The organism is Bradyrhizobium quebecense (assembly GCF_013373795.3).
Classification (GTDB): Bacteria; Pseudomonadota; Alphaproteobacteria; order Rhizobiales; family Xanthobacteraceae; genus Bradyrhizobium; species Bradyrhizobium quebecense.
In genome coordinates this window covers 846,795-904,465 of record NZ_CP088022.1, presented here as the reverse complement: position 1 = coordinate 904,465, position 57,671 = coordinate 846,795, and the positions used below count along the sequence as shown (strand labels likewise).

The window sequence follows — 57,671 nt, the reverse complement described above, 5'->3', positions numbered from 1 at the left end:
GCCGCACAAGAATTGAGCAGAGTGTTCTGACAAGAGTGATCAGGCGTCTTCGGCGACCTTGGTGCCGAGCGGCGCGGGCGCCATTCCGCCGCCGGGCTTCACGTGGAATTCGTAGGTCATCAGGCTCCACGGGCGATCCGAGCGCTGGCCGTCGGGCATCACAGGATCAGTGCGCCGCTCGACCTTGGCGACCAGTTCGTCCTTGACGCCGAACACGACATCGGAGTCGATGTACTTGTCGCCTTCGACGAACACATGCGTGATCAGCGGCTCATGGCCCTTGGCGTTGACCAGGAAGTGCACATGCGCCGGCCGCATCGGATGCCGGTTGGTCTGCGTGATCATCTGCCCGACCGGACCATCGGTCGGAATCGGATAGCTGCACGGCACGATGGTGCGGAAGAAGAAGCGGCCGTCGGCATCGGTGATGAAGCGCGCCCGCGAGGACGGGCCTTCGGTGGCATAGCTCGGCTTCTGCGAGTCATAGAACCCGTCGTCGTCAGCGTGCCAGATATCGACCGGCACATTGGCCAGCGGCTTGCCGTCGAGATCGGTGACGCGGCTTTGCACGAACATGCGCTCGCCGGGCAGGCTTGCCGAGATGTCGGTGCCGTGCGGCGTCACCTTGTGCTCGCCGACATAGAACGGGCCGAGCACGGTGGTCTCGGTCGCGCCGTCGCGATCTCTGTGGTTGACCGCATCGACCAGCATCGACACGCCGAGCACGTCGGACAACAGGATGAATTCCTGGCGGATGTCGGTGCACTTCTGACCGGTGCGGGTCAGGAAGCCGATGGCGTGGTCCCATTCCTCGAAGGTGAGATCGGTCTTGCGCACATAATCGTGCAGCGACTTCACCAGTTCCTGCAGCAGGAACTTGGCCCGCGGATCGGGCGTCTGGTCGAAGCTGCGGATGACGGCTGTGGTGAGCTCGGTTTCGTTGAACTGGGTCATCTCGGCGTTTCCCTTGACGTAGTCCCTGGGCCCTTTCGGGCGCGGTTGCAGGACGAGCGTACACCACCGACCCTTTACCGGTAAGCGGCGGCCGATTGCTGCAGCGGACACTTTTCGGCTATCAAGGCTGCCTCGCCAGCCGGAGAAAATGCCCGATGTTAGCTCCCACGCCTGCCTCGCCCGAATCCGCGGGAATGTCGACCGCCGCCCTCAACCGCCTCGAAGCGCATCTGAAGAGCCGCTACATCGATTCCGGCCGCTTTCCCGGCACCCAGGTCCTGATCTACCGCCGCGGCAAGATCGTGCATTCCACCGTCCAGGGCTTTGCCGATCTCGAGCGCAAGGTGCCGGTGAAGGACGACACCATCTTCCGCATCTATTCGATGACCAAGCCGATCACTTCGGTCGCCTTCATGATGCTGGTCGAGGAAGGCAAGGTCGCGCTCGACGAGCCGGTCGCCAAATACGTTCCGGAATGGAAAAACCTCGGCGTGTTCGTCGCCGGCATTGCGCCCGCCTTCCTGACCCACCCACCGAGCCGACCGATGCTGATCGTCGACCTGCTGCGCCACACCTCGGGTCTCACCTACGGCTTCCAGCAGCGCTCCAATGTCGACGCGGCCTATCGCGAAAAGAAGATCGGCGAGGTCGTCAAGGCCGGCACGCTCGACAGCATGATCGAAGACCTGGCGAAGATCCCGCTGGAATTCTCGCCGGGCGAAGCCTGGAATTACTCGGTCTCCACCGACGTGCTCGGCTATCTCGTAGGCAAGATCTCGGGGATGCCGTTCGAGCAGTTCCTGAAGGAGCGGATCTTCAAGCCGCTCGGCATGAACGACACCGACTTCTTCGTGCCGGCCGACAAGGCGCACCGCTTTGCCGCCTGCTATTCCGCCGACCCGCAGGGCGGCTTCAACCCGCTCGCCGCCGAGCGCAAGGGCACGCTGACGCTGCAGGACGATCCGGCCACCAGTTCGTTCCTGTCGCCGCCCTCGCTGGTCTCCGGCGGCGGCGGGCTGTGCTCGACCGCGGCCGACTACCTGACCTTCTGCCGCGCGCTGCTCAACGGCGGTGAGCTCGGCGGCGTTCGGCTGCTCGGCCCGAAGACGTTGAAGCTGATGGCCACCAACCATCTGCCAGGCGGCGGCGACCTGCCGGCGATGTCGCGCTCGATGTTCGCCGAAGCCGCCTATAGCGGCATCGGCTTCGGCCTCGGCTTCGCCGTCACCATGCACCCGGCGCAGACCCTGATCGCGGGCAGCCCTGGGGAATTCAACTGGGGCGGCGCGGCGACGACATCGTTCTTCATCGATCCGGCCGAGGAGCTGATCACGATCTTCATGACCCAGGTGCTGCCGTCGAGCGCCTATCCGCTGCGCCGCGAACTGCGCACCATGGTCTACGCCGCGATCACCGAGAGCAACCTCTGACCAAGGGCCCTTCCGCGGCGCACGGTGTGCGCCGCGGAATCTTTCAAATTGCCGGTCATTTCCTTTGGCGGACTTTTCCCGCTTCCCCTAAGCTCACCGCAAACGGGCGCCGACCCGGGGACATCGTGCCGAAACTGACATTGCCAGTGCGTCTCGCGCTTCTGGTCGCGGGGACGATGTTGCCGCTGATCGTTTTCGCGGTCGGGATCGTCTTCCACAATTACCAGCGGGATCGCCAGGCGGCCACGCAGCGCGTGCTGGAGACGGCGCGCAGCATCCGCCTGCTGCTCGATGCGGAAATGCAGCGCATGACCGGCGGGCTGCAGGTGCTGGCGCTGACCAACTCGCTGCGCAACAGCGACTTCGACAATTTCCGCCGCGTCGCGGCCGGCTTTCTCGACCAGTACGGCAAGGATGGCGTGGTGCTGGTGGCCGACCGCAGGGGACGTCAGGCGTTCTCCTCGCTGACGCCGGACACCGCGAGCCTGCCGCCGCGCAACAATCTCGAGATCGTCGAGAAGGTATTTGCGACGCGGCAGCCGCAATACTCCAACCTGTTCTTCGGCGAGGTGAAGCAGCAACTGATCATCACCGTCGAGGTGCCGGTGATACGCGACGGCGAGGTGCTCTACGACATCTCCTTCAGCCCGCCGATCGAGGTCTTCCAGGCCATGATCGAGCGGCAGCGCCTGAACCAGGACTGGACCATCTCGATCTTCGACGGCGACGGCGTCAACCTCGCCCGCGTGCCGAATCCGCAGGCGACCATCGGGCAGCGCGCCTCGCCAACGTTGTTTGCCGAGATGTTCCGCCGCAGCGAGGCGACACTGCCGACCGTCTCGCTCGAAGGCGTGGCGCTGATCACGGGCTTCACGCAATCACGCGTCACCGGCTGGACCGTCGCCGCCGGGATCGCCGAGAACTCGCTGGTGGCGCCGCTGTGGCGCTCGCTCGCGATCACCAGCGTGATCGGCGGCGTCCTGCTCTTGGTCGGCCTCGGCTTTGCGGTGCGGATGGCGACCACGATCGCGCGCGGCGAGATGCTGCACGACCTTCTGATCGAGGAGCTCAACCACCGCGTCAAGAACACGCTGGCGATCCTGCAATCGATCGCCACGCAGACCTTCCGCAGCGCGAGCCGCGCCGAGCGCGACAAGTTCGAGGGACGGCTCGGCGCACTCGCCGAGGCGCACAACCTGCTCTCGACCGACAAATGGCAGGGCTCCGACCTGCAGGACGTGGTCAGCCGCGTGCTGCGGCCCTATCTGCTGAACGCCTCCGAACGGGTCAGGATGTTCGGACCGCGCGTGCCGCTGTCGCCCCGGCTTGCTTTGGTGCTGTCGATGCTCCTGCACGAGATGGCGACCAACGCCGCCAAATATGGCGCGCTGTCCAACGACACCGGCACGGTGACGCTGGACTGGGAAATCCTCGGGGAGAGCGCCGGACCGAATCTCCGGATGATCTGGACGGAGGCCGGCGGCCCACCGGTCGCGGCGCCGGTGCAGCGCGGCTTCGGCTCCCGGCTGATCGAGCGCAGCGCCCGCGACCAGCTCGGCGGCGAGGCCACGGTGGATTTCCTGCCCCACGGCGTCGTCTACACGGTGACCAGCACCCTCGAAACCGGCGAATGACCGGGTAAGTGGCTCCCAATCCTGCGACATCTTGGCACGCAAGTTGCTAAGATGGGGTGGGATCGGCCGGCAAGAACACCGGCCAGAAACAGGGGGAGTTCATGTCGACCATCGCAGCGGAAGCCACAGTTGCACGCAAGCCGCTCTACACATCGCTGTTCGTGCAGGTGCTCGTTGCGCTGCTGCTCGGCATCATCATCGGCATGGCCGCGCCCGATTTCGCGATCGGGTTGAAGATCTTCAGCGATGCCTTCCTGAAGCTGATCTCGATGATCGTGGCGCCGATCGTGTTCTGCGTGGTGGTGCACGGCATCGCGGGCGCCGGCGACCTCAAGAAGGTCGGACGTGTCGGCGTCAAGGCGCTGGTGTATTTCGAGGCGATGACGACGGTCGCGCTCGTGGTCGGTTTGATCCTGGCCTACCTGTTCGGGCCCGGTCACGGCATGAACATCGATACCTCGACGCTGGACGCCAAGGCGCTCGGCAACTATGCCAGCAACGCACAGAAGCTGAAAGGCGAAGGCATCGGCAGCTTCCTGCTCAACATCATCCCGACCACCTCGTTCGACGCGCTGTCGCGCAACGACGTGCTGCAGGTCCTGTTCTTCGCCATCATCTTCGGCGTCAGCCTGGCGCTGGTCGGCGGCGAGAAGGGCGAGAAAATCACCTCGTTCATCGACGCGGTCTCGACCGTGCTGTTCCGCGCCATGGGCCTGATCGTGCGCTTCGCGCCGATCGGCGTGCTCGGCGCCGTCGCCTACACGGTCGGCAAATACGGCGTCGGCTCGCTGAAGCAGCTGCTGTCGCTGGTGGCGCTGTTCTACGTCTCGGTCGCGATCTTCGTGCTCGGCGTGCTCGGCGGGGTCATGGCGCTGGCCGGCATCAACATCCTCAAGTTCCTCGGCTACCTGCGCGAGGAGCTGATGATCGTGGTCGCCACCGCATCCTCCGACGCGGTGCTGCCGCAGGTGATGCGCAAGCTGGAGCATTTCGGCGTCAAGGATTCGGTGGTCGGCCTCGTGATCCCGACCGGCTATTCGTTCAACCTCGATGCGTTCTCGATCTATCTGACGTTGGCGGTCGTCTTCATCGCGCAGGCGACCAACACGCCGCTGTCGTTCGGCGACCTGCTGCTCGTGCTCGGCGTATCGCTGATCACGTCGAAGGGCGCGCACGGCGTGCCGGGCTCGGCGATCGTCATCCTGGCGGCGACGCTCAATGCGGTGCCGAGCATCCCGGCGATCGGTCTCGTGCTGGTGCTCTCGGTTGACTGGTTCATCGGCATGGCGCGCGCCGTCGGCAATCTGATCGGCAACTGCGTCGCCACCGTCGTGGTCGCGGCTTGGGAAGGTGACCTCGACCGGGACAAGGCCCGGCGCGTGCTCGAAGGCACTGACGCGGTCGACGTCACCGCGGGCTGAGCCGTGCGACACCGGCCGGCGGCGTCCCGCGCATGGCGCGGGGCGCCGGCTTACTTGATGAGCCGCAGATACGGCGGCAACTGCCTGGTCGCCGGTTCCTGCACCGGCTCGTCCGACGCGATCATGTCGCACAGCGCCTTCAACTCGGAATCCGTCACCTTGTGCAGCTCCATCCGAAGCTCGAGGATGGCAAGGGACAACAGCCGCGCCGTCTCCGTGTTCGCCCGGTCAGTCAGAAATGCCTGACATTCTTCCAGGGTTGCCAGCAGCGCCAGCAACCGTTCTTCCGTATTTGCGACCGGCATATCTTCCACTCCCGAAGCCGCGAGGTAGAGTCGAGGTGTTCCCCTCTTCCGCTTCATTTGGCCTCTCCTGCCAGAGTTCGCCGGCTTTCCGTAGGCGCACAATTGTTCCCGATGATTCAGAACTTTTAGGCAATTGTCCAGCAACATTCCGAAAGCCTGACTTGGACTTACGTCAAACTTTTCGTTCTCGCGGCGATTCAGTCAAGCAACCGCAGACCCTCGCCGCGACCTCAGGATGCACTAGCTGGGGTTGCATCCATACTAGGACGCTCGTACAATATTGGCTGCCCGTAGAACTACGGGAGCAGTGCAATGCCGCCCAGTAAGCATGCGCGCAAAATCTGTGTCGATCAAACTCGCGCTAGTTGTGGTTTGGTCAATATTTTGCCAAATGTAGAGGGCGGGGTGTCGACAGACACCTTGGTGCGGTCGACTACAGGTAGTCGACCGATTCGGTACTTGGGTGCTTCCAATCTGCATGTGCGTTTGGATACCATCCCGCGATCTTCTTGGATTTCGTCGTTCAGACGAACTGACGATCCACTCGAGCTTAACGCGGTACATCATGAACGTGTCCCTGACCCGACCGGGCCAGGGATTCTCGATTTGAAGGACGGGTCACAAGAATGAACAGATCAGCAGCAAAGAAGATGAAGCAGCGCAGCGCCGGCAAGCCGGACATTGAGTTGGGCAAGCGGATTCGTCTGCGCCGTGTCGAGCAGAAGATCTCGCAAGCGGAGCTCGGCGACAAGCTGGGCGTCAGCTTCCAGCAGGTTCAGAAGTACGAGAAGGGCGTCAACCGCGTCGGCGCCGCCCGCCTTCAGCAGATCGCGAGCGCGCTGGACGTGCCGGTGACCTTCTTCTACGACGGCGACAACAAGGCCCGCGAAGTCGAGAGCCTGCTGTTCCTCGACAGCGCTTTCAGCCTCCGGTTGTTGCGCGCCTACAGCAAGATCAAGGATCAGACCGTGCAGCGCCAGTTGGTGTCGCTGATGGAATCGATCGCCGCCAACGAAGACTGAACGGCAGCACAGGTACGATCGCGACACCGCGAACGCGATCGACCAGGGCGAGCGGATCGGCAGCGACCGGTCATTGGGATCGCCGCGCGCCGGTCGGGGCCAGGAAGATATCGAGGCGAAGATATCGAAGCGCTGCCATCGGCGATGGCAGCGCTTTTTCTTTGACGGCTGCCGGCTCTCAAGGCTTCGTGATCCAGGCGCCCGACTGCGCATGTGCGCGGCCGTCCCAGTTCAGGCTCCGGCTGCAGCGCATGCGAGCGCGATCCGTCGCCATTCTGTCGCGCGGCCAATTGTCGCCCGCGCACGGAGCGACCTCACAACTCCCGCATTTTCTTCGTTGAACCGGCGTCGCCAGAACCAAGTGCACGTGCCTGTCTTTTTGTCGCAGCAACGAACCGGCCACACGGACGTTTTCAGGCTTCAACCAAGGAGATCTCAATGAATATCAAGCTTGCCGTTATTGGACTGGCCGCGCTCGGAAGCGCAGCGTTGATGTTCGGTGCGGCATCGGCGATGCCGAACGGGCTTCCGCAGGCCAGCCACATCGCAGGCGAAACGTCCAATGTCGACAAGGTGCGCCAGGTCTGCGATCGGTGGGGCCGCTGCTATTGGCAACCGGGCTACGGCTACGGACCGCGCCATCACGGATGGCATCATCGTCCGCACTTCTACCCCCGCCATCATCATCACGGGCACCGTCATCACGGCGGACATCATGGCGGTGGACATCACGGCGGACACCGGCGCTAATCGTCAGCGAGGGGGCTTCGGCCCCCTCACCTTTTTTGTACTAGAGCGCCGCCAGCACGGCCTTCGCGACATCGGCGGTGCCGTTGCTGCCGCCGAACTCGAACGGCTTGATGCCGCCGGCGTAGACCTTGTCGACGGCGCGCTCGATGCTTTCGGCGGCTTCAGCGGCGCTCTCGAGACCGTGCTTGTCGGCGAGCCAGTCCAGCATCATCGCGGCCGACAGGATCATCGCGGTGGGGTTGGCCTTGCCCTGCCCCATGATGTCGGGCGCCGTGCCATGACACGGCTGAAACACCGCGTAGCGGTCACCGATATCGGCCGACGGCGCCATGCCCATGCCGCCGATCAGGCCAGCGGTGAGGTCGGACAGGATGTCGCCGAACATGTTCTCGGTCACCATGACGTCGAAGTCCCAGGGGCGCTTCACCAGCGCAGCCGCAGCCGCGTCGATGTAGAGATGATCAGCCCTGACGCCAGGATGACGCTTCGCGGTCTCGTCGAAGATGCTCCGGAAGAATGCGAATGCCTTGAACACGTTCGCCTTGTCGACGCAGGTCAGCCCGCCGCCGACGCGGCGGCGCGCCTTGCGGCGTTCGGCAAGCCGGAACGAGAACTCGAACAGCCGCTCGGAAGTCCGGCGCGTGATCACCATGGTCTCGCGCGCCTCGCTGTCGGTGACGACGCCCTTGCCCATCGAGGCGAACAGGCCCTCGGTCGATTCCCGGATCACGACGAGGTCGATGCCCTTCTGATCGGCACCGACGATCGTGCTCGGCACGCCCGGGATCAACCGCGCGGGCCGCACGCCGGCATAGAGATCGAAGATCATCCGCAATTCGATCTGCGGCGCGATCTCGGTGTTATCAGGGTAGCGCACCGACGGCAGACCGCAGGCGCCGAGCAGGATCGCATCGGCCTCCTCGCACAGCCGGATCGTGCTCTCCGGCATCGACTTGCCGGTCTCCTTGTAATGGCCAGCGCCGGCCGGCGCCTTGGTGAAGCGGAATTTGAGGCCGGCCGAGGCCTCGATCTTGCGCAGCACTTCGAGCGCCGGCGCCATCACCTCGGGACCGATGCCGTCGCCACCGAGAACCGCGATGTGGAGTGCGTCGTTGGCGGACATAGGACTCCTCAAGACATCTGGAAAAAGAGCCACCTGTCATTGCGAGGAGCGAAGCGACGAAGCAATCCATGTCTCAGCAAGCGGAGGGCTGGATTGCTTCGCTTCGCTCGCAATGACGATTACGGCGTCAGCACGGCGCGGCCCACCAGCTGGCCCTTCTGCAGATTGGTCAGCGCCTCGTTCGCCTTCGCCAGCGGCATCGGCGTGACCGGGATCGCCGGAATCTTCTTGGTCCGCACCAGGTCGAGCAGCTCCTGCGTCTCGCGCAGATTACCGACATAGCTGCCCTGGATGGTGACCGCCTTGATCGGGATCAGCGGCAGCGCCCAGGGTGCGCCACCGCCGAACAGGCCGACCATCACGAGCTTGCCGCCCTTGGTCAGGCAGTCGAAGCCGAGCTGCGCGGTCTGGGCGTTGCCGACCAGGTCGATCGCGGCGCGGATCGGCTGCCCCGCCTTCTTGATGAGCTGCTCCAGCGCGTCGGGCGCCTTGCCGTCAACGGTTGCGAGCGCACCGGCGGCCTCGGCCGCCGCGCGCTTCCTGGCGTCGATATCGACCACGATCGCGCCCTTGCCGCCCATCGCCTTCAACAGCGAGAGCGCCATCAGGCCGAGACCGCCGGCACCGAAGATCACGATTGGCGTGTCGAGATCCTTCTCGACCTTTTTCAGCGCACTGTAGGTCGTGACACCAGAGCAGGCGTAAGGCGCAGCCGTAACCGGATCGAGCCCCTTGAGGTTGAGCAGATATTTCGGATGCGGCACCGTCATGTGATCGGCATAGCCGCCGTCGCAATAGACGCCGAGCGCATTCGGCTTGATCGCGCACATGTTCTCGTCGCCGCCGAGGCAGGTCGGGCATTTGCCGCAGCCGAGCCAGGGATAGGCCAGCGCCACATCGCCGACCTTGAGGCCGCCCTTGTCGGCGTCCTTCACATCCGGCCCGAAGGCGATGATCTCGCCGACCGTCTCATGGCCCATCGTGCGCGGCAGCGAGACGCCGCGGTCCTTCAGTGACAGCGGCTTGCGGCCATGGCCGAGATCATAGCCGCCCTCCCAGATGTGCAGATCGCTGTGGCAGACGCCGGCGGCCTTCACCTTGATCAGCACCTGCGTGCCCGATGGCTGCGGCGTCGACTGATCGACCTCTTTCAAGGGGGCGTTGAAATCGACGACCTGAAAACTCTTCATCGCTGTTCTCCCGAAACTTGTTCTTGAGGCGGACCTTGCCACGCCTGCCCGCCCGGGACAAACCCTCAAGACCCCATTTTCGAGCAAGCCGCCATGCAGCTCGCGCGAATGCCAACGCGTCACTGTTCAGAGGCGTGACTATTCAGATCAGCGGATGATGGCAAGCCGCGAACTGGCCGGGCGCAACCAGACGCAGTTCCGGCACCTCGCGGGCACAACGCGCATCGGCCCGGGGGCAGCGGGTGCGGAAGCGACAGCCCGACGGCGGCGCGATCGGCGACGGCGGCTCGCCGACCGGCACGCTCTGGGTCGGCCGGACATCCGGATCGGGCACCGGAATCGCTTCGATGAGCAGCGCGGTATAAGGATGCGCCGGCTGTGCAAACAGTTGCTCCGATGGACCAACCTCGCAGAGCCGGCCGAGATACATCACCGCGACGCGATCCGAGACCGCCTTTACCACGGCGAGGTCGTGGGCGATGAACAGCAAGGTCAGGCCGTAACGTGCCTTCATCTCCTCCAGCAGATTGAGGATCTGCGCTCGGATCGAGACATCGAGCGCGGACACCGGCTCGTCGCAGATCACGAATTCCGGATTGAGCACCAGCGAGCGGGCGATGCAGATGCGCTGGCATTGTCCGCCGGAGAATTCGTGCGGCAGGCGCCCGCTCACCAGCGCGGGGTCGAGCCCGACCGCCGACAGCGCCTCGCTGACGCGCCGCCGGCGTTCCTCGGGATCCTTGATGCCGGCGATCACCAGCGGCTCGGCGACGATGTCGCCGATCCGCCGCCGCGGATTGAGCGAGGCGATCGGGTCCTGAAAGATCAGCTGCACGCGCCGGCGCATCTTGCGCAGCGCCTCGCCCTTCAGGGTGGTGAGGTCGTGGCCGTCGAACAGCACCTTGCCGGAGACCGCCTGGCGCAATTGCAGCACGGCGCGGCCGAGCGTGGACTTGCCGCAGCCGGATTCGCCGACCAGCCCCAGCGTCTCGCCGTGCGCGATCTCGAGGCTGACATCGGAGACGGCATGGATGGTCTTGCCCCCCACCGAATATTCGACGACGAGGTTTTCCACTTTCATCAGCGGATTGGATACGGCCTGCAACATCATGCGCCACGTCCCGCTGCGATCGGATGGAAGCAGGCATAGAGATGCTCTAACGTCTCCGCCGGACTGAGCTGTGGCTTCTCCGTGCTGCAGCGCCCGGCCGAATAGCGGCAACGCGGTGAGAACGAGCAGCCCTTCAGCGGCCGGGTCGGATCGGGCGGCCGCCCCGAAATCGCCGGTAGCGGCGTATGCGGCGGCACGTCGAGCTTCGGCAATGCGGCAAGCAGCGCCTCGGTGTAGGGCATCCGCATCTGCTTGAACAAGGCCAGAGTCGGCGCGCGCTCGACGACGCGCCCCGCATACATCACCGCGACCTCGTCGGTGCGGCCGGCGACCACGCCGAGGTCATGCGTGATGATGATCATCGCCATATGACGGCGCTGCTGCTCGCGCGCCAGCAGATCCAGGATCTGCGCCTGGATCGTGACGTCGAGCGCGGTGGTCGGCTCGTCCGCGATCAGGAGCTTCGGCTCGCAGGACAGCGCTACCGCGATCGCGACGCGCTGGCGCATGCCGCCGGACAGCTGGTGCGGATATTGCGTCAGCCGCTGCTCGGGCGCGGGAATGCCGACCCCCGTCAGCAGTTCGATGCTGCGCTGCCTGGCCTGGGCCAGATCGAGCTCGAGATGCTCCTGGATGGTCTCGATCAGCTGGGTGCCGATGGTCAGCACCGGATTGAGCGAGGTCATGGGATCCTGGAACACGACGGCGAGCGAGCGGCCGCGTAGCTTGCGCAATTTCTCCGCCGGCAGCTTTGTCAGATCCTGCCCTTCGAACATCACGCGGCCGGACAGCTTGGCCTTCTTGGGTAGCAGTTGCAGGACGGCCCGCGACAGCATGGTCTTGCCGCAGCCGGATTCTCCGACAATGCCGAGCGTCCTGCCGGCGCCGACGGCGAGATCGACATGATCGACCGCCCGCAGATTGCCGCGCGGCGTCGGCAGGTCGACCACCGCGTTCTCGACCGAAAGCAGCGCACCGCTCATAGCGCACCTTGCCTCGGGTCGGTCAGCGCGCGGATGGTGTCGCCGATCAGGTTGAAGGAGAGCACGGTCAGGAACATCGCAATCGCCGGAATGAAGGCGAGCTGCGGCGCCACATCGAGACTTTCGCGCCCCTCCCCGATCATGCTGCCCCAGCTCGAGATCGGCGGCGGCACGCCGAGGCCGAGGAAGGACAGCGAGCCCTCGACCACGATGGTAACGGCGACGCCGAGCAGGAAGAAGGCGAGCAGCGGCAGCATTACGTTGGGCAGCAGCTCGCGCAGCAGGATCCGTGCATGCGTGGCGCCGAGCGCCTGCGCCGCGATGACGAATTCGCGCCGTGCCAGCGTCAACGTCGACGCCCGTGCCACCCGCATGAAGGCCGGAATGCCAAGCACACCGAGGATGCAGGTCAGGTTGAAGATCGACTGGCCGAGAAAGGCGGTGACCGCAAGCGCCAGGATCAGCGGCGGGAATGCCAGCAGCACGTCCATGCCGCCGACCACGAAGGATTCGAAACGACCGCGGAAATAGCCGGCGAGGATGCCGAGCGCGCCGCCGATGGTGACACCGATCATGGGTGCGCAGAGGCCGACGATCAGCGAGATGCGGGCGCCATAGATCAGCCGCGACAATTCATCCCGGCCGAGGCCGTCGGTGCCAAGCCAGTGCTCGGCCGAAACCGGCGCCCGCCGCTCCAGCATGTCCATGTCGGTCGGGCTTGGCAGCGGCAGCAGGTCGGCGAAGATCGCGACCGCGAACACCAGCACCATCCAGCCGATCGCGCACCAGAACAGCATGCCGAGCCCGCGCCTGCGCCGCACCGGCGTCGCTTCGGTCTCGTCGAGGCTGAGCTCAAGCGTGGCCATGGCGGATCCTCGGGTCGAGCACGGCGTAAAGCAAGTCGACGATGAAGTTCATGATCACGAAGCCCGCCGCGACCAGCAGCACCACGCCCTGCAGGATGATGAGGTCGCGGGTATAGATCGCGCCGACCAGGAGACGGCCGATCCCGGGCAAGGCGAAGATCGTCTCGACGATCACGGCGCCGCCGATCAGGCGGCCGATATTGATGCCGGTGATGGTGACGAGCGTCAGCGACGACGGCTTCAGCGCGTGCACGAACAGGATGCGCGACGGCTTCAGGCCCTTGGCCTTGGCGAGCGCGATATAGTCCTCCTGAAGCGCCGCGATCATGTCGGAGCGCAGCACGCGCATGATGCCCGGCCATTCCGCAAGCCCAAGCGTCAGCGCCGGCAGCACCATGAAGCGCAGATTGGCGACCGGGTCCTCGGTGAACGGCACGTAGCCGGTCGCCGGCAGCCAGCGCAGCTCGACCGCAAACAAATAGATCAGCAGGATCGCGGACAGGAAGGTCGGCACCGACAGCAGTCCGAAGGCCGAGCCGGTCATGAAGCGGTCGAACGCGCCGCCGGCCTTGGCGGCGCAGGCGATCGCCAGCGGCACGCCGATCGCAAGCCCGATCAGCTCGGCGAAGATCATCAGCTCGAACGAGACCGGCACGCGCTCGCTGACCGCCTGCCACACGGTCTGCCCGGTGCGGAACGACCGTCCGAAATCGCCCTGCAGGATGTGCCACAGCCAGCCGAGATAGCGCAGCCAGATCGGCTGATCGAGCCCCATGTCGTGACGCAGCGCCGCGACATTTTCGGGCGTCGCCTGGTCGCCGAGGATCACATAAGCGAGATCGCCCGGCAGCAGCGACGCGATCACGAAGGTCAGCACCGAGACGGCGATCAGCACCGGCACCAGATAGAGGAGCCTGCGCGCGACGAAGAACAGCATGAAACGCTATTCCTTCCAGGCGTAGGAGACGTCGAGCACCCCGTTGAACATCTTCGGCACGCCCTTCACCTTCGCGCTCGAGATCGCGTAGTAGGTGTTCTGGAAGGTCCAGAACCAGATCGCCTCCTTGTTGATGAGGCGGCTGATCGCGCAATAATCTTCGGTGCGCTTGTCGACGTCAGCGGTCGAGCGCGCGTGCTCGAGCAGCCGGTCGAGCTCCGGATCGGAGTAGTTTGCCAGCGCGACCGGGCTGCCGGTATGGAAATTGGCGTACATCTGCGGATCGGGATCGGCGAGGTCGACGATGCGCCAGGGCGTCAGCTGGAACTGGCGCATGAAGGCACGCGGCACGATGGTGGCCTGATCGACCTGCTCGATCTCCATGTTGGCGCCGATCCGCTTCCAGAATTGTTGCAACACCTGACCGCCGGTGCGACCACGCGGCGTCGCAGTGACCAGCATCTTGAACTCGACCGACTTGCCGTAGTCCTTGATCAACGCCTTGGCCTTCTCGACATCGTAGGGCAACGCGCCGTCATCCTTGCACTTCACCCAGGAGCCATCGCCATAGGGATTGCTGGCCGGCCGCGCCAGACCATTGGTGATCGCCTGCGACATCTTCTGGCGGTCGAGCGCCATCACCAGTGCCTGGCGCACGCGCACGTCGTCGAAAGGTGGGACCTTGGTGTTGAAGGCGGCGACTGCGGCCCCCGAGCCTTGATAGGTATGCACGGTCAGACTCGCGTCCTTGCGCGCCTTGATAATGTTGTCGGCGTCGGCCTCGTCGTCCCAGATGATGTCGGCCTCGCCGGATTGCAGCGAGGCGAAACGCGATTGCGCGTCGGGCAGCGGCTTCAGGATGATGCGATCGAGATAGGGCTTGCCCTTGTCCCAATAGTCCGGGTTCTTCTCCAGCACCATGCGATCGCCGGCGTTCCAGGATTTCAGGATGTAGGGACCGGTACCGACCGGGTTGCGATTGTAATCGTCGCCCTTCGTCTTCCACGCGGTCGGCGACTGCATCACATTGTTGGAACTCTGGATCGATTGCGTCGCCGGGAAGTTCACCGCCGGGTCGCTGAAATTGTAGCGCACCGTCAGGTCATCGACGACGTCCACGCTCTTGATGCTGGTAATGTAGAACGCGCAGCGGCACTTGTTGGCCGGATCCTTCTGGCGGTCGAAATTCTCCTTCACCGCCTGCGCATTGAACGGCGTGCCGTCGTGGAATTTAACGCCGGGCCGCAGCTTGATGGTCCAGGTCTTGAAGTCCTCGGAATGCTCCCAGGACAGCGCGAGCTTCGGCTTCGGCTCGCCCTTCTCGTCGAGCGTCATCAACGTGTCGAAGATCGAGGCTGCCGCAGTGTTGGCCGATGTATCGTAGACGCCGACCTTGAGCGGGTCGAAGCCCGGAATGTCCAGCTCCTGGCCGACGGTGAGCGTACCGCCCTGCTTCTGCGCATCGGCCGGTGCAGCGAACGCCGCTGCACCTAATCCCGCCACAAGAAATATGCGCGCAACTGCGCGCGCGCGCCCGGCCAGCTTCATCGATGCTCCCTCCCGAATGGGCGACGTCCGGTGTTCCGGATCGTCGTACGTTGGGAGGCAGCTTGTCCGGAATCGCCGCGCGCGACAAGACCGTAAAACGGATGAAAAGCCGCAGGCAGATCACGATGCGATCACGTGGACCCGCATCATGATCTCGTCTAGCTGTTTGAGCACGATCCTTCGGGAAACCGGCATCCCCTTTGCGCCAACGCGGCCCTCCGGGTCCGGATCATGCTCTAGCTGCGCGCCGTCTTTGCCGGTTGCGATGCGAAGCCAGCGATCTGATCGTCGGAGAGCCCGATCTCCTTCAGATAGGACAGTGTGTGCTCGCCGAGCGTCGACATCCGCTTGCGCGCGCCGACCGCAGCGCCGGACATCCGGAACGGCAGATTGAGCACCTTGAAGCTGCCACCGCCGTCCTCGACCTCGGCCAGTGCACCGCGATGGGCGATTTGCGGATCGGCGAGCGCCTCGCGCACGGTGCGATAGGCGGACGACGGCACGCCATATTCATTGAGCGCGGCAAGACAGGCCTGCGTGCTGACCGCGCGCGACCACGCCTCGACGCCCTCCATCAGATCCGCCCAATTCTCCCGCCGATCGGAATATTTGGCGAAGCGCGGATCGGACACCCATTCGGGCCGGCCGATCACCTGCATCAGGTTCTGGAACGTCTTCTCGCTGGCGATCGCCACCATCACGTAGCCGTCGGTGGTTTCGATCGGGCCGAACATCGGCCGCTGGGTTTGCTTCACCTCGAATTGCGACCACTGCAACTCGTTCAGGGTCAGGCTCAGCATCGATTCCAGCATCGAGACGTCGATATGCTGGCCCTTGCCGCTGGCACCGCGCTGATAGAGCGCCGCCGAGATCGCGCCGAAAGCGTAGACCCCGGTCAACACGTCGGCGTGATAGATGCCGCAATAATCCGGCCGGCTGCGGCCCGGTTGGTAGGCGAGATGCGCCATCTCGTAACCTGAAGCGGCATGGATCACCGGCGCATAGGCCGGCAATTCCGCCGACGGGCCGGTCTGGCCGTAGCCGGAGATCGAGCAGAAGATCAGCTTCGGATTGATGTCGCGGATCGAGGCATAGTCGAGCTTGAGCCGCCGCATCACGCCGGGGCGGAAATTCTCCACCAGCACGTCGGCGGTCGCGATCAGCCGGCGCACGGCTTCGACGCCGGCCGGCGACTTCAGGTCGAGCACGAGGCTGTTCTTGCCGATATTGAGCTGGCCGAACGCCGTCGAGCAATGGTTGCGCACCGGCGGTCGCGTCCGCATCGTCTCGCCCTCGGCGGGTTCGATCTTGATCACCTCCGCGCCCATGTCGGCGAGCATCCGCGTGCAATGAGGTCCGGCGATCGTGGTCGAAAAATCGAGCACGCGAAGGCCGTCAAAGCTCCGTGTCAAATTCCCCTCATCGTCGGCGGCTATTGTCGTTGCCAAGGCTTCCTCCAGCTTCGTCATTGCCGTTGTTCGGCGTCGCGAGACCCTAAAGTGAGCCGCCCTGACAGGAAAGCGTCTCGTCCAGACCGGGACCGCGGGCCGTCTTGCATTTTACTCAAAGGCAGATTGGACCCGATCTTGCATAGCCCTGTCACGGGCTGGAACGAGGGCGCTTGTTGAAGGTCTTATTCGTCACGACCGAGATGGACGATTTCGTCCGCGTGGGCGGGCTCGGTGCCGTTTCCGCTGCACTTCCCCGGGCGCTCCGGTCCTGGAGCGACGTCAGGATCATGCTTCCCGGCTACCGGGATGTGGTCGAACAGTTCACTCATATTGAAATCGTTGGACAATGCGAGGCCCTCGCCGAGATGCCGGCGTGTACGCTCGGGCGCGCATCGACCAAGGACGGCCTGCCGGTCTATGTGCTGTTGTGTCCGCAGCTCTACGACCGGCCGGGCAATCCCTATGGCGACGAGTCTGGCCGCGACTGGCCCGACAACGACATCCGCTTCGGCCGCTTTGCCTCCGCCGCTGCCGAACTTGCAGCCGGAACGCTGGACAAGAATTGGGCAGCGGACCTCGTTCACGCCAACGACTGGCAGGCCGCGCTCACACCCGCCTACCTCGCATGGCGCGAGGCACGGATTCCGTCGATCCTGACCATCCACAATCTCGCCTATCAGGGCCTGTTTCCGAAGGACTCGCTGCGGCGGATCGGCGCACCGGAAAGCTCATTCCACATCGACGGGCTGGAGTTCTACGAGAAGCTGTCCTTCCTCAAAGGCGGCCTCGTCTACGCCTCGCATCTGACCACGGTCAGCGCGACCTATGCGAGGGAGATCACGACCGCGGAGCTCGGCTGCGGGCTGGAGGGCCTGCTGCGCGTGCGCTCCGACGCCGACCAGCTGACCGGCATCCTGAACGGCATCGACGAGAGCTGGGACCCGCGCCACTGCGCGCAGCTCGCGCAGCCGTTCGGCGCCGGCGACTGGAAGGGCAAGCAGGCCAACGCCGACTATGTCCGCCGGCAATTCGGGCTTGCGGTCTCGCGTGGACCGATCTTCGGCCTGGTTGCACGGCTGGTGCATCAGAAGGGCGTCGACCTCGTGCTGTCGGCCGCCGACCAGATCATCCGGGACGGCGGACAGATCGTCGTCACCGGCAGCGGCGAGCCCACGATCGAGGACGCACTTGTGGCCGCGCATCGGCGCCGGCCCGACGCCATCGGCGTAATCATCGGCTTCAACGACGCGCAGGCGCGCCGGATCTTCGCCGGCAGCGATTTCACCCTGATGCCGTCGCGCTTCGAGCCCTGCGGCCTCAGCCAGATGTATGCGCAGCGCTTCGGCTCGCTGCCGATCGGCCACCAGACCGGCGGGCTTGCGGAGACCATCGCCGACGGCGAGACCGGCTTCCTGTTCTCGCAGCCATCGGCGGAATCCTTCCTCGGCGGCGTCAGGCGCGCCTTCGACGCCTATCGCGCCAAGGATCGCCTCAACGCCATGCGCGCCAGCGCGATGGCCAAGTCCTACAGCTGGGACCTGTCGGCCGCCTGCTACGGCGCACTCTACAAGAAGCTGATCATGCCGCGGGCGGTGGCGTAGGCCGCCTGCCTCGCAGGTTTGAGAGGTCGGGCCGCTCCGGCGTCCCAAGTAACAATCGGGTCATTTCAGCGAACCTTTCATGCGATCGAGTCGCCCCATGGCTACCTGCCCGGACGACGGCGCATATGTGTCATTGCCACTGACGGACTTTTGGCAAAACCCGATCGCGATGGAGGAACATCATGGACGTCAACGAGGAGCGTCTTAATTCATTCATGGGAAAGATGATTGGCGATGTCGGCGCGGCGATGAACGCCTCGCTGATGCTGCTGGGCGACAAGCTCGGGCTCTACAAGGCTCTCGCACAGCAAGGGCCGATGAATGCGGCGGCGCTGGCGAAGGCAACAGGGACAGCCGGACGTTACGTTCAGGAGTGGCTCTCCGCGCAGGCGGCTTCCGGTTACGTCGAGTACGACAGCGCAACCGGAAAATTCTCGATGCTGCCCGAGCAGGCGCTTGCGCTCGCCGACGAGGAGAGCCCGGTCTTCCTCGGCGCCGTGGGAAGCCTTGTCGGCGCGACATTTCTCGACGAGCCGAAAATTACCGACGCGTTCAAGACCGGCAAGGGCATCGGATGGAACAAGCGCAGCGAGTGCCTGTTCTGCGGCACGGCCCGGTTCTTCCGCACCAGCTACAAGCACTATCTGGTGCAGGAATGGCTACCGGCGCTCGAGGGCGTCGTCGACAAGCTGACGAAGGGTGCGGTTGTCGCTGACGTCGGCTGCGGCCACGGCGTGTCGACCCGGTTGATGGCGGAGGCGTTTCCGAAATCAACCTTCTACGGCTTCGACTATCATGACGGCTCGATCCAGGCGGCGCGGATGGCTGCGAAGGAGGCGGGATTGTCGGACCGCGTTCATTTCCAGACGCATTCGGCCAAGGACTTCCCGGCCAACAAGTATGACCTGGTGTGCTTCTTCGATTGCCTGCACGACATGGGCGACCCGGTCGGCGCGCTCAAGCACACCCGCTCCACCCTCGCCGACGACGGCACCTGCCTGCTGATCGAGCCGTTCGCCAACGACCGGCTGGAGGACAACCTCAATCCGATCGGGCGCGTCTACTACGCAGCGTCGACGATGATCTGCACGCCGGCATCGCTGGACCAGGAGGTCGGGCTTGCACTCGGCGCGCAGGCCGGCGAGACCCGGCTGCGCGAGGTGGCGCGCCAGGGTGGCTTCTCACGCTTCCGCCGCGCGGCGGAAACGCCGTTCAACCTGATCCTGGAAGCTCGCCCGTAACGGCGTTCACGCGATCGGACGGCGGTGTCACGCCGCCGTCCGACGCTCAAAGTGCTGTCTGATCCCGCGGCAGCGTCCTGCTACCAATCCTGTTGCGATTGCCAGTAGTACTGGCCGCCGCGCCGGCGCGGATTGGCGGATTGAGGATTGCCATAATACGGGGAGCCGTACTGGGTCGGTGCCTGAGGATTGCCGTATTGGGGATAGCCGTACTGGGTGCCAGACTGAGGATTCCAGCTGCGCTGAGAGAAGAAGCCGAAACCGTCCCCGTCCCCGCTCGCAACCATGTCGTCGGTTTCCATCGGCCTGGTCGGCTTGCGTGTGATGAAACCGCCCTGGGGCTGGTTGCTCAGCACGGCAACGAACTCGGTGCGGTAGTTGGTCTCGGCGCTCAGCGGCTCGTCCGAGATGATGATCGATGAGCGCGGCACGGCGGTCGGCGCGATGCGATCCAGCACATCCTGCGGGATGGTGACGCGGTCGAGCGCGTCCTTGGCGTTGTCACCGTCGTCGATCGTCACCTCGGTCCAGCGCAGGCCGGTATCGTTACGCGCCATCGCCGTGAAGATATGCGTGCCGATCGGCTGATCCGGATCGCGAATCGTGACGGGAACCTCGATGCTTGAATCGAACACCTCGCCGCCGTCAGCCCATGGCTTATGGGTGTTGCGCCGGACGTAAAGCTTCTGCGTCGCGCGGCTGATGTAGACAGAGACCGGCTCGAGCGCGAGCTTCGCTTCTGTCGCTGCCTTCTGGGTATCGACCTTCTTGGTCTCGGCCGCCTTGGCGACGTCCTTCGCAGCTGCCGCGGCGTCGAGCTTCGGCTTGGCGTCACCCTGGGCCGCCTCGAACTGCGTCGTCGCTTCCGCGGCCTTGGCGGTGGCCTTCTGCTTCAAATCCTCGGCGCGCGCCTTGGCCTGGTCGGTCTTGGCATTGGCGAGCGTCTTGTCGGCGAATGCGAGCTCGGCGTCGGCACGGGTCTTGGCCTTTTCCAGCTTGCGCAATGATGCCGGCGTGAACAGTGCAGCTTCCTTGGTCGCGGCCACGGAAGCCTTCTTGGCCTCGTCGGCCAGCTTGGCCGCATCCGCAGCTTCGCGGGACAGCGTCTCGGCACGCGCCGGAGCAGCCGCGATGGCCTGGGCGTTCGGCACGAACAGCGCCGGATGGGTGAAATCGACCGGCGCCGGGTCGTTCGGCGCGATGATCACCCGCATCCCGATTCGCGTCCTGTCGAACAGCTTCTCGGCGAAGTCGTAGGGCATCCGCACGCAGCCGTGCGAGGCCGCATAGCCGGGCAGCGGGCCGCCATGCAGCGCGATGCCGTTCCAGGTGATGCGCTGCATGTTCGGCATCCAGGCATCGTCATAAAGGGTCGAATGGTGGTCCTTGTCCTTCTCGATCAGCGCGAAGACGCCGGCCGGCGTCTCGCGTCCCTTGACGCCGCTCGACACCGGCGCGCGGTAGATCCAGCCGTCGGCGTCGTAGAAGGTCACCTTCTGGGCTTTGATCGACACGATCGCCATGATCGGCTCGCCCGCGGCGCGCGGCGCGGTCGCCTCGACCGTCGCCGCAGGGCGCTGCTGCTTTGCCGCAGCGCCGCCGGTCAATGACGCAAGTGTGACTATCGCCGCGAAAGTCACAAAGGCGGGAGGCCCCCAACGCCGCATTGCTCGGGTGATTTGCGCCGTCGTCGTTCGATTTTCCATGCCATTCCTCGGTCGAAATGCCTGCCCGCGCTGCGTCGACCCCTACCAGATCACGATTTTGGATTGATTAATCCACGGGACTATCGGCTCGTTCCGCCAGCAAATCACTCATATATGACGGCGCATGCATGAGGAAGGGCGCCGCGGGGCCAAACCTGCCTGCGTCATGCCCTCCGCCGCGTCTCCGGCATCACCAGCCAGATCACGAACAGCCCTAGCGCGGCGACGCCGGCCAGGCCCATGAAGGCGGTGCTGCTGCCGAGCTTGTCGCTGACATAGCCGGCGAGCACCGTGCTGAGCGACGCGCCGATGCCGACCGCGGTTCCGACGATGCCCTGCGCCAGGTTGAAATGGCCGCTGCCGAACGCCACGTCGGCCACGATCAGCGGCACCATGACGCTGAAGATCGCCGCGGTGATGCCGTCGAAGATCTGCACCATGACCAGCAGATAGGGATCCCGCACCGTTGCGAACAACAGGCCGCGGATCACCAGCGAGGCGAAGGCGATCAGGAGCAGCGGCCGCCGGCCCCAGGCCTGGGCCTTGCGGCCGACCGACGGCGAGCACAGCGCGACGATCGCCTGCGGCACGATGATGCAGGCGGCGATCAGGACCGGCGCCCATTGGCTCGACCGTGTAGTGACGACGCCCGCCATCAGCGGCAGCATCGCGGCATTGGCGAGCTGGAACAGCATCATCGCGCCGGCAAAGATCAAGAGCGACCGCTGTCGCACCAGACCGACGATACTGGTCGCTCGTTTGTCGGGAATCTCGCGTTTCACCTCGCCGTGGGCCTGCGCGATGTCGATCTCGCGCTCGCGGATCCGCGCCAGCGACAGCAACGTCGGGATCGCGAGCAAGAAGGTCACGAGAAACACCGAACGGCTCGACAAGAAATAGCCGCAGGCGCCCATCAGCGCCGCGGCCGAGCCGCTGCCGAGCGAAGCGAAGCGTGCATTGCGGCCGAGCCGCTCGCCGATCGCGAGCGGCCCAACCAGGCCGAGGCTGATCGCGGCGATCGCCGGACCCAGTACGCAGCTTGCGAGCGCGTGCAGTGTGGCGGCGAGCGTCACCACCGGAAAGATCGGCCAGAGCGCGTAGGCCAGCGCGGCGGCGCCGATGGCGGCCACCGCCCAGCCGGCGACGACCCGCTCCGAGCGAGCCGCATCGACGATCGCGCCGCCGGGCACCTGGCCCAGCAGGCCGATAATGCCGCCGATCGAGAGCACGAAGCCGATCTCGACCTGGGTCCATTTCTGCGTCGTCAGATAGACCGCGATGAATGGGCCGAAGCCGGTTTGCACGTCGGCCAGGAAGAAGATGAACCAGTCGAGCCCGCGCTGGCTTTCGCGCGACGGCATGCGCGGTTCCTCGGGACTGGGCTGACCGGGAACAAGCGGCACAATATTGGTGTCGCCGGCTGATCGCCCGCCACGATCGTCGCCAACCGTCTCGAAAGCAGAGTCCGGGCGCGCGACCAGCTTTAGCCCCCTAATGTTCGTAATCCCATGGATGAAGACTGCCGGCCGCGCCAAGCACGATCAACGGCGTATCTTCCTTGTATTCAGGCGCAGCGCTCACCTGCTGCTTGTTCAGGTCCAGCGTGATGCTGTCGCTCTTGCTGGAAACGCCGGCGAAGTGCAGTGCGTTCCAATCGACCACGATCTTGCGGCTGCCGACGCCCAGAAAGCCGCCGAAATCGATCACCGCGGCGCGGACCTTGCCGTCGCGGTCGACGATGACGTCGACAATGCGGCCCATGTCCTCATTGGCGGAACCGCGAACGTCGCGCCCGAGAATGCCGTGCGCATCGCGCGCACCGATCACGGTCACCGAAGGCGGCGGCGACGGCTCCTTGGAGGGTTCTTTGGCCTGCTCCTTCGGTGCAGCGGCTGCTGGCGGCGCAGGAGTTGCTGGCGGCGCCTGAATTGCTGGCGGCGCCTGGGCTTCGTCGTCGGCGGCGCGAACACCCGCGCATGTCAGCAGCACCGCTCCAACCAGCATCACCATGGTCCTCGGACGCATATACCTCTCCCCACGATTTCGCGCGCGCGTGCCGTGCGACGACGCTCAATGCGTCAGCACGATCGACACCTGGATCTGGCCGCGTGTGCGTAACACTTCGAGCGACACCTCGCCGTCGTGTCGCCGCAGCCGCAAATCGACGCTGGACGCGCCGAGCCTGAGGTCGCGCAGCACCACGTCGTTGAGGAATTCCGGCAGCCGCGGATCGCGCAAGCGGATCTCGCCGCGCCCGATGTCGAACTCCAACCCAAGCGCGGCCTCCAGCAGCGTGAACGGCGTCGCGCTCGCCCAGGCCTGCGGTGCGCAGGCCACCGGATAAAGCACCGGGCCGCGCCGGCGCTCGCGGCGGAAGCCGCAGAAAAGTTCGGGCAGCCGCCGCAGCTCCATATAGCTCGCGGCATCGAACAGGCCCTTGAACAGATGCGCGACCGAATGCTTCAGGCCGTAGCGGGCAAATCCGAGTGCGATCAGCGCATTGTCATGCGGCCAGATCGAGCCGTCGTGATAGGACATCGGGTTGTAGCGCGCCTCGCCCACGGCGACGGTGCGGATGCCCCAGCCCGAGAAGAATCTCTGGCTCATCAGGTCGGCGGCAACCCGTCGCGCGCGGTCTTCGCGCACCATGCCGGAAAACAAGGTCTGTCCGGCATTCGACGTGCGCACCTTGCACGGCCGCTTGGCGCCGTCGAGCGCGAGCGCATAGGTGCCGAGCTCCTCGCACCAGAACGCCGCCTCGAACCGCTCGCGCAGCCGCTCGGTCTCGGCTTCCAGCCGCGACGCCTTGTCCGCGAAGCCGAGCTTGCGCGCCGCACGGGCGGCAAGCTGCTTGCCGGCGAACACATAGCCTTGCACCTCAGCCAGCGCGATATTGCCTTCGGCAAGCGTGCCGTCGGCGTGGAAGATGGCGTCGAAGGAGTCCTTCCAGCCCTGGTTCCGCAGCCCCTCCTCAGTGGCGCGCTGATACTCGATGAAGCCGTCGCGATCGGGATCGCCCGGACCGTCGATCCATTGCAACCCCGCCTCCACCGCCGGCCACAACTCGCGCAACGTCTCCAAATCGCCGGTGCGCTCCAGATAGAGCCCGGCGAGCAGCACGAACAGCGGCGTCGAATCGACGCTGCCGTAGTAATGCGCGAACGGCACCTCGCGCAGCGCGGCCATCTCGCCGCCGCGCATCTCGTGCAGGATCTTGCCCGGCGCGGCATCGGACAGCGGATCGACCGCCTTGGCCTGGAACAGCGCGAGCCGCTTCAACACGCCCTTGGCGATCCGCGGATCGACCCACAGCATTTGCAGCGCGGTGATTAGCCCGTCGCGGCCGAATGTCGTCGAATACCAGGGAATGCCGGCATAGGGGTAACGGCCCTGCGGCGTCTCCGTCATCAGCATGTTGAGATCGGCCATCGCCTGGCACAGCACCTCGTTGAAGATGTTGTTCGACGTCTCGATGCTGGCCGCGCCGGCCGTCGAATTTCGCATCTCCCGGCGATGCGCCAGGAGCCCGCGGAAGAACGGCACCGGCTTCTGCATGATCGGCTTGTTGCAAGACACCGCCACGAACAGCGACGTGACCCGGCCGGGCTCGAGGTCGAAATGATAGGTTGCGGCGTTGACCGACAGCCGGGTCGGCCGCGGGTCGAAATGCAGCGCGGTGATCCGCGTCTGCTCGTCGAGGCCGCAATATTCCAGCACGACGTCGGTCGGGCCGAGCAGCTTGCTCGAGCCGATGCCACGCCGCGGCCGCCGCTCGCCGCGCACCTCGAACAGGTCGGCAAAATCATTGTCGAACAGCAGCGTCAGATCGAAGCTCGCGATGTGTTCGCCGTGGTTCTGCAGGCCGATGCGCTGATAGGCGGTACCGCGCCATAGGAAGATCGAGCGCACGATGTGCAGCGTGTCCTTCTGCAAGGTCAGACGGCCGTCGCGATAGACGTCGGAATTGGTGAGATCGACCGTCAGCGCCGAATTGTCGTCGCGCATGTTGGAGCCGAGCAGCAGCGGCTGCACGTCCTCCAGCACCATTTCCAGCCGCGCGAGGTAGCGCGTATCGGCGTTGAACAGGCCATCCGGCCCGCCGGCCGAGGCGCCGATATCGCCATGGCTGTCGAGCACGATGAAGGTGTCGTCATGCTTGAGCGAGCGCCGCGGCCGCGCCGCGGGCCCGGTCATCGGAATGTAGAACGGCGATTCGGCGACGTGCTCAGTGATGCGAGCAGTGATGATCTGCGTGACGACGTCAGCTGCCATCTGAACCTCTGGCGACTTTGCTTGGCCCGACTCTTGGCCCGTATCTCGGCTCGAACGAACGCACCGGAACGCAACAACGCGCTTGATGACGCGGGGTCAGGCCGCGCTGGTGGAGAGGCGGCCCATCTCGCGCGCGACCAGGTCGCGGTAGGGACCCCTTCCCTTCACGAGGATATCGGGCGGACCGTCCTCGACGATCCGGCCGCCTTGCAGCACGAGCACGCGGTCGAAGCTGCGCAGCGTCGCGAGACGGTGCGCGATCGCCACCACCGTACGCCCGCGCATCAGTCGCGACAACGCCTCGCGGATCGCCTCCTCGGAGTCCGCATCGAGCGCCGCGGTGGCCTCGTCGAGCAGCAGGATCGGCGCGTCCTTCAGGAAGGCGCGCGCGATCGCGATCCGCTGGCGCTGGCCGCCGGAGACCTTGACGCCGCGGTCGCCGACGATGGTGTTCATGCCCTCGGGCAGGCCTTCGATGAAGTCGCAGCGCGCCGCGATCGCCGCCCGCCGCACCTCGTCGTCGGTGGCGTCCGGCCGGCCGTAACGGATGTTCTCCAGGATCGACCGGTGGAACAGCGAGATATCCTGCGGCACCACCGAGATCGCGGCGCGCAGGCTCTGCTGGGTGACGCGCGAGATGTCCTGGCCGTCGACCGTGATGTTGCCCTGCTCGACGTCGTAGAAGCGCTGCAGAAGGGTAAACAGTGTTGACTTGCCGCCGCCGGACTGGCCGACCAAGCCGACCCGCTGGCCGGGCTGGATGCGCAGGCTGAAACGCTCGAACACCTGCAGGCCGCCGGGATAGCGGAACGAGACATTGTTGAAGGCGATCGCCGCGCCGCTCTTCACCAGCACCTCGGCTTCCGGATGGTCCTTCAGCTCGTGCGGCTGCAACAGCGTCGCCAGCGCCTCGGTCAGGCGGGCGACATGCTGGGTGACGTCGACCAGCGCAACGGCGAGATCGCGGGTGGCGCTGAGGATCGAGATGCCGAGCGTGCAGACCAGCACGACGTCGCCGGTGGTCGCGGCGCCCTGCTGCCAGAGATTGAGAGCCCAGGCCAGCATCGCGATCGTCAGAATGACGGTCACGGCAGCGTGAACGAGACGAAGCTTTTCGAGATAGCGCAAGGAACGGCCGCGCGCCACGAGTTCCCGATTGACGGTCGCATCGAAGCGGTCGTGCTCGTAGCCGAGGCCACAGAACGCGCGCACCAGCGGCAGGTTGTTGATGACGTCGACCATTTCGCCGTCCACGGCCGCCGCTCTGTTGGCGAAATCGTCATGCAGCGGTCTGCCGGCGGCCGCCATGCGGAACATGGCCACGACCATGGTTCCCGCAATCAGGATCAGCACTGCTGACATTGTCACGCTGACGGTTCCAACCAGGGTGATCGCCGCGAAGGTGGCGATGCAAGGCGGCAACACATTCCATACGAACATGTTCTCGACGGTGTAGACCGCGTTCGACGTCGCCGTAATCCGGCTGGTCAGCATGCCCGGCAGCCGGTCCGTGAAATAGCTCGGCGCGTGGCCGGTGAGATGGCGGAACATATCGCGGCGAAGATCGCCGCTGACGCTGACGAAGGTGTAGCTCGCGGTCCAACTCGCGATCCGCCACAGGAAGTTGTCGGCTGCGATCAGCGACATGAGCAGAGCGAATGCCAGCCATACGCCATTCGCGGCCAACGGCCCTGCCGACAATGCGTCGACCAGATTCTTCACGCCGTATTGCGTGCCTACCGAACAGGCAACCGCCGCGACGACGGCCGATAAGATGACGACATGCGAAGGAAGCCGCCGACGCAGATAGCGCAGCACGAAGGGGAACGGGCGATGCGCATAGCCTGACAGATGGTCCATGACGTCCTGCAAAAGCTGTTGAAGGTGAACGAGAAAACATTAGTCGAAGCTCTCGTGCACGATGACGTGAAGGGCGGCGGTGGGATTCCTTGATGCAGCCATCACTGCGCGGCAATTTTGCAACGCTGGCGTCGGCAAAAACGTGTTGGAGCGAGATGGCATCAGCAAGACCACAGTGTGATGGAAGAAAGAAGCGGCAGATCTCCCACACCTAAGGAACCTCGCACGTGCGAGAACGTTCCCGTCCTTGGCATGTCGGTGCCATCAGAGGGCTGAGGGTTCATCCACATCGCAAACAGGAGACGGATAAATGCGCATCGCGCAGGTTGCCCCGCTGACAGAGGCTGTTCCCCCCAAGCTCTACGGCGGCACCGAACGGGTCGTGCACTGGCTGACCGAAGAACTTGTAACACTTGGACATGACGTGACGTTGTTCGCCAGCGGCGACTCACAGACCTCCGCGAAGCTCGATGCGACCTGGCCGAAGGCACTGCGGCTCGACGGTTCCGTCCGCGACCCCAATGCGCTGCACATGGTGATGCTGGAGCGTGTGCGGCAGAAAGCCGACGATGACGAATTCGACTTCCTGCATTTCCATCTCGACTACTATCCGTGGTCGGCGTTCTCGCGGCAGCCGACGCCCTTCGTGACCACGCTGCACGGACGGCTCGACCTGCCGGAGCACCAGCCCGTTTTCAACACCTTCTCCAAGATCCCGGTGATCTCGATCTCCAATGCGCAGCGGCGGCCGGTACCGCAGGCGCACTGGGTGCGCACCATCCATCACGGCCTGCCGGAGAATTTGCTGACGCCGCAACCGGCCAAGCAATCCTATCTCGCCGTGCTCGGGCGCATCGCGCCGGAGAAAGGCGTCGATCGCGCGATCAAGATCGCAACCCGCTGCGGCATTCCGCTGAAGATCGCAGCCAAGGTCGATCGCGCCGACCAGGAGTATTACGACGAGTTGATCAAGCCGCTGATCACCAACAACCCGTTGATCGAGTTCATCGGCGAGATCAGCGACCGCGAGAAGCCGGATTTTCTCAGCGGCGCGATCGGGCTCTTGGTTCCAATCGACTGGCCGGAGCCGTTCGGCCTCGTGATGATCGAAGCGATGGCCTGCGGCACGCCCGTCATCGCCTATAACCGCGGCTCGGTGCCCGAGATCATCGAGGATGGCCTGACCGGATTCATCGTCGAGGACGAGATCAGCGCGATCTCCTCGGTCGGCCGGCTTTCGACGCTCAACCGCGAAGCTATCCGCAAGCAGTTCGAGACCCGCTTCACCGCGCGCCGCATGGCGCTCGACTATCTCGCCGCCTATCGCAGCCTGATGGAAGCCAAGCCGCGCTTCAAGCTGGTGGCGAGCGCGGAATAGCCGTTGCAGCGGCCGATCGAATGATCCGGCGGGCCGGCCGGCACCCCCTGTGCCGGTCCGGCGGGCCATTCGATTGTCAATAATACCGCCGCATCCGGCGGCAACTCCCACGCAGCGAACGGCTCACATGCGCGCGTCGCGCGATTGCTGCGACGCACCAGTCGCAACGCGTTTCCCCCGTGGCCTCGGCCGATATTGCCTTTGCGATTGCCGAATTACGTGCTCTTATGCGCCCCGCTTGAGCAAAAAAAATAAGCGCGCGGACGGAGCAACCGTGCCGCCCGTCGCACAGGGGGAACGCCATGACAGGGGACAGCAAGCCGTCGACCATTAATAATGCCGCACCGACCAAGGCCTCACGGACAAAGCTGACCCGCCGCAAGTTCCTGGTCAAAACCGGCGGCGTGCTCGCGGCTGGCGCATTCGGCGCCGTCCCGCTGCGCGGCTGGGCCGCCGACCCGATCAATATCGGCGCGCTCTATCCGAGCACCGGCAGCATGGCGCAGATCGGCGTCGGCTGCGTCGCAGCAGCCAAGCTCGCGGTCGACATGGTCAATGAAGCCGGCGGCATCAAGTCGCTCGGCGGCGCCAAGCTCAACCTCATCGCGTCCGACGTGCAGAGCGACACCACGGTGACGCGCACCGAGACGGACCGGCTCATCACCGGCAACAAGCTGTCGGCGATCCATGGCTGCTACGCCAGCGCGCTGACCTTGATCGCAAGCGAAGTCTGCGAGCGCGCCCGGGTTCCGATCATCACCGGATCGAGCTCCGACCAGCTCAACAAGGGACGCACCTACACCTTCACGCCGTTCGCGCGCGCCTCGCAATTCGCCAAGGCGCAGCTGCAGATGGCCAAGCTGGTCAGCGAGCAGGCCAAGGTCGCCGTCATCTTCGAGAACACCGCATTCGGCACCTCGACCTCGAACGGGCTGAAGGAGCTGGCGCCCGGCGAAGGTGTCGAGATCGTGATGTTCGAGCCCTACTCGGCCGGCTTCACCGATGCGAGCCCGCTGATCAACAAGGTCAAGGCCTCCGGCGCCAACACGCTGTTCTCGCTGTCCTATCTCAACGACCTCATCCTGATCGTGCGCACCGTGAAGCAGGTCGGGCTCGACATCGCGATCAATGGCGGCTCGGGCGGCTTCGTGATGCCGGACTTCTACAAGAATGTCGGCAAGGCCGCCGAGGGCCTGCAGGGCGTCGCGCACTGGAACCACGACGTCAACGAGGATGCGCAGAAGGTCAACGCCGAATTCAAGAAGCGCACCGGCGAGTTCGCCTTCGAATATGCCGGCGGCCTGGTCGCGCAGACCTTCATGCTGGCCGACGCGCTGGAGCGCGCCGCCTCCGCCGATCCGAAGAAGGTGCGCGAGGCGCTCTCGACGCTCGACGTCTCCTCGGGTTACGCGGCGATGGCGCCCGGCGGCAAGGTGAAGTTCGGCCCCGACGGCAAGAACGTCTATGGCCGTCCGGTCGGCGTGCAGTGGCAGAACGCCGATCTCGCCAGCATCTTCCCCAAGGAAGACGCCCGCGCCCCGCTGATGAAGACCTGAACCGCGGTCGCATCGCATGTGGGAGACACTGGCCCAGGCTGTCATCAACGGCCTGCTCATCGGCGGTATCTACGCGCTGGTCAGCATCGGCGTCACGCTGATCTTCGGCGTGGTCAAGATCGTCAACTTCGCCCAGGGCGAGTTCGTGATGATCGGGATGTATATCTCGTTCTTCCTCGCCACCCAGTTCGGCATCGATCCGCTGGCCTCGCTGGTCGCCTCGATGCCGGTGCTGTTCCTTGCCGGCGTCCTAATCCAGCATTTCCTGATCCGCAGGGTGCTCGGGCCAAACGACATGCCGCAGATCTTCCTGACCTTTGCGCTGTCGCTGCTGCTGCTCAATCTCTCGCTGATGCTGTTCAGCGCCAACTACCGCACCGTCCATACCTCCTATTCGGATGAAGCGTGGCACATCGGCGGGCTGTACATTCCCGTGGCGAAACTGATCGCCTTTGTGGTCGCGATGGCACTCAGCGGGCTGCTCTGGGTGTTCCTGCACACCACCGATCTCGGCCGCGCTATGCGCGCGGCGTCGCAGAACCGCGACGTCGCGATGCTGATGGGGATCAATCCGAACCGCGTGTTCGCGGTCGCGTTCGGCACCGCGCTGGCGCTCGCCGGTGCCGCCGGCTCGCTCTTGATGCCGTTCTATTCGGCCTATCCGTTCGTCGGCCAGGTGTTCGTGCTGATGGCGTTCGTCGCGGTCGTGATGGGTACGCTCGGCAATGTGATGGGCGCGCTGGTCGCGAGCCTGATGATGGGCGTGGCAGAATCGCTCGGCATCCAGTTCGTCGGCGCGGACTCTGGCCTGATCGTGGTGTTCGCGCTGCTGCTGCTGACGCTTGCCTTCAGGCCGAGCGGCCTCGGCGCCAGGAGGGGCCGCTGATGCAGACCTCCGGCAACATGAAATGGCTGTGGCTCGCGATCGGGGCCGTCGTCATGCTCGCCCTGCCCCAGCTCGTCACCTCGTCGTTCGCGATCGACATCTTCATCCGCATCCTGCTGTTCTCCTTCATCGGCGTCGCCTGGAACCTGATGGGCGGTTATGCCAAGCAGCTGTCGCTCGGGCACGCCGCCTATTTCGGGCTCGGCGCCTACACCTCGACCATCATGCAGGTGAACTACGGCATCTCGCCCTGGATCGGGATGATCGCGGGCGGCGTGGTCGCGATGCTGGCGAGCCTGCCGATCGGCTGGCTCTGCTTCCGCCTGCGCGGCCCCTATTTCACCATCGCCACCATCGCGACCGCCCAGGTGCTGATGCTAATCTTCCTCAAATTCCGCGATTTCGCCTGGGGTGCCGAAGGCACCACGATCCCGAATCTTGGCAGCGCGCCGCTGATGATGCAGTTCGAGGAGAAGTCCTCGTACTACTACGTCGTGCTGGGCTTGCTCGTGGTCGGCCTGTGGATCACCCACCAAATCGAGAAATCCTGGATCGGCTACTACCTCGTCGCGATCGGCGAGGATGAGGACGCGGCTGAGGCGGTCGGCGTCAACGCACCGAAGGTCAAGCGCGACATCTACATGATCAGCGCGCTCCTGACCGCGCTCGCCGGAACCTTCTACACCCAGTACATCTACTTCATCGATCCGGCGACCGCGTTCAGCTTCAGCGTCTCGATCGAGGCCGCGCTGGTCTCGATCGTCGGCGGCATCGGCACATTGTGGGGGCCCGTGATCGGCACCGTGCTGCTGGAGACCACTTCCGCGCTGCTGCAAAGCTGGCTCGGCAGCTCGGTCGGCGGCATCCAGCTCACGGTCTACAGCCTGATCCTGATGGCGGTGATCCTGTGGCGGCCGACCGGGCTGATCGGGTTTGCGACCGACATCTACCACCGCACCATCCGGCGCAAGCCGGCACGCGCCTGAGGTCGTTGCGATGGCAGAAGCACTGGTCGTCAAGGGTCTCAGCAAGCGCTTCGGCGGCCTGCGCGCGGTGCAGGACGTCAGCTTCACGGTGCAGGAGAACGAGACGGTTGCGCTGATCGGGCCGAACGGCGCGGGCAAGACCACGAGCTTTCATTTGATCACGGGATTTCACCGCCCGGACTCCGGCTCGGTGCTCGCCTTCGGTCACGAGGTCGTGGGCTTGCGGCCGCATGACGTCTGCGCGCTCGGCCTTGCCCGCACCTTCCAGGTGGCGAAGCCGTTTGGCGCGATGACGGTGCTCGCCAACGTGATGACCGGCGCGTTCCTGCGCGACCGCCATGTCGCCGCCGCGCGCAACAAGGCGCTGGAGGCGATCGAATTCGTCGGCCTCGGCGCCAGGGAGCAGACGCCGGCCAAGGACCTCACCACCATCGACCAGCGCCGGCTGGAGATGGCCCGCGCGCTGGCGACGCAACCGAGAATCCTGCTGCTCGACGAGGTGATGGCCGGGCTCAACCCGGCCGAAATCGACCAGGCGGTGACGCTGGTGAAAAAACTCTCTGCCAGCGGCCTGACCATCGTGATCGTCGAGCATGTCATGCGCGCGATCATGGCGGTGGCCCGTCACATCGTGGTGCTCGACCACGGCCAGAAGATCGCCGAGGGTACGCCAAAGGAGATCGTGGAGAATCCGGAAGTGATCCGCGCCTATCTCGGCTCCTACGTGCATCCGCCGGCGCAGGGAGACGCCCATGCTTGAGCTCTCCCGCGTCAGCGCCAGCTACGGCTCGGTCCCCGCCATCACCGACGTCAGCATCTCCATTGGCGAAGGCGAAGCCGTCGGCCTGCTGGGGGCCAACGGCGCCGGCAAGAGCACGACGCTGCGCGCCGTCTCCGGCCTCGTCAAACTGTTCGCAGGCAAGGTCACTTTCGACGGCGTCGACCTCGCCACGCTGCCGCCCTACCGGATTCCCGAGCTCGGCATCGCGCACGTCCCGGAAGGCCGCCAGGTATTTCCGGAAATGACCGTGCAGGAAAATCTCGAGATCGGCGCCTACACGCCGAAGGCCAAGGCGGATCGCACGCGTACGATGGAGCTCGTCTACAGCATCTTTCCGCGGCTCGCCGACCGCAGGAAGCAGCTCGCCGGCACCATGAGCGGCGGCGAGCAGCAGATGGTCGCGGTCGGCCGCGGCCTGATGCTGAAGCCGCGCCTGTTGATGCTGGACGAGCCTTCGCTGGGCCTGGCGCCTGTCATGACCGACGTCACCTTCGAGAAGATCGCCGAGATCCACAAGATGGGCACCGCGATCCTCCTGGTGGAGCAGAATGTCAGCCGCGCTCTGTCGCTGGTGCAGCGCGCCTATGTGCTGGAAAGCGGCAACGTGATCATGCAGGGCTCGAGCGCCGAACTCGCCAACAATAACCAAGTGCAGGCGGCGTATCTCGGGATTTGAGATAGCGATCGAGGCGCCCGCTCCCCTCATTGCGAGCGGAGCGAAGCAATCCATCTTCTCCCAAGCGAGGAAAGGATTGCTTCGTCGCTACGCTCCTCGCCATGACGCCTTGCCACATTTGTCTACCCGTCATCCCCGCGCAAAGGCTTCGCCTTTGTCGCTTGAGGTGCGAGCGGAGCGAGCCTCGAAGGATGCACGGCCACCAGCCGGGCCGTCGACCCTTCGAGACGCGCTACGCGCTCCTCAGGGTGACGGTGGCGGAGTTGCTCGATCCGGCGAGACGGTACGAACCTTACTACGTCACCACCGTCCGCTTCGGCTCGACGATCTCGAACATCCGCGGGAATTCGTCCATCAGCAGCATCAGTTCGCCGAGCCGCAGCGGCTCGCCAGATGCCTTGATCTTGCCGGCGCCGACCGCTTCCGGGAACGTGGTCAGCTTGGCGATGACCTCGTCGAGCACGCTGCGCGCCAGAGTGAAGCTCGCATGCGCATCGGCGGCCTGCGCGCCCTTGACGTAAGTCAGCGCCGAGTTCTCGAGGTTGAGGATGAAGCTCTCGCCCGTATCGGTAAAATTCCAGTTCAGCACGATGCGCTTGCCTTCGGCCTTGGGGCCGTTGAGGCGGATGCCGAGCACGTCCCAGAGCTGCTCGGTGCGGAGCGCAGCCAGCGTCTCGCGCGGCATCGGCGAGCGCGGCGGCGTCTTCGGCATGCCCTGCCGCAGCTCCTGGGCACCGAACAGATAAGCGTTGCGCCAGGTCGAGCTCTCGGCGGCGTAGCCGAGTTGCTCGAACGCGTCGGCCAGCAACGCGCGCGCCGCCTGATTATCAGGCTCGGCGAACACGAGATGGCTGACGGCCTGCGCCACAAAACGGAATTCACCCTTGGCGAAATCGGCGGTGGCGCGTTTCAGGATCGCGTCGGCACCGCCCATATACTCGACATATTTCTTGCCGGCCTCGACCGGCGGCAGGGAATCGAGATTGACCGGATTGGCGTCGTACCAGCCGAGATACTTCTGGTAGATCGCCTTCACATTGTGCCTGATGTGGCCGTAATAGCCGCGGCCGTGCCAGGCGCCTTCGAGGCTCGAGGGCAGGCGGATCGTCTCGGCAATCTCGGCCGCATTGAGGCCGTGGTTCATCAGCCGGATGGTCTGGTCATGCGCGTATTTGTAGAGGTCGCGCTGCTGGCGGATCATGGTGTCGATGCGCTCCCGCCCCCACACCGGCCAATGGTGCTGGCCGCACATCGCCTCGGCCTTGCCGCCCCACATCTGCAGCGCCTCGCCGAGATATTTCGACCAGGCCAGCGCATCGCGCACATCGGCGCCGCGGAACGGCAGCAGATTGTGGAAATTGTGCGTGCAGTTCTCCGCGAGGTTCAAGAGCTTGTAGCGCGGAATGAAGAAATGCATCTCCGCCGGTGCTTCGCTGTTCGGCGCCATCTGGAATTCGAACTCGACGCCGTCGATCACGCGCTTGTCGCCGGTCGCGATGATCAGATCGGTCGGCCGCAACAGCGCCACACCGCCCGCCGCCATGGTCTTGCCGAGGCCGCAATCGACCTGGCCGCGCACGCCCTTGGCGAGGAACGGCCCGAACTGGTATTGCGCGCGGCGCAGCATCGCCGGCCCCGCGATGATGTTCTCGGAGACCGCGTGCTCCATGAAGAAGTTCGGCGCAATGATCGGCACGCCGGCCGCCAGCATGGCGTCGTCGAGCACGCCGCGCGCGCCGCCCCAATGGTCGGTGTGGGTATGGGTGAAGATCACGGCCGCGACGGGCCGTTTGCCGCGATGCTGGAAGTACAGTTCCATCGCGGCGCGTGCGCCCTCGATCGAGGTCAGGGTGTCGACCACGATGACGCCCTTGTCGCCCTCGATCAGTGTCATGTTGGCAATGTCGAGCCCGCGCACCTGGTAGACGCCTGGCACCACCTCGAACAGGCCGTGATGCATGTTGAGCCGCGACTGCCGCCACAGGCTCGGATCGACGGTCGCAGGCGCCTTCTCGTCGGAGAGGAAACCGTAAGGCTCAAGGCTCCACACCACCCTGCCCTGGGCCGAGGTGACGCGCGCGTTCTCGATGGTGCCGAGGAAGCCGCGCGCGGCGTCGTCGAAATCCCTGGTGTCGGCGAACGGTAGCGCTTTCAGCGTGGCTTCGTGCTGCGCGATGACCGGCGCGGACGCCGCCTTCGGAAGTTCATGCGACGTCTCACCTGCGGTTGTCTGGGTCATTACTCAAGCACTCCCTCGTTTGGCGAAGATCAGTCCCGGTCGCGCATTACTCAGCGGAATTGCACGCCTTCGAACTGGCCGCTGCGGCGCCAGCCATCGATGTATTTGAAGTAGGCCAACGCGCCCGCCGGATAGCCGACATTGAGCTTGGCGGCAGGTCCGGGCTCGCGTCCTTCATTGTTGTAGTAGCCGGGCGTGCAATCCGGCCCACCGATCATCCGGCCGACCGCGGTCAGCAGCAGCTCGACCCAGCGATCCTCGGCTTCCTTGCTGACTTCGATTTCCTTGAAGCTGTTGTCCTGCGCATGAGCGACCATCAGGGCGATGGTCCGCGCCGCTTCCGTCAGGTTGTGCGGTACGTTGGAAATGAGGTTGGCGCCCTGGGTCGGCTGCACGAAAAACACGTTGGGGAAGCCATGCACGTGGATGCCGTGCTTAGTGCGCATGCCGGCGGCCCAATGCTCCGACAGCTTGATGCCGTCGCGGCCGGTCAGATCGAAGCCCGCGCGCCTGCGATATTCCGTGCCGACCTCAAAGCCCGATGCGTAGATGATGCAGTCGAGCTTGTATTCCTTGCCCGCGACGACAATCCCGTTCTCGGTAATCTCTTCGACACCCTTGCCGTCAGTATCCACCAGATGCGTGCCGGGCGTGTTGAACGCCTGAAGATAGGCGTCGTGGAAACATGGCCGCTTGCAGAGCTGGCCATACCAGGCCTTGAGATTCCTGGCCGTCTCGGGGTCGCCGACGATGCTGTCGACCCGGTTGCGGATCTCCTCCATCTTCTCGAAGTCGGAATCCTCGAAGACCGCCCGCATGTTTTCCACGGTCCGCTGCTCGCGCGGCAGCAGCATGACTTTGGCGCGGATTCGCTTCGACAGATCGGTCCAGCCGTCCTGCACCAGATCTTCCTCGGCCGATCCACCGGCCTGGTTGGCGGTGAAATTCTCCAGCCAGCGCTGCTGCCAGCCCGGTGTCGCGATATCGGCGAACCAGTCCGGATCGATCGGGCCGTTGCCGCGCACGTCGACCGACGACGGCGTGCGCTGGAACACGTAGAGCTCCTTGCAGGCGCGCGCGAGGTACGGAATGCATTGCACCGACGTTGCGCCGGTGCCGATGATGCCGACGCGCTTGTCAGCAAGCTTGTCCATCAGCGCGCCCCGGGGATCGCCGCCGGTGTAGTCGTAATCCCAGCGGCTGGTGTGGAACGAGTGACCCTTGAAGCGCTCGATGCCGGGAATGCCGGGCAATTTCGGCACATGCAGCGGGCCGGTGCCGATGCCGACATACTGCGCGGTGAAGGCATCACCCCTGGTGGTGCGGACGATCCAGCGCGATTGCGCCGCGTCCCAGTCGAGGCTCGTCACCTCGGTGTGAAACAGCGCGTTGTCGTAGAGATTGAACTGCCGGCCGATCCGCTGGCAGTGCGCCAGAATTTCGGGCGCATGCGCGTATTTCTCCGTCGGCATGTGGCCGGTCTCTTCGAGCAGCGGCATATAGACCATCGACGCGGTGTCGCACTGCGCGCCGGGATACCGGTTCCAGTACCAAGTGCCGCCGAAATCGCCGCCCTTCTCGACAATGCGGACATCCTTCACCCCGACCTCGGTCAGCCGCGCCGCGGTGGCGAGCCCGGCAAAGCCGCCGCCGATGAAGGCGAAGGTGACGTGGCCGGTCTTGGGCGCACGCTCCACCACCGGCGTATAGGGATCGTCGAGATAATGCGCGAGCTGACCCTTGATCTGCAGATACTGGTCATTGCCGTCAGGACGCAGCCGCTTGTTGCGCTCCTCCTGATATTTCAGGCGCAGCCGCTCCTTGTCGATCGCGGCGGGCTTTGCGTCTCGGGCTTGCTCGGTCATCGTCATCGGAAGGGCGCCTCGTCTAGGGATAATTCGGTGGATACTCTAGCGCCGCTCAGGCGGGATGTGCAGCAAGATAGGGCGAATTGGCGATCGACCATTCCGGCATCGGCTCCATCCGGAAAATCTGGCGCAGATGCACCTCGTCGGGCCCGTCGCCGATCCGCAGCAGACGTCCCCACGCCAGCGCCTGGTGGATCGGCGTATCGTCTGAGCCGCCCATCGCGCCGAACACCTGCATCGCGCGGTCGGCGATCTTTTGCAGCATCGCGGGCACCGCGACCTTGATCAGCGAGACGTCGCGCCAGGCGCCGTGATGGCCGGCCTGATCGAGCCGCCAGGCGCAGCGCCAGGCGAGCAACCGCGCCTGCTCCAGCTCGACGCGGGCTTCGGCGATCCAGCGCTGGACGGTATCGTACTGGATCACGGTGCGCCCGAATGCGCTGCGCTCCGCGGCGCGCGCCATCATCAACTCGATCAGGAGCTCGCAGAGCCCGATCGAGCGCATGCAATGGTGGATGCGCGCCGGTCCGAGCCGGATCTGCGCGACCTTGAAACCCTCGCCCTCGGCCCCGAGCAGATTCTCCGCCGGCACGCGCACATTGTCGAACACCAGCTCGCCGATCGGCGCTGTATGATCCTCGCAACCCATCCAGCGCAGCCGCCGCACCAGCCGCACGCCGGGCGTATCCATCGGCACGATGATGCAGGAATGCCGGCTGGTGCGCTCGGCGCCGGCATCGGTCACGCCCATCACGATCAGGAAGCTGCAGCGCGGATGCGCGGCGCCGGTGATGAACCATTTGCGGCCGTTGATGACGTAGTGGTCGCCGTCGCGCACCATCCGCGTTGCGATGTTGGTGGCATCGGATGAGGCGACATCGGGTTCGGTCATGCCGAAGGCGGAGCGCGTCTCGGCGTTGAGCAGCGGCGCCAGCCAACGCTTCTTCTGCGCCGGCGTTGCGCAGGCCTGCAACGCGATCATGTTCGGCACGTCGGGAGCCTGGCAGTTGAACACCTCCGGCGCCCAGAACAGCCGGCCCATGATCTCCGCCAGCGGCGCGTAGTCGAGATTGGAGAGGCGCGTGCCCGGCTCATCGTCCGCCAATTCGGGCAGACCGAGATTCCACAGGCCCGCCGCGCGCGCCTGTTGCTGCAGTTCGGCCATGAACGGCGGCGTATCGCTGTGCGCGCGGACATGGTCGAGCCAGGCGCGATGGCGCGGCAGCACCGCCTTCTCGAAGAAGGCCAACAGATCTTTCCGCCACCACTCCGACCGTTCGGACAGATCGAAATCCATGCCGCCTCCCGTCTTTTGGACGGGAGATAAACCTATCTCGAAACGACTTGCAAATTCATTTCGATATATTGACATATATGTCCATTTGAGACCATTATTTCGTATGGCGGCATTGTCCTCTCTCGAATCCCAGGCCGATCCCTCCTTTGCGACCACGCTGGCGCACGGGCTCGATCTGTTGGCGGCCTTCCGCAACCACACCGGCCCGCTCTCGAATGCGGAGCTTGCCGAGCACACCGGCCTGTCGCGGCCGACCGTCTCGCGCCTGACCTACACGCTGGAGCAGCTCGGCTATCTCAGGCGCGACGCCAAGGGCCGCTTCGTGCTCGGGCTCGGCGTGCTTGCCGCCGCCTATCCGGTGCTGTCGTCGCTGAAGGTCCGCCAGCTCGCGCGTCCGCTGATGCGCGACTTCGCGGCCTACACCGGCGGCACAGTGTCGATCGCGATGCCGTTCGGGCTCGACTTCATCTATGTCGAAACGCTGCGTACGACGGACGCGGTGCCGCACGTGCCTGACGTGGGCTTTGTCTCTTCGCTGGCGCCGACTGCGGTCGGGCGCGCGCTGCTATCGCTGTTCACGAAGGACGAACGCGACGCCTATGTAGCGCGCGTGAAGGCCGAGCGTCCTGAGGAACTCGACTACGTCGAACGGCGCACGCTGCCGGACATCGAGCTCTGCAACGAGCGCGGCTTTGCGGTCTCGCTCGGCGAATGGCGGCGCGAGATCTTCGGCGTCGCCGCCCCGCTCTATCGCACACCCACCGGCGAGTGCCTCTCGGTCAATTGCGGCATCCCCTCGTTCCGCTTCAGCGCCGAGCAGATCGAGCGCGAATGCGGGCCGCGCATGCTCGGGCTCGCCCGCAGCATCCGCTCGCTGGTGGCCAACGACTAGGGCATGATCCGGAAAAGTGTGAAGCGGTTTTCCGAAGAGATCATGCATTAAAAGTACGCATCGCGCAGACGATGCGGCAGATATGGGAGGGAGACATGCGCGGCATCGCAACCGCCGTTCGACTGCTCGCGACCATCGCATCTGTCCTGCTGGTTAGCGCCGGCGCCAACGCGCAGGACAATTATCCAAGCCGGCCGATCCACATCATCGTACCCTACCCTGCCGGCGGCATCGTCGATATCGTCGCGCGCGCCGTGACCGAGCAGGTCGGCCGCGACTGGAAGCAGACCGTCGTGGTGGAGGCGCGCCCAGGCGGCAACAGCAATATCGGCACCGCCGCCGTCGCGCGCAGCGAGCCGGATGGCTACACCTGGGTCGTCACCGGCCCCGCGCTTCTGGTCAACCCGGATCTCTACAAGGACGCCGGCTGGAACGCGGCAAGGGACTTCAGGTGCGTCGGCCTCGCGGTCTGGAATCAAAGCGTGGCGCTGGTGCATCCGTCGATGCCGGTGAAGAGCATCGGCGAATTCGTCGAGCTCGCCCGCAAGCAGCCCGGACAGTTCAATTTCGGGAATCCCGGCACCGGATCGTCGATCGACCTCAGCGCCCAGAAACTGTTTCAGGCCGCCGGCATCAAGCTGACCAATGTCGGCTACAAGGGCCAGCCGCAGGCGCTGATCGACCTGATGACCAACCTGATGCATTTCGAGATCGTTTCGCTCGAACTTGCGCTGCCGCACATCAAGGCCGGCACCGTCAAGCCGCTCGCTGTGTTCACCGACAAGCGCGTCCCCGACCTGCCCGACGTCCCGACCATCGCGGAAGCCGGCTTTGCCGAAGCCGCCTACGTTCCCTGGTACGGCATCTACGTGCCGGCCGCGACACCGGCGCCGCTGCTTGAGAAGATCAATGCGGCGATCAACAAGGCGTTGCAGAACCCTGACGTGCGGCGCCAGCTGTCGCTCGCCAATATTCCGGGCAAGCCGATGTCGCTCGATGAGCTCGCCGCGCTGATGAAGGCCGATCAGCAGAAGCTGACCACCGTCATCAAGTCTGCCGGAATGGCGCTGCAATAGCTTCTGCTCAGTAGATTCTGTTCAGTCCTGGGTCGCCGGCCCATTGTCACGGTAAGCCCACAGGCATTCACGCGGCAGCGCGACCTGTGCCTCGACGCCGACCTGATGGCGCGCGGCGGTGCCGAGCTCGATCGCCTCCAGCCGTTTGCCGAACAGCTCGATGCCGTAGGCGGTCTGCGTGCCCTGATAGCGACGGTCGAGCACCTTCGCCGCAAACGTGTTGGCGCCATCGGGCCGGCCGATCGCGATGTTCTCGGGCCGCAGCGCCACGCGCACCTTCTCGTCGGGCTTAAGCGCCTGGAACAGCGCGACCTCACCCTGCCGGCCGTCGCCGAAATCGACCACACCATAGCCGCCATTGCACGCGACCAGCGTGCCGGCGAGCTCGTTGGTCGCACCGGTGAAATTGGCGACGAACAGATCGGCCGGGCGGTTGTAGATCACGTCCGGCGTGTCCATCTGCAGCAGCGTGCCGTCGCGCATCACGCCGATCCGGTCGCCGAGCACGACCGCCTCGGCCTGATCGTGGGTGACATAGAGTGCGGTCATCCCGGTCTGCTTGAGGATGACGCGGAGGTCGTCGCGCAGCCGCAGGCGCAGTTTGGCATCGAGGTTCGACAGCGGCTCGTCGAGCAGCAGGAGTTGCGGCCGGTACACCATGCTGCGCGCCAGCGCAACGCGCTGCATCTGCCCGCCCGACAGCGCCACCACCGGCCGGTCGGCATAGTCGGACAATCCGACCAGCGCCAGTGCGTCGTCGACCATGCGGGCGGCATCGGTGCGCCCGATCGTCCGGTGCTTCAGCGGATAGATCACGTTCTGCCGCACCGTCATATGCGGCCACACCGCATAGGACTGGAACACCATGCCGAGATTGCGCAAGCGCGGCGGCACCAGGATGCCGCGCGCCGGCGACGACACCACCCGCCCGGAAATGCTGATCTCGCCATCGGTCGGATGCTCGAGCCCGGCGACGCAGCGCAGCGTCGTGGTCTTGCCGCAGCCGGACGGCCCGAGCAGCACCACGATCTCGCCAGCCGGCACGCCAAAGCTGACACCGTCGATCGCCGGGCGGCCGATCGCAAACTGTTTCCTGAGATCGCTGACCTCGAGCGTTGCCGTCATCGCTGCACCATCAGCCTATTGCCGGTAACCGAATGTCTTGTCCCACTCCGCCACCCATGCCGCATGCAGCTTCACGTAATCGTCGAACTTCGGGTACCAGAGCTTGACCACCTTGGGATCGAACCCCTCCGGAAAGGCCGGCGGCTCCTTCAGCGAGGTGAGATTGCCGAGCTCCTTGATCATAAAGGTCTGTCCTTCCTTCGACAGGCACCAGTTCAGGAACAGCTTTGCCGCGTTGGGATGGGCAGCCGTCTTCGGAATGCCGCTCGCGTAGGGATTGACCGGCGCGCCTTCGGGCGGAAAGAAGATCTCGATCGGCGCGCCATCCTTCTTCTTCTGGTAGATCACGTTGTAGAGCAGCGGTGCGATCGCGATCTCGCCGCGCACCAGGGCGTCGGCCGTCGGTGCCCCGGAGGGATAGAGCACGGGATGGGTCGCGGCCTGCCTGGCCCAGTAATCCTCGCCGAGCACCTGGCGCTCGAACATGATCCGCGTCCAAGTGGTGCCGCCGGACTGCGCGAACACCTGCCCGATCAGCTTGTCATATTGCGGCTTGGTCAGGTCCATCCAGGATTTCGGCGGATCCTTCACCAGCTCGGTGTTGTAGCCGATCGACCAGGCGATGGTGGCGCGCGGCCAGAGCTTCGGCGAAATCAGCGCGTCCTTGCTGTAATCGGCCGCGTTCGGCGGCGCATAGTCCTGGAACAGATCCTCCAGCGGCTGCATCAGCGCGCGATCGGAGTGGTCGACGACGTCGGCGATCAGCTTGCCAGCGGCGGCTTCGGTCTTCACGCGGGTGATGAGTTGCCCGCCGGGCGCGCGGACCATCTCGACCGTGATCTCGGGAAAGCGCTTGTTGAACGCCTTGATCACCTGCTGCTCGATCTCGGCAAAATTCGCAGTGTAGAACACAAGCTTACCTTCGGCCTTCGCGGCCGCGATCAGCTCCGCCGAGCCGAACTCCTGTGCGCGTGCGGCCGGCGCCAGCGCAAGCGTTGCCACGCTCGCCAGGGCCAGTGTGGTGAAGGTTCGTCTATCCATCGCAAATCCTCCCCTCGTTCGTTGTTACCCGGTTCGCGCCACGTTGCCCTGCGCCGCCCCGCGCGACAGCCAGTTGGCGCCGCCGATCAGAACACCGAGCAGCACGGTCTGCACCAGGCTGAACGCCGCGGTCTTGCCGATATTGCCGCCTTCGTAGTAGTCGAGCAGCAGCACCGACATCACCATGGTGTTGCTGGTGTAGAGGAACAGCGACGAGCCGAGTTCGCGGATCGCCAGCACGAACAGCAGCGTCATCGACGCCAGCACGCCCGGCCGCGCCAGCGGCAGCACGATCGTCCTGATGGTGCCGAGCATGCCCCGGCCGCAGACCCAGGCGGCCTCCTCGAGCTCGCGGTGGATCTGCAGGAACGACGTCGACAGCGCCTTCACGGTGTCGGGCATGAACCGCGCGATGAAGGCGAGCGCGAGAATCCAGATCGTGCCGTAGAGCCCGCCGGGCACGCCGATCCAGGCCCAGCGACGCCGACCACGAGCCCGGGGATTGCGACCGGCAGCGTCGAGATCAGGTCGATGGCGCCGCGCCCCGCGACCCGCGTGCGATGGATGGTGTAGCCGATCGCAAAGGCGAGCGCGCCGCCGACAACAGCGGTGATGACACCGACCTCGATCGCGTTGTAGATCGACTTCATCGTCAGCGGGTTGTCGAAGATGCTTTCGAAATGCGTCAGCGAATACTGCCGCATGTCGAACAGGCTCGCGGCGTCGCGGATGAACATGAACTTGCGGAAGGCGGCGACGATCAGCGCCAGCGACGGCAGCACCACCACAATGATGAGATAGACGATCCCGAGCGCGAAGGTGAGCCAACGCCACGCCCCGAGATCGAGGCTGCGCGGCCGGAACGCCTTGCCCGCAACGGTCGTGAAGCTGCGCCCGCTGAGCAATTTCTGCTGCAGATAGACCAGGAGCCCCGTGACCATCATCAGGATGATCGCGACGGCGGCTGCGGTGTTGTAGAGCGGCGGCGACCAGTTGGTGAGCTTGAAGATGTAGGTCGTGAGCACGCTCAGATTGGTCGGCGCGCCGAGCACGGCCGGGATGCCGTAGATGCCGAGCATCACGATGAACGACAGCAGCATGCCCGAGACGATCGCCGGCATGATCAGCGGAAACGTCACCGTGAACAGGGTGGCGAACGCGCTGGCGCCGGAGATTTCCGCGGCCTCCTCCAGGCTCGGGTCCATGTTGCGCAGCGCCGACGAGGTGAACATGTAGACATAGGGCGCGTAGTAAATGCCGAACACGAACACCAGGCCCCACATCGAATAGAGATCGATGCGCAGGTCGGAGCCCATCCACTTGAACATCGTGTTGATCAACCCGGTCTTCGGCGAGCCGAGGATGGCCCAGGCCACGCCCGCCACCAGCGGCGGCGCGAACAGCGGCAGGATGCTGGCCGCGGCGATGAAGCCCTTGAACGGCGTGTTGGTGCGAACCACGATCCACGAGAACAGCAGCCCGATCGCAACCGCGATGACCGTGCCGCCGCCGCAGGCGATCAGCGTGTTGAGCAGCGCTTCGCCGACATTCGGGTTGGCGAGCACGGCGAGGAAATTGGCGATCGACAGATGGCTCAGGCTGAGGCGGATGCCGTCGACCACCGGATTGGTGTCGGTGAGCGCGCCGAGCAGCAGCATCAAGACGGGATAGATGACCAGGAAGCTGAGGATCGCCAGCAGCGCCGCGACCCACAGGCCGGTGAATGCGCGGCGCCGGGTTCCCTCCCTGGCGCTTCGCATCGCTTCGCTGCGCCAGTCGGCCTGTCCGTGCAATGCGCGCGTCCCCTCTTGCGGCCCGATCTGACGTCGCGCCTGCTTGTATGCCAAGCGTAGTCGATCGCGACTGTGACGCAAGCTATCCGAAAGTCGCTCCGACGCGCTTCTGTGACGCAGCGCGGAACACGAATTGAACGTTTCAAGCAAGCCGGAATTCTCGCTGAGCAAACCTGCCGTCAGTTCCGTCATCCTGAGGTGCGAGCGGAGCGAGCCTCGAAGGATGACGGCCAGCCGGTGCCCGTGCATCCTTCGAGGCGCGCAAGAGCGCGCACCTCAGGATGACGGTTTAGGCATGTGCGCTTGCATTCTCGCGACAAGATTTGCCCGAGCTTTCACCCTCTCCTGAGTTGGGGGCGCGTCCAAAATTATTTCTGGAAAAAAGAAGATACTTCGCTGCGGCCCTGCCCTCGTCGCAGCCTGCCGGAGCGTTCCCGGCAAGGCCGCTCCGCATATGCATCATGCAATGGCGCGGCTGGGGAACGGAATGCCGCCGTAGTACATGGCGGTCCCGGAGACAATTTCAGACATGCTCGAGAAGACCCCGATATCAGGTGCGGCAGCGGCGCCGATCACTGATGGATTGCCGGATGGATTGCCTTGGGAGCGGCGGCGCTGGGCGGTGGCCGCGGTCTTCACGGCGCTGGCGATGGCCTCGCTCGATACCGCGATCGCCAACATCGCGCTGCCCGCGATCGCCAACGACCTGCATGTCAGCCCTGCCGAGGTGGTCTGGGTCGTCAACGTCTACCAGATCGCCCTCGTCGCAACGCTGCTGCCGCTCGGTGCGCTCGGCGAAATCGTCGGCCATCAACGCATCTATCTCGGCGGTCTCCTGCTGTTCACATTGGCGTCAATTGGCTGTGCGCTGGCGTGGTCGCTGCCGAGCCTCCTGGTCGCGCGCACCTTGCAGGGGCTTGGCGCCAGCGGCCTGATGAGCGTCAACACCGCGCTGGTCCGCTTCGTCTATCCGAGCCGGATGCTCGGCCGCGGCTTCGGCCACAATGCGCTCGTGGTCGCGAGCGCCATGTCGCTCGGGCCGACCATCGCCTCCGGCATCCTCGCTCTCGGCCCGTGGCCCTGGCTGTTCGCCGTCAACATTCCCTTCGGCATCGTCGCGTTGCTGATCGGCATGAAGACGCTGCCGAAGACGCCGCGCGCCACCCACGCCTTCGACTTTGCCGGTGCGGCGCTGGCCTGCGCCTGCCTCGGGCTCTTCATCATCAGCATCGGCAGCGCCGCTCACAAGGCGGCGCCTGCGCTTGTCATCTCGGAGTTCGCCGGCGCCCTCCTGTTCGGCTGGATCCTGACCCGGCGGCATGCGGATCATCCGGCGCCGATGCTGCCGATCGACCTGTTCCGCCGTCCGATCTTCGCGCTGTCGGCAGCGACCGCCGTCTGCTCATTTGCTGTGCAGGGCCTCGCCTTCGTATCGCTGCCGTTCTACTTCGAGGACATTCTGCACCGCTCGCAGGTCGAGACCGGTTTCTTCATGACGCCCTGGCCGCTGGTGGTCGCCTTCATGGCGCCGATCGGCGGCCGGTTGTCGGATCGCTATCCGGCCGGCATCCTCGGTGGCATCGGCATGCTGCTGCTGGGCCTCGGCATGGTGCTGCTCGCGACCCTGCCGGCCGAGCCCGGCGTCGCCAACATCGTCTGGCGCACCATGATCTGCGGCATCGGCTTCGGGTTCTTCCAGACCCCCAACATGAAGGCGATCATGTCGAGCGCGCCGTCGCATCGCAGCGGCAGCGCCAGCAGCATCGTCGCGACCGCGCGGTTGACCGGACAGACCACCGGCGCTGCGCTGGCCGCGCTCTGCTTCGCACTCGCTGGTCGCGAGGGCGCCACCGTCGCACTGGCGCTGGGTGCAGGATTTGCAGCGCTCGGCAGCGTCATGAGCTTCCTGCGCCTGGCCGTCGCTTCGCCGCAAAAGACATGACAGGCATGTTGCGCGCGCGGGGCGCGACCAAACACCGCGCCGTCAACTTTCTTCCGCGCTGCAAACGCGTTTTCTTGATTTGAACCGTTCCAGTTTCAAGGCCAACATCGCCCCGAAGTCCGATCGGAGGATCGGACCATTCAGGGGAAAGCGATGGCAAACCTCAAAATCAACGGCAAGACAATCAATGTGGACGTCGAGGACGACACGCCACTGCTGTGGGCGATTCGCGAGAATGTCGGACTGACGGGGACCAAATACGGCTGCGGCATTGCACAATGCGGCGCCTGCACGGTGCATATCGACGGCGTCGCGATGCGCTCCTGCGGCGTGACGGTGCGCGAAGTGGCCGGCAAGGACATCACCACGATCGAGGGCCTCGCGGCGGGCGGCGTGATGCACAAGGTGCAGCTCGCCTGGATCGCGAACGACGTGCCGCAATGCGGCTATTGCCAGAGCGGCATGATCATGGCCGTCGCGGCGCTGTTGAAAGAAAACCCGAAGCCGACCGACGACGACATCAACGACGCCATCACCAATATCTGCCGCTGCGGGACCTTCCAGCAGGTACGCGAGGCGATCCATGCTGCCGCGAACGCATGAGGAGGCAGCCATGAATCTGCAAGTCAACCAGCACGTCATGCCAAAACTTAATCGCCGCGCCTTCGTGATCGGCACGGCAACCGCCGGCGCCGGTCTTGCGCTCGGCCTCGATCTGCCGTTCGGCGGCCCCTCCGTGGTGCGCGCAGCCGACGGCGCGCCTGAAGTTAATGCCTGGGTCGTGATCCGGCCCGACGACACCGTGGTGATCCGCATCGCCCGCTCCGAGATGGGCCAGGGCACGCTCACCGGCCTCGCCCAGCTCGTCGCCGAGGAACTGGAATGCGACTGGTCGAAGGTCACCACCGAATATCCGACGCCCGGCCAGAGCGTCGCCCGCAAGCGCGCCTGGGGCGATTTCTCCACCGGCGGCAGCCGTGGCATCCGCAGCTCGCAGGACTATGTCCGCAAGGGCGGCGCCACCGCACGTGTGATGCTGATCCAGGCCGCGGCCAATGAGTGGAAGGTGCCGGTCTCGGAGTGCAAGGTCACGAACGGAGAGATCACCCACACGCCCTCGGGCAAGACCACGACCTACGGCAAGGTCGCGGAAGCCGCCGCCAGGCTCGATCCGCCGGCCGACGTCAAGCTGAAGGACCCGAAGGACTGGACCATCGCCGGCAAGGGCCTGAAGCGGCTTGATACCGTCGACAAGACCACCGGCAAGATGACCTATGGCATCGACGTCAAGCTGCCGGGCATGCTGAACGCCGCGATCAAGGACTGCCCGGTGTTCGGCGGCAAGGTGAAGAGCTTCGACGAAGCCAAGATCGCCGGCATGAAGGGCGTCAAGAAGGTGGTGCCGGTCGGCGACAGCGCCGTTGCCGTCGTCGCCGACACCTGGTGGCACGCCAAGACCGCGCTGGATGCACTGCCGATCGTCTGGGATGAAGGCGACAATGCAAAGGTCTCCAGCGAGACGATAGCGAAGTGGCTCGCCGAAGGCCTCGACAATGCGCAGCCGGCCTACATCGGCAACCAGAACGGCGACGCAAAGGCAGCCATCGCCGGCGCGGCCAAGAAGGTCGAGGCGGTCTACAGCTATCCCTACCAGAACCACGCCACGATGGAGCCGATGAACGCCACCGTGCTCTACACGCCGGACAAATGCGAGGTGTGGTGCGGCACGCAGAATGGCGAGGCGGCGTTCGCGGCGGCGCTCGAGGCCTCCGGCCTGCCGGCCGAGAAGGTCGATGTGCACAAGCTGATGCTCGGCGGCGGCTTCGGCCGGCGCGGCATGACCGACTATGTGCGGCAGGCGGTGGCGATCGCCAAGCAGATGCCGGGCACGCCGATCAAGCTGTTGTGGTCGCGCGAAGAGGACATGCAGCACGGCAAGTACCACCCGATCACCCAGTGCAAGCTGACCGGCGCGTTCGATGCCGACAACAATCTGGTCGCGCTGCACTACCGGCTGTCGGGGCAGTCGATCCTGTTCTCGGTGCGCCCGGAAGCGCTGCAGAACGGCATGGACCCCGCCGCGTTCCAGGGCGTCGCGCAATCCGGCGAGGCCGCGATCGGCTATTCGGTGCCGAATTTGCTGGTCGAGCATGCGATGCGCAACCCGCACGTCCCGCCGGGCTTCTGGCGCGGCGTCAACGTCAATCACAACGCGATCTACCTGGAATGTTTCATGGACGAACTGGCCCAGGCTGCCGGCCAGGACCCGCTCGAATTCCGCCGCAAGCTGATGGGCAAGCACCCCAAGCATCTCGCCGTGCTCAACGCCGTGGCCGAGAAGATCGGCTGGGGCACGCCGGCGCCGCAGGGCGTCTATCGCGGCATCGCGCAGGTGATGGGCTATGGCAGCTACGTTGCCGGCGCCGCCGAGATCTCGGTGACCGACGGCAGCAAGATCAAGGTGCATCGCATCGTCGCCTCCACCGATCCCGGCTATGTCGTCAATCCGGCGCAGGTGGAGCGGCAGATCGCGGGCTCCTTCGTCTACGGCCTGAGCGCGCTGTTCTACGGCGGCTGCACCGTGAAGGACGGCCGCATCGAGCAGACCAATTTCGACACCTACAACTCGATGCGCATCAACGAAATGCCGAAGGTGGAGTCGGTGATGGTGCCGAGCGGCGGGTTCTGGGGCGGCGTCGGCGAGCCGACCATCGGCGTTGCGGCGCCGGCGGTGCTCAATGCCTATTTCGCCGCGACGGGAAAACGCATACGTACTTTCCCGCTGCGCAACCAGAACATCTCGTTCACCTGATCAAACCTGAAGCGGCGGCCCGACCGCCGCTTCCTTTTTCGGATTCTCTTGCATGGCCGTCACGCGTCATCCGACGCGCAGGGAAGTGGTCCGTGGCGCCGCTGCCGTCGCAGCGGCGGCACTGGCGCGTCCGTCGCTGGCACAAGGCACACCGCGCATCGCGGTGATCGGCGGCGGTTTTGGCGGCGCGGCCTGCGCGCGGGCGCTGCGGCGGCTCGATGCCAAGCTTCAGATCACGCTGATCGAACCCAACAAGACCTTCACCGCCTGCCCGTTCAGCAACGAGGTGATCGCAGGCCTGCGTGAGCTCTCCGCGCAGCAGTTCAGCTACGACAAGATCGCAGCCGACGGCATCACGGTCGCCGCCCAGGCGGCCACCAAGGTCGATGCGCAGGCACGCGCCATCACTCTTTCCGACGGTACAACGCTCTCCTACGACCGGCTTGTGCTCGCCCCCGGCATCGACATGCGCTTCGACGCCCTCTCCGGCTATGACGAGGCGGCCGCCGAGAAGATGCCGCATGCCTGGAAGGCCGGCGCGCAGACCCTGCTCCTGCGCAAGCAGCTTGAAGCCATGGACGATGGCGGCCTGGTCGTGATCGCGGTGCCGGCCGCGCCGTTGCGCTGCCCGCCGGCGCCTTACGAGCGGGCCAGCCTGATCGCGCATTACCTGAAGGCGAAGAAGCCGAAGTCGAAGATCCTGGTGCTCGACGCCAAGGACAATTACTCGCAACAGAAGCTGTTCGAGAAAGCCTGGGCGGAACTCTATCCCGGGATGATCGAGCGGATCGCACTGTCGCAAGGCGGACGGGTGACGTCGATCGATCCGGCGACCAACGAGATCGTCACCGACTTCGGCAATTACACCGCTGCGGTCGCCAACGTGATCCCGCCGCAGCGAGCCGGCCGGATCGCCGAGATCGCGGGTGCCGCCGACCACACCGGCTGGTGCCCGATCGATCCGGTCAGCTTTGCCTCGAAGCTCGTGCCCAATATCCACGTCATCGGCGATGCCGCGATCGCCGGCGGCATTCCGAAATCGGCCTCCGCCGCGGCGGCGCAAGGCCGGGCCTCTGCGGCCGCGATCGTGAGCTCACTTTCAGGCAAGGCGCCGGAGACGGCGCGGCTCGACGGCGCCTGCTACAACACGGTCGCGCCCGGCTATGCGTTCTCGCTGAAGGGCATCTATCAGCCCAAGGAGGATCAGTACGCCGAGGCCGATGTGACCACGAGCCCAGTGGACGCGCCGCGCGAGGTACGCCAGCGCGAGGCCGACCAGGCGCTCGACTGGTTCAGGACGATTACGGGAGATGCCTTTGGCTAGGCTCGCCCTCGCAACGTTGCTCGCCGCGGCATTGTTCGCAGCCTGCGCGCCCGCCGGCGCCGAAGAGTTGCGCCCCTATACCGTGGTCGGCGATGCGATTCCCGCTTCGTTAACCGGAGCCAAGGCTGACGCAACCCGCGGCCGTGCGCTAATCGTCGAGCGTTCCTCCACTTGCATCCTCTGCCACAGCGGCCCATTTCCCGAACAGGCGTTTCAGGGCGACCTCGCGCCGAGCCTCGCAGGCACCGGCAGCCGCTGGTCGGAAGGAGAGTTGCGGCTCCGGCTTGTCGATGCATCGCATCTCAATGCGGCGACGATCATGCCCTCATACTATCGCGTCGACGGGCTCACGCGTGTCGGCGCCTCATGGCGCGGCAAGCCGATCCTGTCCGCGGAACAGATCGAGGATATCGTGGCGTATCTTGTGACATTGCGGAACTAGGACAAACGATGGTGGATTCCGACCACACCTCTCGCCGGACATTCCTGAGCCTCGCTGGAGGCGCCGCGGCACTGGTGATCGTGCGCCCTGCCGACGCCACGCCGGCGGTGCTGCAGGCAGCGATCCGCAATGTCGTCGGCGAGGCCAATGTGCGGACCGGCAAGGTCAAGCTCGACATCCCGCCGCTGGTTGAGAACGGCAACACCGTGCCGATGACGGTCAGCGTCACGAGCCCGATGTCGGCGGACGAGTATGTGAAGAGCATCCACGTTTTCAACGAGAAGAACCCGCAGCCGAACATCGGCAATTTCTATCTCGGGCCGCGCGCCGGGCGCGCCCAAATATCGACCCGCATCCGCCTCGCCGACAGCCAGAAGGTCACCGCCATCGCGCGGCTGTCCGACGACACGTTCTGGTCGGCAACCGCTGACGTCGTGGTGACGCTCGCCGCCTGCACCGAGGAGGCGATCTGATGCCGTCGGCCCTGATCAACGTGCCGGCCAAGGCCAAGCGCGGCAGCGTCATCGAGATCAAGACCCTGATGTCGCACATCATGGAGACCGGCTATCGCCACACCGCGTCGGGCGACGTGGTGCCGCGCGATATCATCACGAGTTTCATTTGCCGCTTCAACGGCGCGGAGGTGTTCCGCGCCGATCTTTATCCGGCGATCGCGGCCAATCCGTTCATCACCTTCTTCACCACCGTGACCGAGAGCGGCAAGTTCGAGTTCGAATGGATCGGCGACAAGGGATTTTCGGAGACCGCGCAGGCTTCGATCACGGTCGAATGAGGATTTCGGTCTGCATCGCGCTGCTGACGGCGATGGCGGGCACAGCGCTCGCCGCGGAGATTTCGCAAGCCGACCGCCGCTCCGGCTACAGCTTCATGAGCACGGACACCAAGGCGATGCAGGACGAGGACACCGCCAATCCCGGCATGCTGTTCGTGCTCGACGGCGAGGCATTGTGGACGCGCAAGGCCGGCAGCGCGGAAAGGGCCTGCGCCGACTGCCACAATGATGCGCGCATCAGCATGAAGGGCGTCGCGGCGCACTACCCCGCCTTCGAGAAGGCGCTGGGAAGACCGGTCGACCTCGAAGCGCGGATCAACCTCTGCCGCACCAACCACCAGCAGGCATCGCCATTTGCCTATGAAAGCCGCGAACTGCTGGCGCTGACCGCCTATGTCGCGCAGCAGTCGCGCGGCATGCCGATCGCGACCGGCGACGATCCGGAGCTGGCGCCATTCGTCGCGAAGGGCCACGCGCTGTTCATGCAGCGGCAGGGCCAGCTCAATCTCGGCTGCACCAACTGCCACGACGACAATTGGGACAAGAAGCTCGCGGGAAGCGCGATCACGCAGGGACAGCCGACCGGCTATCCGCTGTACCGGCTGGAATGGCAGTCGCTCGGGTCGCTGCAGCGGCGGCTGCGCGCCTGCATCACCGGGATCCGGGCGCAGGCCTACGACTACGGCTCGCCCGAGCTGGTCGAGCTCGAGCTCTATCTGATGTCGCGGGCGCGTGGCATGCCGATCGAGACGCCGGCGGTCAGGCCTTAGCCTCGGCTCGATCCACGTCATTGCAAGCGACGCGAAGCAATCCATTGCTCCCGGCTGTACCGGAAGATGGATTGCTTCATCGCTTCAGCGCAAAATTGCTTTGCAATCTTGCCCCAAACTCCTCGCAATGACGGGGCTAGAGATCACTGCGAAGATCAGCGCTCGGCGAACGCCTTCTCCACCACGAACTGGGCGGGCTCACCGTGATTGCCTTCCACGAAGCCGCGGCCGCCCAGCAGCGTGCGGGTGTCGGCGACCAGCGCCGGCGAGCCGCAGATCATGACGCGGTCATGTGCGGCATCGAGCGCCGGCAGGCCGATGTCGGCGAACAGCTTGCCCGAGGTGATGAGGTCGGTGATGCGGCCGCGATTGCGGAACGGATCGCGCGTCACGGTCGGGTAATAGATCAGCTGATCGCGCACCAGATCGCCGATCAACTCGTCCTGCGGCAGCTTCTCGGTGATCATCTCACCATAGGCGAGCTCCTTGACGCGGCGGCAGCCGTGCAGCAGCACGACCTTCTCGAAGCGATCATAGGTCTCGGGATCCTTGATCACGCTGAGGAACGGCGCGAGGCCCGTGCCGGTGCCGATCAGATAGAGGTTGCGGCCGTCCTCGAGGTTGTCGATGACCAGCGTGCCGGTGGCCTTGCGGCTGACGATGATCTCGTCGCCTTCCTTGAGGTGCTGGAGACGCGAGGTCAGCGGGCCGTCCGGAACCTTGATCGAGAAGAACTCGAGCGTGTCCTCGTAGTTCGCGCTGGCGACGCTGTAGGCCCGCAGCAGCGGCCTCTCGCCGACCTTGAGCCCGATCATGGTGAACTCGCCGTTGCGGAAGCGGAACGACGGATTGCGCGTGGTCTTGAAGGAGAACAGCGTGTCGGTCCAGTGATGAACGCTGAGGACGCTTTCCTGGTTGAAATTGCTCATCGCACCAATCCCTGATTTGTGCTGCGGCGGAAAGGGACTTGAACCCCGTTGACCGGCCGGATCGTTTGTATACGATCATTCGTATACAAACGAATAATCCGGCTTGATCCGAAAGTCAAGCCGGGCTCAAATTCCCGGGCAATTTCGGAAAGAAAACAGAAGGAAAACACCCATGGCTCACGACGCGCCCCAGGCCACCGGCCCCAGCAAGCTGGTGATCCGCAATATCGGGCTATTGCTGTCGGGAGCACTGGAAAGGCCGATCCTGGATGCCGATACCATCGTCGCCGAGAACGGCAAGATCACCGCGATCGGCCGCTTCAAGGACGTCGACACCGAAGGCGCCACCACCATCGTCGATGCCAACGGCACGACGGTCGCGCCCGGCCTGATCGACAGCCATGTCCACCCGGTCGCCGGCGACTGGACGCCGCGGCAGAACCAGACCAACTGGATCGACAGCTATCTGCATGGCGGCGTCACCACCATGATCTCCGCCGGCGAAGTGCATATGCCCGGGCGACCGCGCGACGTGGTCGGGTTGAAGGCGATGGCGATCTTCGCGCAGCGCGCGTTCTGGACGCTGCGGCCGGGCGGCGTGAAGGTCCATGCCGGCGCGCCCGTCATCGAATGTGAGATGGTGGAGGACGACTTCAAGGAAATGGCCGCCGCCGGCGTCAAGCTGCTCGGCGAAGTCGGGCTCGGCGGCGTCAAGGATGGTCCCACCGCGCGCAAGATGGTCGGCTGGGCGCGCAAATACGGCATTCAAAGCACGATCCACACCGGCGGCCCCTCGATCCCCGGCTCCGGCCTGATCGACAAGGACGTGGTGCTGGAAGCCGACACCGACGTGGTCGGCCACATCAATGGCGGCCACACCGCGCTGCCCGACGACCAGATCCGCTGCATCTGCGAGGGCTGCAAGCGCGGGCTCGAGCTGGTGCACAACGGCAATGAGCGTTCGGCGCTGTTCACGTTGCGCACCGCGCGCGAGATGGGCGACCTGCACCGCGTCATCCTCGGCACCGACGCGCCGGCCGGCTCCGGCGTGCAGCCGCTCGGCATCCTGCGGATGGTCTCGCTATTGTCCTCGCTCGGCGAGTTGCCGGCCGAGCTCGCGTTCTGCCTTGCGACCGGCAACACCGCGCGGATGCGCGAGCTCGACTGCGGCCTGATCGAGGTCGGCCGTTCCGCCGATTTCGTGCTGATCGACAAGGCGCAGCATTCGCCGGGCAAGAACATCCTGGAGAGCGTTCAGCTCGGCGATCTCCCCGGCATCGGCATGACCATCATCGACGGCATCGTCCGCACCCAGCGCAGCCGCAACACGCCGCCCGCGGGCAAGGTGCCGGAGATCGTGGCGAAGTAATCGACATCAGTCATTCCGGGTTCGCGACTAGGTCGCGCCCGGAATGACGCGATCCGGGCAAGACGCGCCATCTCGCCGCGCCGGAACGTTGCTTTCGCCCGTCATCATTGAGGTGTATCGTGCCGCCCCGCGAACCTAGCCGGCGGCGCTCGCAAGAGCCACGCGACGATCCGGAATAGTTCCTGCCGCATGCCGCCGTGCCGTTGGTCCACACCAGCAAACAGGAGGCAGCACGATGACGATGAGGCCAGATCCCACGTTTCACGCCTCGCCGAAGCTTGCGATGGAAGCTCCGGCAGAGAACTTCGCCTACACCGTGCTGCTCAGCCCGGACTTTTCCAAGCCCGACGCGCTCGCCGTCATCGACGTCAAGCCGGGCTCGCCAACCTACAGCAAGATCGTCCACACCGTGACGATGCCCAACAAGGGCGACGAGTTTCACCATTTCGGCTGGAACGCGTGTTCCTCGGCATTGTCCCCGCTTGCGGGACATGCCTTCATCGAGCGCCGCTATCTCATCGTTCCCGGCATGCGGTCGTCGCGGATCTACATCATCGACACCAAGCCGGATCCGACGCAGGCCAAGATCCACAAGATCATCGAGCCCGAGGAGGTCTTCAGGAAGACCGGCTATTCGCGGCCGCATACCATCCACTGCGGCCCGGACGGCATCTACGTCTCGACGCTCGGCGGCGGCGGCAAGGACGGCACCGATGGACCGCCCGGCGTGTTCATCATGGACTGCGAGACCTTCGAGGTGCTTGGACGCTGGGAGATCGATCGTGGTCCCCAGACCAAGCACTATGATTTCTGGTGGAACCTGCCACGCGACTACATGGTGAGCAGCGAATGGGCGCTGCCGCCGCAATTCGAGAACGGGATCGTGCCGGAGGACCTGCTCTCGAACAAATACGGCCATCGCATCCACTTCTGGGATCTGCGGGCGCGACGCAATGTCCAGACCATCGATCTCGGCGCCAACCATCAAATGGCGCTGGAGGTGCGTCCCGCGCACGATCCGGTTCGCGAATACGGCTTCGTCGGCGTCGTGGTCGATACCACGAACCTCGAGGGTTCGATCTGGACCTGGTGGCGCGAGGGCGGCAAGTTTCACATCGAGAAGACGGCGACGATCCCGCCCGAGCCCGCGCCGAAGGAGCAGCTGCCGCCACTGCTGCAGGGTTTCGGTGCCGTGCCGCCGCTGGTGACCGATATCGACCTGTCGATGGACGACAAATTCCTTTACGTCTCCTGCTGGGCCACCGGCGAGATGCGCCAATACGACGTCAGCGATCCGCGCAAGCCAAAGCTTGCCGGATCGGTGCGCATCGGCGGCATCGTCCACCGCACGCCGCATCCCAACGGACAGGCATTTGCCGGCGGTCCGCAGATGGTCGAGATCAGCCGCGACGGCAAGCGGGTCTACTGGACCAATTCGCTCTACTCGACCTGGGACGATCAGTTCTATCCGCAAGGCATTCCCGGCGCCGAGGTGATGGCGAATGCCGGCCCGGGCGGCGGCCTTGAACTGGCAAAGGACTACTGGGTCAGCTTCCCCGACGGGTACCGCGCGCACCAGATCCGGCTCGACGGCGGTGATTGCTCGACGGATTCGTTCTGCTATCCATTGGCCTGACTGTGAGTGCAGCCGACTGGACACCGGCCTGGCTGTGGCTGGCGGTCATCGCGAGCGGCCTCTACCACGGGATCAACCCGGGCATGGGCTGGCCGCTCGCGGTTTCGGCCGGATTGATGCAGAGAAGTTCGCGCGCGCTGCTGGCCGCGCTTGGCCCGCTCGCAATCGGTCACCTGCTGGCGATGCTCGTCGTGATCCTTCCCTTCGCGCTGCTGATCACCCTCGTCGAATGGCAGCGCACGATCCGGATCGGCGCCAGCCTGCTTGTGATCGCCTTCGGCATCTATCGGCTGATCGACCGGCGCCATCCGCGGGCCTTGGCGCGGATACCGCCGACGCAACTCGCATTGTGGTCCTTCGCGGTGGCGATCGCCCACGGCGCGGCGCTGATGCTGGTGCCGATCTATCTCGGACTATGCCGCGAGGCTGAGCCGGACCAAGGCCACGCCGCCGCCAACTCCCTGATCGACACCAGCCTCACGATGGCCGTGCTGGTCTCCATCGTCCATGCCGGCGCGATGATCGCGGCAGGCGGAAGTCTGGCGTGGCTGGTCTACCGCTACCTTGGCCTCAAATTCGTGGCCCGGAGCTGGTTCAATCTGGACACGGTTTGGGCCGTCAGCCTGGTGCTGGTCGGCGCCGTCGCGCTGGCGCT

49 protein-coding genes (1 of these 49 only partly in view) are annotated in these 57,671 nt (G+C 65.0%); 26 read left to right on the top strand and 23 right to left on the bottom strand.

Annotation, left to right across the window (positions count from 1 at the left end; genetic code table 11):
* Positions 1–39: 39 nt before the first annotated feature.
* The gene (locus HU230_RS04330; protein ID WP_176532762.1) at positions 40–954 is read right to left on the bottom strand and encodes a dioxygenase family protein; all 915 of its coding nucleotides are present in this window, start codon (positions 952–954) and stop codon (positions 40–42) included.
* A gap of 155 nt (positions 955–1,109) precedes the next feature.
* Between HU230_RS04330 and HU230_RS04325 the strand changes: the two genes are divergently transcribed.
* The 3 genes from HU230_RS04325 to HU230_RS04315 all read left to right on the top strand — a co-directional run bounded on the left by HU230_RS04325 (position 1,110) and on the right by HU230_RS04315 (position 5,439).
* Positions 1,110–2,384, top strand: a complete 1,275-nt coding sequence (locus HU230_RS04325) for a serine hydrolase domain-containing protein (protein WP_176532763.1) — start codon at positions 1,110–1,112, stop codon at positions 2,382–2,384.
* 125 nt (positions 2,385–2,509) lie between these two features.
* On the top strand, positions 2,510–4,018 hold the full coding sequence (locus HU230_RS04320) for a sensor histidine kinase (protein ID WP_176532764.1): 1,509 nt from the start codon (positions 2,510–2,512) through the stop codon (positions 4,016–4,018).
* A gap of 101 nt (positions 4,019–4,119) precedes the next feature.
* Positions 4,120–5,439: a dicarboxylate/amino acid:cation symporter gene (locus HU230_RS04315; protein ID WP_176532765.1), complete on the top strand. Its 1,320-nt coding sequence runs from the start codon at positions 4,120–4,122 to the stop codon at positions 5,437–5,439.
* A 50-nt stretch (positions 5,440–5,489) separates the two neighbouring features.
* Here the strand turns inward: HU230_RS04315 and HU230_RS04310 are convergent, their stop codons facing one another.
* On the bottom strand, positions 5,490–5,801 hold the full coding sequence (locus HU230_RS04310; protein ID WP_143046883.1) for a hypothetical protein: 312 nt from the start codon (positions 5,799–5,801) through the stop codon (positions 5,490–5,492).
* A gap of 569 nt (positions 5,802–6,370) precedes the next feature.
* Between HU230_RS04310 and HU230_RS04305 the strand changes: the two genes are divergently transcribed.
* Positions 6,371–6,766, top strand: coding sequence for a helix-turn-helix domain-containing protein (locus tag HU230_RS04305; protein WP_094194089.1), 396 nt, complete (start codon positions 6,371–6,373; stop codon positions 6,764–6,766).
* 438 nt (positions 6,767–7,204) lie between these two features.
* Positions 7,205–7,516 (top strand): hypothetical protein, encoded by a 312-nt coding sequence (locus HU230_RS04300; RefSeq protein WP_176532766.1) that lies wholly within the window; start codon positions 7,205–7,207, stop codon positions 7,514–7,516.
* A 40-nt stretch (positions 7,517–7,556) separates the two neighbouring features.
* Here HU230_RS04300 and HU230_RS04295 read toward each other — a convergent pair whose 3' ends face one another.
* From HU230_RS04295 to HU230_RS04260, 8 genes are all read right to left on the bottom strand, one after another.
* The gene (locus tag HU230_RS04295) at positions 7,557–8,639 is read right to left on the bottom strand and encodes an isocitrate/isopropylmalate dehydrogenase family protein (RefSeq protein ID WP_176532767.1); all 1,083 of its coding nucleotides are present in this window, start codon (positions 8,637–8,639) and stop codon (positions 7,557–7,559) included.
* A gap of 119 nt (positions 8,640–8,758) precedes the next feature.
* Entirely contained in the window at positions 8,759–9,829 is a 1,071-nt protein-coding gene (locus tag HU230_RS04290) for an alcohol dehydrogenase (protein ID WP_176532768.1), read from the bottom strand.
* Between the two features lie 142 nt (positions 9,830–9,971).
* Complete coding sequence (locus HU230_RS04285; RefSeq protein ID WP_176532769.1) at positions 9,972–10,940, bottom strand: ABC transporter ATP-binding protein; 969 nt, start codon at positions 10,938–10,940, stop codon at positions 9,972–9,974.
* Positions 10,937–11,923, bottom strand: a complete 987-nt coding sequence (locus HU230_RS04280) for an ABC transporter ATP-binding protein (protein ID WP_176532770.1) — start codon at positions 11,921–11,923, stop codon at positions 10,937–10,939. Before HU230_RS04280 ends, HU230_RS04285 begins: the two co-directional genes overlap by 4 nt.
* Positions 11,920–12,789, bottom strand: a complete 870-nt coding sequence (locus HU230_RS04275) for an ABC transporter permease (protein WP_176532771.1) — start codon at positions 12,787–12,789, stop codon at positions 11,920–11,922. Before HU230_RS04275 ends, HU230_RS04280 begins: the two co-directional genes overlap by 4 nt.
* Positions 12,776–13,726 (bottom strand): ABC transporter permease, encoded by a 951-nt coding sequence (locus tag HU230_RS04270; RefSeq protein ID WP_176532772.1) that lies wholly within the window; start codon positions 13,724–13,726, stop codon positions 12,776–12,778. The genes HU230_RS04275 and HU230_RS04270 overlap by 14 nt, the downstream gene beginning before the upstream one ends.
* Before the next feature lie 6 nt (positions 13,727–13,732).
* Positions 13,733–15,274 (bottom strand): ABC transporter substrate-binding protein, encoded by a 1,542-nt coding sequence (locus tag HU230_RS04265; protein WP_176532773.1) that lies wholly within the window; start codon positions 15,272–15,274, stop codon positions 13,733–13,735.
* 236 nt (positions 15,275–15,510) lie between these two features.
* Positions 15,511–16,743, bottom strand: coding sequence for a CaiB/BaiF CoA transferase family protein (locus HU230_RS04260; protein WP_176532774.1), 1,233 nt, complete (start codon positions 16,741–16,743; stop codon positions 15,511–15,513).
* 155 nt (positions 16,744–16,898) lie between these two features.
* Between HU230_RS04260 and glgA the strand changes: the two genes are divergently transcribed.
* Both glgA and HU230_RS04250 read left to right on the top strand, forming a co-directional pair.
* Positions 16,899–18,326, top strand: coding sequence for a glycogen synthase GlgA (glgA, locus tag HU230_RS04255; protein ID WP_176532775.1), 1,428 nt, complete (start codon positions 16,899–16,901; stop codon positions 18,324–18,326).
* Positions 18,327–18,508: 182 nt separating this feature from the next.
* Entirely contained in the window at positions 18,509–19,567 is a 1,059-nt protein-coding gene (locus HU230_RS04250) for a class I SAM-dependent methyltransferase (protein ID WP_176532776.1), read from the top strand.
* A gap of 80 nt (positions 19,568–19,647) precedes the next feature.
* Here HU230_RS04250 and HU230_RS04245 read toward each other — a convergent pair whose 3' ends face one another.
* The 5 genes from HU230_RS04245 to HU230_RS04225 all read right to left on the bottom strand — a co-directional run bounded on the left by HU230_RS04245 (position 19,648) and on the right by HU230_RS04225 (position 27,405).
* Positions 19,648–21,192 (bottom strand): L,D-transpeptidase, encoded by a 1,545-nt coding sequence (locus tag HU230_RS04245; protein WP_224944096.1) that lies wholly within the window; start codon positions 21,190–21,192, stop codon positions 19,648–19,650.
* 245 nt (positions 21,193–21,437) lie between these two features.
* Positions 21,438–22,634, bottom strand: coding sequence for an MFS transporter (locus HU230_RS04240; protein WP_210284277.1), 1,197 nt, complete (start codon positions 22,632–22,634; stop codon positions 21,438–21,440).
* Between the two features lie 130 nt (positions 22,635–22,764).
* Positions 22,765–23,298: a PRC-barrel domain-containing protein gene (locus HU230_RS04235; protein WP_176532779.1), complete on the bottom strand. Its 534-nt coding sequence runs from the start codon at positions 23,296–23,298 to the stop codon at positions 22,765–22,767.
* Positions 23,299–23,343: 45 nt separating this feature from the next.
* Positions 23,344–25,545: an amylo-alpha-1,6-glucosidase gene (locus HU230_RS04230; protein ID WP_176532780.1), complete on the bottom strand. Its 2,202-nt coding sequence runs from the start codon at positions 25,543–25,545 to the stop codon at positions 23,344–23,346.
* Between the two features lie 96 nt (positions 25,546–25,641).
* A complete protein-coding gene (locus HU230_RS04225) occupies positions 25,642–27,405 on the bottom strand; it encodes an ABC transporter ATP-binding protein (RefSeq protein ID WP_176532781.1) in 1,764 nt (587 codons plus the stop codon).
* Between the two features lie 310 nt (positions 27,406–27,715).
* Here HU230_RS04225 and HU230_RS04220 point away from each other — a divergent pair, with 310 nt between their 5' ends.
* The 6 genes from HU230_RS04220 (at position 27,716) to HU230_RS04195 (ending at position 33,668) form a co-directional block, all read left to right on the top strand.
* Complete coding sequence (locus HU230_RS04220) at positions 27,716–28,783, top strand: glycosyltransferase family 4 protein (RefSeq protein ID WP_176532782.1); 1,068 nt, start codon at positions 27,716–27,718, stop codon at positions 28,781–28,783.
* Positions 28,784–29,085: 302 nt separating this feature from the next.
* A complete protein-coding gene (locus tag HU230_RS04215; protein ID WP_176532783.1) occupies positions 29,086–30,339 on the top strand; it encodes an ABC transporter substrate-binding protein in 1,254 nt (417 codons plus the stop codon).
* A 16-nt stretch (positions 30,340–30,355) separates the two neighbouring features.
* A complete protein-coding gene (locus HU230_RS04210; protein ID WP_176532784.1) occupies positions 30,356–31,225 on the top strand; it encodes a branched-chain amino acid ABC transporter permease in 870 nt (289 codons plus the stop codon).
* Positions 31,225–32,211: a branched-chain amino acid ABC transporter permease gene (locus HU230_RS04205; RefSeq protein WP_176532785.1), complete on the top strand. Its 987-nt coding sequence runs from the start codon at positions 31,225–31,227 to the stop codon at positions 32,209–32,211. Before HU230_RS04210 ends, HU230_RS04205 begins: the two co-directional genes overlap by 1 nt.
* A 10-nt stretch (positions 32,212–32,221) precedes the next feature.
* Positions 32,222–32,971 (top strand): ABC transporter ATP-binding protein, encoded by a 750-nt coding sequence (locus HU230_RS04200; protein ID WP_176532786.1) that lies wholly within the window; start codon positions 32,222–32,224, stop codon positions 32,969–32,971.
* Positions 32,964–33,668 (top strand): ABC transporter ATP-binding protein, encoded by a 705-nt coding sequence (locus HU230_RS04195; protein WP_176532787.1) that lies wholly within the window; start codon positions 32,964–32,966, stop codon positions 33,666–33,668. Before HU230_RS04200 ends, HU230_RS04195 begins: the two co-directional genes overlap by 8 nt.
* Before the next feature lie 295 nt (positions 33,669–33,963).
* On the opposite strand, the gene HU230_RS04190 is transcribed toward HU230_RS04195, so the two are convergent.
* Genes HU230_RS04190 through HU230_RS04180 form a run of 3 tightly spaced genes read right to left on the bottom strand, consistent with a single transcriptional unit; the run spans position 33,964 to position 39,072 of the window.
* Positions 33,964–35,907 carry an alkyl/aryl-sulfatase gene (locus HU230_RS04190; protein ID WP_176532788.1) on the bottom strand — a complete coding sequence of 648 codons (1,944 nt, stop codon included), beginning with the start codon at positions 35,905–35,907 and terminating at the stop codon, positions 33,964–33,966.
* A 50-nt stretch (positions 35,908–35,957) separates the two neighbouring features.
* Positions 35,958–37,778, bottom strand: coding sequence for a flavin-containing monooxygenase (locus HU230_RS04185; RefSeq protein WP_176532789.1), 1,821 nt, complete (start codon positions 37,776–37,778; stop codon positions 35,958–35,960).
* 49 nt (positions 37,779–37,827) lie between these two features.
* The gene (locus tag HU230_RS04180) at positions 37,828–39,072 is read right to left on the bottom strand and encodes an acyl-CoA dehydrogenase family protein (protein WP_176532790.1); all 1,245 of its coding nucleotides are present in this window, start codon (positions 39,070–39,072) and stop codon (positions 37,828–37,830) included.
* A 103-nt stretch (positions 39,073–39,175) separates the two neighbouring features.
* Between HU230_RS04180 and HU230_RS04175 the strand changes: the two genes are divergently transcribed.
* Complete coding sequence (locus HU230_RS04175; protein WP_176532791.1) at positions 39,176–39,964, top strand: IclR family transcriptional regulator; 789 nt, start codon at positions 39,176–39,178, stop codon at positions 39,962–39,964.
* A 95-nt stretch (positions 39,965–40,059) separates the two neighbouring features.
* Positions 40,060–41,040, top strand: coding sequence for a Bug family tripartite tricarboxylate transporter substrate binding protein (locus HU230_RS04170; protein ID WP_176532792.1), 981 nt, complete (start codon positions 40,060–40,062; stop codon positions 41,038–41,040).
* 21 nt (positions 41,041–41,061) lie between these two features.
* On the opposite strand, the gene HU230_RS04165 is transcribed toward HU230_RS04170, so the two are convergent.
* From HU230_RS04165 to HU230_RS04150, 4 genes are read right to left on the bottom strand one after another with little or no spacing between them, the layout of a single operon-like run.
* Positions 41,062–42,165 (bottom strand): ABC transporter ATP-binding protein, encoded by a 1,104-nt coding sequence (locus HU230_RS04165; RefSeq protein ID WP_176532793.1) that lies wholly within the window; start codon positions 42,163–42,165, stop codon positions 41,062–41,064.
* 15 nt (positions 42,166–42,180) lie between these two features.
* Positions 42,181–43,206, bottom strand: a complete 1,026-nt coding sequence (locus tag HU230_RS04160) for an ABC transporter substrate-binding protein (protein WP_224942963.1) — start codon at positions 43,204–43,206, stop codon at positions 42,181–42,183.
* Between the two features lie 24 nt (positions 43,207–43,230).
* Positions 43,231–43,608 (bottom strand): ABC transporter permease subunit, encoded by a 378-nt coding sequence (locus tag HU230_RS04155; protein WP_234633851.1) that lies wholly within the window; start codon positions 43,606–43,608, stop codon positions 43,231–43,233.
* Entirely contained in the window at positions 43,593–44,999 is a 1,407-nt protein-coding gene (locus HU230_RS04150) for an ABC transporter permease (protein WP_224942959.1), read from the bottom strand. The genes HU230_RS04155 and HU230_RS04150 overlap by 16 nt, the downstream gene beginning before the upstream one ends.
* 529 nt (positions 45,000–45,528) lie before the next feature.
* On the opposite strand from HU230_RS04150, the gene HU230_RS04145 reads away from it, so the two are divergent.
* The 8 genes from HU230_RS04145 (at position 45,529) to soxA (ending at position 53,082) form a co-directional block, all read left to right on the top strand.
* Positions 45,529–46,941, top strand: a complete 1,413-nt coding sequence (locus tag HU230_RS04145; RefSeq protein WP_176532794.1) for an MFS transporter — start codon at positions 45,529–45,531, stop codon at positions 46,939–46,941.
* Between the two features lie 153 nt (positions 46,942–47,094).
* Positions 47,095–47,544: a (2Fe-2S)-binding protein gene (locus tag HU230_RS04140; RefSeq protein WP_092124908.1), complete on the top strand. Its 450-nt coding sequence runs from the start codon at positions 47,095–47,097 to the stop codon at positions 47,542–47,544.
* 10 nt (positions 47,545–47,554) lie between these two features.
* Positions 47,555–49,753, top strand: a complete 2,199-nt coding sequence (locus HU230_RS04135) for a xanthine dehydrogenase family protein molybdopterin-binding subunit (protein WP_176532795.1) — start codon at positions 47,555–47,557, stop codon at positions 49,751–49,753.
* A gap of 52 nt (positions 49,754–49,805) precedes the next feature.
* Positions 49,806–51,077 (top strand): NAD(P)/FAD-dependent oxidoreductase, encoded by a 1,272-nt coding sequence (locus tag HU230_RS04130; RefSeq protein WP_176532796.1) that lies wholly within the window; start codon positions 49,806–49,808, stop codon positions 51,075–51,077.
* Positions 51,064–51,519: a sulfur oxidation c-type cytochrome SoxX gene (gene soxX / locus HU230_RS04125; RefSeq protein ID WP_176532797.1), complete on the top strand. Its 456-nt coding sequence runs from the start codon at positions 51,064–51,066 to the stop codon at positions 51,517–51,519. Before HU230_RS04130 ends, soxX begins: the two co-directional genes overlap by 14 nt.
* Before the next feature lie 8 nt (positions 51,520–51,527).
* Positions 51,528–51,992, top strand: coding sequence for a SoxY-related AACIE arm protein (locus HU230_RS04120; protein WP_176532798.1), 465 nt, complete (start codon positions 51,528–51,530; stop codon positions 51,990–51,992).
* Positions 51,992–52,312 (top strand): thiosulfate oxidation carrier complex protein SoxZ, encoded by a 321-nt coding sequence (gene soxZ / locus HU230_RS04115; protein ID WP_176532799.1) that lies wholly within the window; start codon positions 51,992–51,994, stop codon positions 52,310–52,312. Before HU230_RS04120 ends, soxZ begins: the two co-directional genes overlap by 1 nt.
* Entirely contained in the window at positions 52,309–53,082 is a 774-nt protein-coding gene (gene soxA / locus HU230_RS04110) for a sulfur oxidation c-type cytochrome SoxA (protein ID WP_176532800.1), read from the top strand. The genes soxZ and soxA overlap by 4 nt, the downstream gene beginning before the upstream one ends.
* Positions 53,083–53,237: 155 nt before the next feature.
* Here the strand turns inward: soxA and HU230_RS04105 are convergent, their stop codons facing one another.
* On the bottom strand, positions 53,238–54,011 hold the full coding sequence (locus tag HU230_RS04105) for a ferredoxin--NADP reductase (RefSeq protein ID WP_176532801.1): 774 nt from the start codon (positions 54,009–54,011) through the stop codon (positions 53,238–53,240).
* Positions 54,012–54,183: 172 nt separating this feature from the next.
* On the opposite strand from HU230_RS04105, the gene HU230_RS04100 reads away from it, so the two are divergent.
* The 3 genes from HU230_RS04100 to HU230_RS04090 form a co-directional block, all read left to right on the top strand.
* A complete protein-coding gene (locus HU230_RS04100; protein WP_176532802.1) occupies positions 54,184–55,380 on the top strand; it encodes an amidohydrolase family protein in 1,197 nt (398 codons plus the stop codon).
* Positions 55,381–55,615: 235 nt separating this feature from the next.
* Entirely contained in the window at positions 55,616–57,016 is a 1,401-nt protein-coding gene (locus HU230_RS04095; protein ID WP_176532803.1) for a selenium-binding protein SBP56-related protein, read from the top strand.
* Between the two features lie 2 nt (positions 57,017–57,018).
* Positions 57,019–57,671, top strand: partial view of a hypothetical protein gene (locus HU230_RS04090; RefSeq protein ID WP_176532804.1) — the 5' portion only. Its footprint extends 16 nt past the window's final position; 653 of the gene's 669 nt are visible here — the first part of the coding sequence; it begins with the start codon at positions 57,019–57,021; its stop codon lies beyond the right edge, outside the window.

Bases quoted from the DNA above. Each gene is read 5' to 3' on its own strand.
- HU230_RS04295 (WP_176532767.1), bottom strand. From the start codon at position 8,639: ATGTCCGCCAACGACGCACTCCACATCGCGGTTCTCGGTGGCGACGGC.
- HU230_RS04230 (WP_176532780.1), bottom strand. From the start codon at position 25,545: ATGGCAGCTGACGTCGTCACGCAGATCATCACTGCTCGCATCACTGAG.
- HU230_RS04120 (WP_176532798.1), top strand. From the start codon at position 51,528: ATGGTGGATTCCGACCACACCTCTCGCCGGACATTCCTGAGCCTCGCT.
- HU230_RS04325 (WP_176532763.1), top strand. From the start codon at position 1,110: ATGTTAGCTCCCACGCCTGCCTCGCCCGAATCCGCGGGAATGTCGACC.
- HU230_RS04165 (WP_176532793.1), bottom strand. From the start codon at position 42,165: ATGACGGCAACGCTCGAGGTCAGCGATCTCAGGAAACAGTTTGCGATC.
- HU230_RS04330 (WP_176532762.1), bottom strand. From the start codon at position 954: ATGACCCAGTTCAACGAAACCGAGCTCACCACAGCCGTCATCCGCAGC.
- HU230_RS04185 (WP_176532789.1), bottom strand. From the start codon at position 37,778: ATGACGATGACCGAGCAAGCCCGAGACGCAAAGCCCGCCGCGATCGAC.
- HU230_RS04155 (WP_234633851.1), bottom strand. From the start codon at position 43,608: ATGCCCGACACCGTGAAGGCGCTGTCGACGTCGTTCCTGCAGATCCAC.
- HU230_RS04285 (WP_176532769.1), bottom strand. From the start codon at position 10,940: ATGATGTTGCAGGCCGTATCCAATCCGCTGATGAAAGTGGAAAACCTC.
- HU230_RS04215 (WP_176532783.1), top strand. From the start codon at position 29,086: ATGACAGGGGACAGCAAGCCGTCGACCATTAATAATGCCGCACCGACC.
- HU230_RS04200 (WP_176532786.1), top strand. From the start codon at position 32,222: ATGGCAGAAGCACTGGTCGTCAAGGGTCTCAGCAAGCGCTTCGGCGGC.
- HU230_RS04270 (WP_176532772.1), bottom strand. From the start codon at position 13,726: ATGCTGTTCTTCGTCGCGCGCAGGCTCCTCTATCTGGTGCCGGTGCTG.
- HU230_RS04190 (WP_176532788.1), bottom strand. From the start codon at position 35,907: ATGACCCAGACAACCGCAGGTGAGACGTCGCATGAACTTCCGAAGGCG.
- HU230_RS04135 (WP_176532795.1), top strand. From the start codon at position 47,555: ATGAATCTGCAAGTCAACCAGCACGTCATGCCAAAACTTAATCGCCGC.
- HU230_RS04220 (WP_176532782.1), top strand. From the start codon at position 27,716: ATGCGCATCGCGCAGGTTGCCCCGCTGACAGAGGCTGTTCCCCCCAAG.
- HU230_RS04210 (WP_176532784.1), top strand. From the start codon at position 30,356: ATGTGGGAGACACTGGCCCAGGCTGTCATCAACGGCCTGCTCATCGGC.
- HU230_RS04180 (WP_176532790.1), bottom strand. From the start codon at position 39,072: ATGGATTTCGATCTGTCCGAACGGTCGGAGTGGTGGCGGAAAGATCTG.
- HU230_RS04205 (WP_176532785.1), top strand. From the start codon at position 31,225: ATGCAGACCTCCGGCAACATGAAATGGCTGTGGCTCGCGATCGGGGCC.
- HU230_RS04170 (WP_176532792.1), top strand. From the start codon at position 40,060: ATGCGCGGCATCGCAACCGCCGTTCGACTGCTCGCGACCATCGCATCT.
- HU230_RS04280 (WP_176532770.1), bottom strand. From the start codon at position 11,923: ATGAGCGGTGCGCTGCTTTCGGTCGAGAACGCGGTGGTCGACCTGCCG.
- HU230_RS04260 (WP_176532774.1), bottom strand. From the start codon at position 16,743: ATGACGAAGCTGGAGGAAGCCTTGGCAACGACAATAGCCGCCGACGAT.
- HU230_RS04095 (WP_176532803.1), top strand. From the start codon at position 55,616: ATGACGATGAGGCCAGATCCCACGTTTCACGCCTCGCCGAAGCTTGCG.
- HU230_RS04130 (WP_176532796.1), top strand. From the start codon at position 49,806: ATGGCCGTCACGCGTCATCCGACGCGCAGGGAAGTGGTCCGTGGCGCC.
- HU230_RS04275 (WP_176532771.1), bottom strand. From the start codon at position 12,789: ATGGCCACGCTTGAGCTCAGCCTCGACGAGACCGAAGCGACGCCGGTG.
- HU230_RS04305 (WP_094194089.1), top strand. From the start codon at position 6,371: ATGAACAGATCAGCAGCAAAGAAGATGAAGCAGCGCAGCGCCGGCAAG.
- HU230_RS04225 (WP_176532781.1), bottom strand. From the start codon at position 27,405: ATGGACCATCTGTCAGGCTATGCGCATCGCCCGTTCCCCTTCGTGCTG.
- HU230_RS04100 (WP_176532802.1), top strand. From the start codon at position 54,184: ATGGCTCACGACGCGCCCCAGGCCACCGGCCCCAGCAAGCTGGTGATC.
- HU230_RS04265 (WP_176532773.1), bottom strand. From the start codon at position 15,274: ATGAAGCTGGCCGGGCGCGCGCGCGCAGTTGCGCGCATATTTCTTGTG.
- HU230_RS04240 (WP_210284277.1), bottom strand. From the start codon at position 22,634: ATGCCGTCGCGCGAAAGCCAGCGCGGGCTCGACTGGTTCATCTTCTTC.
- HU230_RS04160 (WP_224942963.1), bottom strand. From the start codon at position 43,206: ATGGATAGACGAACCTTCACCACACTGGCCCTGGCGAGCGTGGCAACG.
- HU230_RS04250 (WP_176532776.1), top strand. From the start codon at position 18,509: ATGGACGTCAACGAGGAGCGTCTTAATTCATTCATGGGAAAGATGATT.
- HU230_RS04175 (WP_176532791.1), top strand. From the start codon at position 39,176: ATGGCGGCATTGTCCTCTCTCGAATCCCAGGCCGATCCCTCCTTTGCG.
- HU230_RS04300 (WP_176532766.1), top strand. From the start codon at position 7,205: ATGAATATCAAGCTTGCCGTTATTGGACTGGCCGCGCTCGGAAGCGCA.
- HU230_RS04140 (WP_092124908.1), top strand. From the start codon at position 47,095: ATGGCAAACCTCAAAATCAACGGCAAGACAATCAATGTGGACGTCGAG.
- HU230_RS04145 (WP_176532794.1), top strand. From the start codon at position 45,529: ATGCTCGAGAAGACCCCGATATCAGGTGCGGCAGCGGCGCCGATCACT.
- HU230_RS04235 (WP_176532779.1), bottom strand. From the start codon at position 23,298: ATGCGTCCGAGGACCATGGTGATGCTGGTTGGAGCGGTGCTGCTGACA.
- HU230_RS04315 (WP_176532765.1), top strand. From the start codon at position 4,120: ATGTCGACCATCGCAGCGGAAGCCACAGTTGCACGCAAGCCGCTCTAC.
- HU230_RS04290 (WP_176532768.1), bottom strand. From the start codon at position 9,829: ATGAAGAGTTTTCAGGTCGTCGATTTCAACGCCCCCTTGAAAGAGGTC.
- HU230_RS04310 (WP_143046883.1), bottom strand. From the start codon at position 5,801: ATGAAGCGGAAGAGGGGAACACCTCGACTCTACCTCGCGGCTTCGGGA.
- soxZ (WP_176532799.1), top strand. From the start codon at position 51,992: ATGCCGTCGGCCCTGATCAACGTGCCGGCCAAGGCCAAGCGCGGCAGC.
- soxA (WP_176532800.1), top strand. From the start codon at position 52,309: ATGAGGATTTCGGTCTGCATCGCGCTGCTGACGGCGATGGCGGGCACA.
- HU230_RS04105 (WP_176532801.1), bottom strand. From the start codon at position 54,011: ATGAGCAATTTCAACCAGGAAAGCGTCCTCAGCGTTCATCACTGGACC.
- soxX (WP_176532797.1), top strand. From the start codon at position 51,064: ATGCCTTTGGCTAGGCTCGCCCTCGCAACGTTGCTCGCCGCGGCATTG.
- HU230_RS04195 (WP_176532787.1), top strand. From the start codon at position 32,964: ATGCTTGAGCTCTCCCGCGTCAGCGCCAGCTACGGCTCGGTCCCCGCC.